Source organism: [Zimmermannella] alba NBRC 15616 (assembly GCF_001570905.1).
Lineage (GTDB): Bacteria > Actinomycetota > Actinomycetes > Actinomycetales > Microbacteriaceae > Pseudoclavibacter > Pseudoclavibacter albus.
Genome location: NZ_BCSO01000015.1, coordinates 1 through 41,376, shown reverse-complemented (window position 1 = coordinate 41,376; position 41,376 = coordinate 1). Strand labels below are relative to the sequence as shown.

Here is a 41,376-nt window from a genome sequence, read left to right as displayed (position 1 = left end):
GCGGTGCTCGAGGCCCACGCGGAGGCCCGCGCCGCAGCAACATCCGCGTGCGCCTCGAGCACGTGCGCGCGCACCGCGGCCACCCCCTCAACGAGGCCGCCCACACCTTCGCCTTCGGCGGCGCCTCTTGAGCGGTGTGCATAAATGGCAGTATTTGGGGCTTCAAGGCGTGGTGCGCCTTGAAGCCCCAAATACTGCCATTACTGCACAACTGACTTATCCACAGATTTGCCTGACCCCGACTCTTGCGGCGAAAACCCTGGTGCAGTTGAAGCATGGGGGAACTTGAAGCAGTTATTCATGCCTCGAACGGAGTCGTGAGCAGCAGACAGCTGTACGGCATAGGACTGTCGCGTGCGGATGTGGCGCGCCTCGTCCGTCGAGGTCGGCTCGTCTCACTCCGACGCAAGTGGTTTGCGGCGCCTTCCGCGGATGAGCGTGTGGTGCAGGCCATCCGCTTTGGTGGAGTCCTGAGCTGCGTGAGTGTCCTCGAGCAGTTTGGGGTCTGGCGTCCGCCCGGGGTCGGTGGACTGCACGTGCGATTCACGCGACGCGAGAAGGTGAGTGGCGGGGTGCAGTCGCACATCCTCCCTCGCGAAATCGGTGAGCCCCTCGTACGGGCGAGTGATTCCGGGCTGAAGTCAGTGCTCTGCGCCCTGAGCTGTCTCCCCGCTGACGACGCCGTTGCGGTGCTCGACTCCGCTCGCCAACGCAGACTCGTGCTCGACGACGATCTCCACGAGCTGCGGCGTTGGACAAGTTCAGCGGGGCGACGTGTCATCGTCCGCAGCGACGGCCTTGCCGAGTCTGGGGTTGAGACAGTCATGCGTCTCTTGTTGACGCGTCTCCGTGTGCAATTCCAGGCCCAGGTCGTGATTGCGGGCGTCGGGAGAGTGGATTTTCTCTTGGGCGATCGCCTGATCATCGAGGTGGACGGCGAGGCCTATCACGCAGACTCAGTGCAGTTTCAGCGGGATCGTGAGCGAGACCGGATGCTGCACGCGCTCGGGTTCACGGTCCTGCGTTTCACCTATCGCGACGTCATGGGCGACCTCGATGCGGTGGAACAACTGCTCATTGGTAAGGTGCGCGCCGATGCGCACAAATGGACGCGCGCGAACTGCCTGTGGAGGCGTGCGGGGCGCGCGGATCCGGTGGTGCGGTGTGCATAAAAGGCAGTATTTGGGGCTTCAAGGCGTGGTGCGCCTCGAAGCCCCAAATACTGCCATTACTGCACAGGGTTAGTTGGCCTGGCGGGCAGGGGCGTCCTTGTTCTCGATGTTGAACATCCAGGTCATGCCGAACTTGTCGACGAGGGCGCCGTAAAGGTCGCCCCACCCCCGCTGCTCAAGCGGCATGACAACCTGGCCACCCTCAGCGAGCGCGTCGAACCACCCGCGGAAGAGATCCTCTTCTGGGCCCGTGAAGGCGAGCGAGATGTTGTTGCCGAAGATCGTGTCCGGACCCATGCCAGGCACCGAATCGGCAGCCATGGTGTGGACTTTCGCTCGGGGGAAGGCAAGAGTGAGCCGTGCTCATCCTGGCTCGGCTCGGCTGCATTGCAGCTGTCAATTTCGCCCGGCGACCCTCGGCCTCGGCGCGCGCCGCCTCTGGCCCACGGGCCGCGCGGCTGTTAGCATTCCGCGGGCGCCGGATCGGCCGACGCAGTTTTGGGAGGCCCCATGCTTCGGACCATGTTTACGTCGAAGATCCACCGCGCCACGGTGACGCAGGCAGATCTCCACTACGTCGGCTCGCTCACGGTCGACGAGGAGCTGCTGGATGCTGCGCGTCTGCTCCCGGGTGAGAAGGTGTCGATCGTCAACGTGAACAACGGCGCACGCTTTGAGACGTACCTCATTCCGGGGGAGCGCGGATCTGGCGTCATCGGCCTGAACGGTGCCGCGGCCCGGCTTGGGGCGGTCGGCGACCTCGTGATCATCATGGCGTACGGGCTCATGGATGACGAGGAAGCTCCCAACTTCTCCCCGGCGGTCGTCCACGTCGACGAGCACAACCGGATCCTGGAGATCGGCGCCGACCCGAGCGAGGGGCTCATCGAGGAGGTCGCCCGCCCGCCGCACGCGACGGTTCCACCGCAGTGGGCGGAGCCGGCCGAACAGGCCTAGACACCGAAGCCGTCAGCAGGGTCACCCAACTGCCCCAGCCACGGCGGCCCATCGCACCCGCTTGGTAGAATCTGTGCATCGGCGCCCGCCCAGCGCCCCCTGCCTCGCATCCACGATTGGACCTCCGATGATTCAGCACGCCCACGCGTCGTTGCCGACGGAGGAGACCGAGGCGACCGCCGCTGTCCCGCGACGCGCCTGGGCATCGATGCTGCTTCGCGCGGTACCCGCCATCATTGGCGCCGCCGTCATCACCTTCACGCCGAACCACTCGCCGAAGTTCGGCCTGCTCGTGTTCGGTGTGTGCGTGCTGCTGTCGGGCGTGCTCGTCGCCTTCGAAGCGGTCGGCATCCGACGTCATCCCACCCGCCTGCAGACCTTCGCGCGCGGCGTACTCTCAGCAATCGCTGGCGGCACGGCGCTCGTCCTCGGCGCCGTATTCGGCGACGAGGCGACGGCCGGCACCTTCATTGTGCTGGTGGCGGTGTGGGCGTTCGTGACGGGCGCGCTCGAGATCATGGCGGGCTGGCTTGCTCGCCGCCGCGGCGTGCTCGGCCGGGATGCGATGCTCACCGGCGCCCTTACGGTGCTGCTCGGCCTTATCGTGGCGATCGTGCCGCCGGATCTGCGTCAGGAGTACGGTGGCATCGAGCAGGTCCAGGGTGCGCTCACTGCGTCCACGCAGGCCGTTGGGTTTGTTGGCGCGTACTTTGCGCTGCTGGGCGTGCTGCTCATTGTTGAAGGTTTTTCGCTTCGTCTCGCGCAGCGTGATGCTGCTCGCATACTTGATGCCCCCAAGGAGGCTCGTTCGTGACCGATCGTCAGAAGGGTAAGGCGCTGCTCAAGCCCTTCCAGCTTCTCGGTATTGCTGGTGCGCTCGCGCTGTTCACCGGTTTCTTCGTGATCCTGTCGCTGCGGAACTTCGATCTCGCGCTCATCTTCAGCGGTGTCGTGTTCATCGTCGCGACGGTGGTGCTTGCGATGCTCGTGCTCTCGTACAAGCCGAATCCTGACGTCCCGGTCTACCTCGACCGTTTCGAGACGGAGGAAGGCGATGAGGAGCACCGACTCCGTGTTGACGCGGATGCTGCCCTCGGCGACAAGAACGCGGTTCGTGAGGAGCCGCACCGCGACGAGGCGTAATCGCGCACCGTCTGCTGCGTCGCCGCGAAGGCTCACGCGTCGAGAATAACCAAAACGGCTGTGGCCCCTCACCTCGAGGGGGCCACAGCCGTGTGTTTGCGGAGCGCCGAGCTAGCTGAGCTTCGAGACGAGCTCTGCCGAGTCGCCGGTGTAGGTGCCGGGAGTGAGCTCGAGCAGGCGGGCCTTCGCCTCGTCGCCGATCTCGAGACCCTGCACGAACTCGCGCAGCTCGTCGCGGCTGACGCGGTGGCCACGCGTGAGCTCCTTGAGCACTGCGTACGGGTCGCTGATCGTGGAGCGGCCCGCGACGATCTCGGCGCGGATGACGGTCTGAATGGCTTCGCCGAGCACTTCCCAGTTGTGGTCGAGGTCGGCGGCGAGCAGCTCGCGGTCGACGGCGATCTCGCCCAGGCCCTTCGTCACGTTGTCGAGGGCGAGGAAGGAGTGGCCGAAGCCGACGCCGATGTTGCGCTGGCTCGACGAGTCCGTGAGGTCGCGCTGCAGACGGCTGGTGACCAGCGTCGACGCGAGGGAGTCGAGGATCGCGCACGACAACTCGAGGTTCGACTCGGCGTTCTCGAAGCGGATCGGGTTGATCTTGTGCGGCATCGTTGACGAACCGGTCGCGCCCGCCTGCGGGATCTGGCGGAAGTAGCCGAGCGAAATGTACGTCCAGATGTCGGTGCAGGCGTTGTGCAGGATGCGGTTGAAGCGCGCGACATCCGCGTAGAGCTCTGCCTGCCAGTCGTGCGACTCGATCTGCGTCGTGAGCGGGTTCCAGGTGAGGCCGAGGCCGGAAATGAACTCGGCGGCGATGTCCTGCCAGTTCGTCTCGGGCGAGGCGACACGGTGGGCGGCGAAGTTGCCGGTGGCGCCCGCGAACTTGCCGAGGTACTCGGTCTGTTCGATGCGGCGCAGCTGGCGGCGGAGGCGGTGCGCGAACACGGCCATTTCCTTGCCGAGGGTGGTCGGCGTGGCCGGCTGACCGTGGGTGCGCGAGAGCATCGCGTCGTTGCGGAACTCTTCGGCGAGCTCTGCGAAGCGGTCGGTGAGGGCGCGTGCCTTCGGCAGCCACACCTTCGCAACAGCGTCCCGCACCGTGATCGCGTACGAGAGGTTGTTGATGTCCTCGCTCGTGCAGGCGAAGTGGGTGAGTTCGGCGATGTGCTCGAGGCCGCGCTCGGCGAGGCGGGCGCGAACGTAGTATTCGACGGCCTTCACGTCGTGGCGAGTGGTCGCCTCGATGCTGGCGAGCTCGTCGATGTCGGCCTGGCCGAAGTTCGTGACGATGTCACGCAGCGACTGCTGCTGCTCGGCGCTCAGCGGGGTCGAGCCGAAGAAGCTGCGGTTGGTGAGGAAGATGAGCCACTCCACCTCGACGTGCACACGGGCGCGGTTGAGGGCGGCTTCGGAGAGGTGCTCGCCGAGGGCCTCCATGGGGGCGCGGTAGCGGGTGTCGAGGGGACTCAGAAGCTGCGGAGGCAGAGGCATGAGGTTCCTTACTGGTGTGCCAGGTACGGGATGGGGGGCTAGTTGGCGTCGCCGGAGGTGTCGAGGGCGGCCTGGCGGACGACGGGTTCGAGCTGTGCGAGGAGGCCTTGGCAGGCGCTTTCGATGAGGTCGCGGACGTCGTCGAAGAGGTCGTCGTCGCCGTAGTAGGGGTCGGGGATTTCCTCGCCCGCGTCGGGGCTCGGGTGGAAGGACAGCAGCGGCGTGATGAGGGCGCGCTGCTCGTCGGTGTCAGCCCAGGCGCGGAGGGCGCGCTGCTGGCCGCGGTCGAAGGTGAGGATGAGGTCGTAGTCCTCGAATCGAGCGGGGTCGAATTGCTTGGCGCGGTGCTGTTCGCCGGAGTAGCCGATGCGCTTGAGTGCGGCGCGCGTGCGCGGGTCGGCCTTTTCGCCGACGTGCCATTCGCCGGTGCCTGCGGAATCGATGGAGATGAGCTCCGCGAGGCCTGCGGTGTTCGTGAGTTCGCGGAAGATCACCTCGGCCATTGGGGAGCGGCAGATATTGCCTGTGCAGACAAAGCACAGGCGGAAGGCCGGGGCTGGTGAGCGCGTCATCCCTGCCATTGTCTCGCATCTGGGTGGCGTGTGGTGTGGAGATCCCGATCTCGGGCGGAATCCCCGCGTTTGGTGGGCGTCGATCCAGATTTGGCCTGTGGATTGCGCATCCGCTCACAGAATTTCGGGGCGTGAGTGGCGGCTTGTTGCCGGATGATCTTCGCTGTGCGCGAGGAACGGAGCTGACCATGACCTTGACCACTGCCCTGGCGGCGGGCGCGACCGCCGATCCGATGGCTGCCGCACTGGCGCACGCGGCGAAGGAGCGAAAACTCGAGCAATTGCGCGTGCTCGCGACCGAGATTGAAGCTTGCATGGTGGACCTTGACGGCGTCCATCGTGAGATCATCGACACGACTGAGCCCGAGCTTGCATCGGCGTCGAGCGTGACCTGGGAGGGGCTCGCGGCGGAGGCGTATCGCCTCCAACTTGGTTTGGCGACGGATGCGATCGCGTTCACGAAGACGGATGTCGTGCAGAGTTACGCCTCACTGTCGGCTGCCCTCGACATCGTGAACGCCGAGATTGCGGAGCTTGCCCAATGAGCGCGCTCACGGTGGATGAGTGCTCGCTGCGTTCGGCGGCGACACAGCTGGGGGAGGCGGTTGACTCGATTGACCGCGCGAGTCGTCGCTGCTCGGGGGCGTGGGTGCCGGATCCGGGCATCTCGGCGTGCGGGGTGGAACTCGAGGATGCGCGCGCCCGCGTGGAGCGGGCCTCTGGTGACCTCGGCAAGGTGCATCTTGCGCTCTCGGGGCTCGAACTGCAGCTCCAGCTCGGGGCCGGAATGTACGAGGCGGCGGACGCTGTTGCGATGCAGGCCGTCAAGACCGTGCTTGGGAGCAGCGCGCTCCTGGTCGGGTGGGCGCCGCCGCTTGTGGGTGCTGGCCTCGTGGCGTTCGGTGCGCTCGTCGTGTGGGGCCCGACCGCCGTCCGAAACATCGTCGATGAGACGCTCGACTCGATAGCCGAAGGGCGCTTGCCGACGCTGGAGGAGCTGGCGCAGACCGCGAATCCGGTGGGGTCCCGCGCCTTCCCGGACTGGCTGCGCATCGGCGTTGAGTACCTCGATGAGGCGACGGTGGGTGTGCCGACACCGTTCAAGCCGCCGCACATCGTCTCGCCGGTGGCGACCGCGCTCGGCTCAGACCCGAAGCGGCCCGTGAGCGTCGAGCCCACGCGAGACCCGGTGACCTCCTACACGGGGGCCCAGCAGGGGAGTGCGGATGCGCGGAAGCCCATCACGACGCCGCCGAGCGGCTACGGGCAGCTCATGGACCGCATCCCGCCCTCCGAGAAGGAAGGCCCGCAGGTGCGGATCACGACGTACCAGGATGCCAACGGCAACACCTTCTATGAGGTGCTCGTGGCTGGCACCGCCGATCCGGGCTTCGGTGAAAGTGACGGGCCGAACGACAACCGGGGCAACGGCGCTGCCTTTGCCGGGCACGACACGGAGCTCATCCAGGCCACGGAGGCAGCGATGCGTGCGGCAGGCATCGAGGAGGGCGATCGGGTTGTCTTTGGCGGCTACTCTCAGGGCGGTCTCGTGGCGTCACACCTTGCGGCAAGCGGCGACTACAACTGCGACACGCTCGTGGTGGCGGGATCGCCGGTGGGCGACATCAACGTGAGCGGGGTCGAGAACGTCGTGGAGTTTGTGCATCCCGAGGACCCCATCCCGGCACTGGAAGGAATCCGTGACCTCGGCCAGGACTACTCGACGATCGTGTCGCGATCCGTGGAGGACGAACCCGGCGTTGCGGGAGATCCGCTCGGAGCCCACCATCAGCACCACTACGTCGAGACGGCGCAGATGGTGGACGACAGCAGCGCGGGCGAGCTCGAGGACATCCAGGAGAGCTTCGCCGCTGCCTATGAGGGAGCGACCGTCGTGGATTCCGAGTCGTATCGCGTGGAGCGGGCCGGTGGCTAGGGCGTGGGGCTCAGCGGCACCGCGCAGGTGTTGTGGGAATCATCAAAGGACTACGCATTCTCTTGGCGTTGTCGCACAACCGAATGGCGCAAATCCTCATTACACTCAGCCAGAGGCCGCGAGGTCGTGGGGCGAGGAGCGTCCTCACGCGCTGCGGCGGCGAGCTGAGGTTGCAGCCTCGGGTCACGACTCGAAAGGGAGCAATGGAGATCCACGCCACCTTCGCGCCTGACGGCGATGCCAAGACGGCCTGTGCTGCGGCATCCCCGGTGCAATTCCTCACTCCGGAGGGGCGCTGGCAGCCGAACGCCGCCGCGGAACCTTTCGCGGACGAGCTCACAGGACTCGACACCGAGTTCTGGCTCGGCGCGCTCCAGCACATGGTCGAGGTCCGCGCTTTCGACCGCGAAGCCACGATGCTGCAGCGACAAGGCGAACTCGGGCTCTTCGCGCAGTGCGAGGGGCAAGAAGCCGCGCAAATCGGCTCGGCGTTGGCCCTTCGCTCGCAGGATGAAGTCTTCCCCTCGTACCGCGAGCACGGGGTGTGCCACGTTCGCAGCGTCGACCTCGTCGACATCCTGCGCCTGTTCCGCGGTTACAGCCACGGCGGATGGGATCCGCGCGAGCACCGCGTCCGCAACTACACTCTCGTCATCGCCGCCCACGCACTCCACGCGGCCGGCTACGCGATGGGTCAGCGCTTCGACGGCTCAGTCGGCAGCGGCGACCGCGAGCGCGACGAAGCCACGATGCTCTACTTCGGTGATGGCTCCACCAGCCAGGGCGAAGCGAACGAAGCACTCGTGTTCGCTGCGAGCTACCAGGCGCCGCTTGTCTTCTTCCTGCAAAACAACGGCTGGGCGATCTCGGTTCCCGTCGAGCGACAGTCGCGCACCCCGCTCGCCGACCGCGCTCGCGGGTTCGGGATGCCCGCCGACCGCATTGACGGCAATGACGTCTTCGCGAGCTACGCCGTCTCGCGCCGACGCCTCGACGAGGCCCGCGCAGGCATGGGCCCCGCCTACATTGAGGCCGTGACGTACCGGATGGGCGCCCACACGACGAGCGACGACCCGACGAAGTACCGGCAAGCCGACGAGGTCGAACGGTGGCGGCAGCGCGATCCAATCTCGCGACTTCGCGCATGGCTCACGAGCGAAGGCGTGGATGCTGCGGAGCTTGCTCGCATCGAGGAACGCGCGAAGGACCTCGCCGCCGACATCCGCCGCCGCTGCCGCGAACTCGAGCCGCCCGTGCTCGACGAGATGTTCACGCACGTGTACGCAGAGCAGCATCCCGTCATCGAGGAGCAGCGGGCCTGGCTTGAGCGCTACGAAGCCTCCTTTGATGCGGATCCAGATGCGGGCGGGCACCTCGCCGAGCCGAGTGCCGACGGCGTGAGCAAGGAGGCGCAGGCATGAGCCGCGAACAGCTCCCCATGGCGAAGGCCCTCAACCGTGCCCTTGCCGACGCCATGCGCGACGACGCGAAGGTCACGCTCATGGGCGAAGACGTGGGCGAACTCGGCGGCGTCTTCCGCGTCACCGAAGGCCTCAAGCGCGAATTCGGCGAGAGCCGCGTGCTCGACACCCCGCTCGCCGAAGCAGGCATCATCGGCACTGCCATCGGCCTGGCCATGCGTGGATTCCGACCTGTCTGCGAAATCCAATTCGACGGCTTCATCTTCCCCGCCTTCAACCAGATCACGACCCAGCTCGCGAAGCTCCACAACCGCACTGCTGGAGCCGTGAAGCTCCCCATCGTCATCCGCGTGCCCTACGGCGGGCACATCGGCGCGGTCGAACACCACCAAGAAAGCCCCGAAGCCTACTTCGCGCACACGCCCGGCCTTCGCCTCGTCTCGCCCTCGACCCCGAACGACGCGTATTGGATGCTGCGTCAGGCGATCACCTCGGACGACCCGATCCTTTTCCTCGAGCCGAAGAGCCGCTACTGGCACAAGGGCGAGGTGCAGGATGCCGCCCCGAGCGAACCGCTTCACGCATCCCGCCGTGCCCGTGAAGGTAGCGACGTCACCCTCGTCGGTCACGGCGCCATGGTGACGACGCTCCTCCAGGCTGCGGAATTGGCGCGGGAAGAAGGCGTGAGCGCCGAAGTCATCGACCTCCGATCGCTCTCGCCCCTCGATCTCGAGCCCGTGCTTGATTCGGTGCGGAAGACCGGCCGCGTCGTCATTGCCCAAGAAGCAAGCGGATCCTTCAGCGTGGGCTCTGAGCTTGTCGCCATGATCACCGAGCGCGCCTTCTACTCGCTCGAAGCGCCGCCGCTGCGCGTCTCCGGATTCGACGTGCCGTTCCCGCCGGCCGCCCTCGAATCCGCCTTCCTGCCCGATGTCGACCGTGTGCTCGAAGCCGTCGACCGCACCCTCGAATACTGATCGGAGAGCCATGAGCGTCCACGAGTTTGCGCTGCCCGACGTCGGTGAGGGCCTCACCGAAGCTGCCATCGTGCAGTGGCACGTCGCCGTCGGCGACACGGTCGAACACAACCAGACCCTCGTCGAAATCGAAACGGCAAAGTCGCTCGTCGAGCTGCCGAGCCCTGTCGCGGGTACCGTGCGAGAGCTTCGCGTGAGTGAGGGCGAGACGGTCGATGTCGGCACCGTCATCCTTGTCATGAGTGTGAATGCCGATGCTCAGGCGGGGGAGGGGGCACCCGTCCCGGTCGCCTGCGACGCGGCGTGCGACGGCAGTGCGTCCGACACCGAGACGTCCGGTGCCACGGACTCGGAACCGGTCACATCCGAAGCGGCCGTGTCGGCCGCAGCCCCGGCCCCCGCGCCGGAGCCTGCGAGTGACGAGGGCTCCGGCTCCGTCCTCGTTGGATACGGCACGCAAGCCGCACCCCGTTCCCGGCGTCGCGCGCGCAGCAGCGGTCGCTCGCCGGGCGGGCTCGGCGGGAATGCGCAGGGGCTCGGCTCGCAGGCGGCCAAGCGGAACGCACTCAATGCGCCGGCCGATCAGCTCAGCGCCTCCCGGCAGCGTCGAAACCTCGCCCCTGGCAACCTCGGCCGCCTGACCCCCGCAGCCAAAGCCTTCCCGATCATTGCGAAGCCACCCATCCGAAAGCTCGCCCGCGACCTCGGCGTCGACCTCTCGGACGTGGAGGCGACCGGCCTCGCCGGTGAAACGACGCGCGACGATGTCCTCCGTCACGCGAAGCAGGCAAGTGTCTTCAAGAACCTCGAAACCCCTGCGCCCGAACCGGAGGCCGCGCGTGAAGAGGTCATCCCGGTGCGGGGCGTCCGCAAGGCCATCGCGAACGCCATGGTGTCGTCCATGTTCACCGCGCCACACGTGACGCTTTTCGTGGACGTGGACGCGACCCGCACGATGGAGTTCGTGAAGCGCCTCAAGGAGTCGCCCGACTTCGCGGGCGTGAAGGTGTCACCGCTCCTCATCGTCGCGAAGGCCGTCATGTGGGCCCTCCGCCGAAACCCCACCGTGAACGCATCCTGGAGCGACGAGGCCTACACGCTCAAGCGCTACGTCAACCTCGGCATTGCCGCAGCCACCCCGCGCGGGCTCCTCGTCCCAAACATCAAGGACGCCCACGAGATGGGGCTCAAGGAGCTTGCGGAAGCGATCGCCGAACTCACCCTCCGCGCCCGCGACGGCAAGACTCAGCCTGCCGAACAGCAGGGCGGCACGTTCACGATCACCAACATCGGCGTTTTCGGGATGGACTCCGGCACACCCATCCTGAACCCCGGCGAAGTCGGCATCCTCGCCCTCGGCACCATCAAGGACAAGCCGTGGGTCGTCGACGGCGAACTCCGCGTGCGGAAGGTCACGACCCTTACCGCGAGCTTCGACCACCGACTCGTCGACGGGGATGTCGCGAGCCGATTCCTCGCCGACGTGGCGCAAATCGTCGAAGAGCCCGCCATGCTGCTCGACTAGTCACGGCATTGAGCTCGGCTCGTGCATCGGCAGCGTGGATGAGAGGCCCCTGGTCCGGGCCCCTTATTCACACGATGTATGAATATCGTTTGCAATAGGGTGCTACCCTTTCCTGCATCCCCTTGACGTCGCCGAGTCCTGTCGGCAGCTCGACGGCGAAACGTACGTGCCGAGCTTTGAAGGACCATTCACGAATGCGCACGAGTTTTCGCATCGCTGCAGCCGCTGGCGCGGCAGCCCTCGCCAGCCTCTCGCTGAGCGCCTGCCAGCAGGCCACCCCGCAGGCGGGCACCGTCAACCTTGAAGACGGTCTCCAGATCGTCACGACGACCACGCAGGTCACCGACTTCGCGAAGGCTGTCACCGCTGGGCTTGACGCGGCAGGCACGCAGGTCGAGATCACGCCGCTCTTGAGCGCCGGCGAAAGCGCGCACTCCTTCGAGCCGACCGCTGCCGACCTCACTGCCCTCGCGAAGGCCGACGTCGTCATCGAATCGGGCATGCAACTCGAAAGCTGGCTCGACGACGCCATCACCTCGTCCGGCTTTGCGGGCCAGCGCATCGACTCCTCGGAGGGTTTTGACCCCGAATCGATGCACGAGGGCCACGACCACGCCGCCGAAGGTGAGGCCACCGCGAGCGAAACGGCCGCAGCCGACGAGCACGCCCACGAGAGCGAAGACGCACACGCCCACGAGGACGAAGCTGGCCACAACCACGCTCACGAGGGCGAGGCGGCCGCATCCGAAGCCCCCGCTGACGCCCACGACCACGCTGCTGAAGGCGACGCGCACGCGCACGAAGGTGAAGCCGCTGCATCCGAGGCTCCCGCTGATGGTCACGACCACGCCGCCGAAGAAGGCCACGACCACGACGGACACCACCACCACGACGGCCCGAACCCGCACCTCTGGGCAGCCCCGAAGGGTGCCGAGACCATGGTGACGAACATCACCGAAGGCCTCGCCGCCGTCGACACCAAGGACGCCGAGGCCATTCGCGCCAACGGTCAGGGCTACCTCGGCAAGCTCGAGCAGCTCACGACGTGGATCCAGGAGAACGTCGACAAGGTCCCCGAGGCTGAGCGCACGCTCGTCACGAGCCACGACGCGATGGACTACTTCAACCAGCAGTTCCACATCACCCACATCGGCTCGATCATCCCGAGCTGGGACGACGCGGCCGAGCCGAGCGCCCAGCAGATCGACGAGCTCGTCAAGAACATCAAGGACAACAACGTCAAGGCGATCTTCACCGAGACGCAGTTGCCTGCCGACACCGCCAACACGATCGCGCAGGAGACCGGCGCCAAGGTCTTCTCCGGCAAAGACGCCCTCTACACCGACGCACTCGGTGACGAAGGCACCCCCGAAGGCACCTACCTCGGCGCGCAGATCCACAACACCACGAAGCTCATGGAGAGCTGGGGTCAGACCGCCAGTGAAGCACCCGCAGAGCTTCGCTCCTAGGCACACCGCCTAAGCTCCCAGAGACACGTGACGTCCCCGGCGCCGAGTGCGTCGGGGACGTGCGTGTTCTTGACCCCATCCCAGAGCCTGCAAAGGACCCCAATGACCACCGCCGACGAAGCCGCACCCACCACGGGGCTCATCGAACTCGGCGCAGCCCCCGTTCACCTCAGCGCCGAGCGCGCAAGTTTCGCCTACGACAGCCGAAACATCGCTCTCGCCGAAGTGAACCTCGAACTGCACGAGGGTGAAGCGCTCGCCCTCATCGGCCCGAACGGCGCTGGCAAGTCCACCTTCCTGAAGGGCGTGCTCGGGCTCATCCCCACCGTCTCCGGCAACCTCAGCGTGCTCGGCCAACCGCCCCGCAAGGCGAGCCGCCGCATCGGCTACATGCCGCAGAGCGACGACATCGACCCTGAGTTCCCCGTGACGCTTCGCCAAGTGGTCATGATGGGCCGCTACCGGAGTCTCGGCCCGCTCCGCTGGCCGGGATCCAGCGACCGCCGCGCCGTGAACGAAGCCCTCGAACGAGTCGGTCTCGCCGAACAAGCTGGCAAACACTTCGGGTCCCTCTCGGGCGGCCAGCAGCAGCGCGGCATGCTCGCCCGCGCGATCGTCTCCGAACCGTCCATGCTGCTGCTCGACGAACCCTTCAACGGCCTCGACCGCAGCAATCGCGAGGCGCTCCTCGAGCTCCTCGGCGAACTTCGCGCATCCGGGACCTCGATCATCGTCTCGACGCACGACTTCGAAATCGCCACGGCCGCCTGCACGCACGTCCTCCTGCTCAACCGATGCCAGATCGAGTTCGGCACCGTTGACAGCGTCCTCACGAGCGAAGCGCTCGCCGAAACCTTCGACCACGCCACCGCCGACGACGAAGCACACGGCCACTACAACACCGGCCACGGCCACTACCACGAGACCGGATTCCGCGGCACCGAGCTCGAGGGCGGTGCACGCGGCGAATGATGTTCACCGCACAACTCGTGCCGCCGTTCATGGTGAACGCGTACCTCGTGCTCGCGATCATCGCCTTCGCGGGCGGTATCGTGGGCGTCCAGCTGAACCTTCGCGGACGCGAATTCCTCGGCGACGGCCTCGTGCACGCCATCTTCCCGGGCGTCGTCATCGGCTTCGTGATAGCCGGGTCCGACGGCACCTACCTCGGCGCGGGCATCGCCGCCATCATCGCGACACTGCTGCTCGGGGCGGCAGCACGACGTGGGCTCGGGGATGACGCGGCGACGGCGGTCGTGCTCTCGGCATCCTTCTCACTCGGTGTCATCATCGTCTCCACCACGAGGCAGTACACGGGCGGGCTCGAGCACCTGCTCTTCGGGCAGCTCCTCATCGTCGACCAGCACGACCTCTGGATCGTGACGGGTCTCGGCGCCGTCGCCGGGCTGCTGGTTGCGCTCACCTGGCGCGGCCAGCTCTACCTCTCGTTCGACCGAGCCGGTGCCCGCGCGACGGGACTCTCCGTGCAGCTCCTCGAACTCGCGCTGAACTTCGCCATCGCGCTCGTCATCGTGGCTGGTGCCCGCGCGATCGGCAACCTCCTCATCCTCGCCGTGCTCATCATCCCGCCAGCCGTAGGTCGCCTCCTCACCAGGCGCATCTGGCTCATGACGCTCATCACGATGCTCGCCGCGCTCGTGCCGAGCATGGTTGGGCTCTGGAGCGCCTACACGCTGTCCGTGCACGAGAACGTCAACGTCTCGCCGACCGGGGTCGTCGCCCTCGCGCTCACCGCGGTCTACCTCGTCGCTGCGGCGTATCGGAGCCTCGCGGATCGCCTGGATGGACGTCGTCGCCGTCAGCGCCGGGCACCGGTGCGCGTCGAGCGCCAACGTGAACAGCGGGCGGAGGTGGACGCATGATCGAAGCGCTCGGGCTCGACTACTTCGGGGCCGCCGTCCTCGCCGGCGTCATCGTCGGCGCCCTCTGCGGACTCGTCGGCGTACTCGTCCTCCTACGCCGCCGCGCGTTCTACACGGTCGCGCTCACGCACGCGACCTTTCCCGGTGGCGTCGCGGCAGCGGTCCTCGGTGTGAACATCTCGATCGGCGCGGGCGTCTTTGGCCTTGTCCTTGTTGGGCTCATGACGTGGCTGACGAGCATCCGCCGACAGGGCGAACAGGTCGCTGCGGGTGTCGTGCTGAGCTTCGGCTACGCGCTCGGGCAGGTGCTCCTCTCCCTCAACACGAACCTGCCGGTCAAGGTCGATACCTTCCTTGCCGGGTCGATCCTCGCCATCCCGCGCGAAAACCTCCTCGCGCTCGCGGTGCTGCTGGCGGCGGTCGGTGTTTGCTACGCCGCGTTCGGTAAGGAGCTGCTCTTCTCGAGCTTCGATCGGCGCGGATTCCGAGCCGCCGGATACTCAGAAGAACTCGTGGACCTCCTCGCGCTCGGACTTATCACCCTCACGGTCGTGCTCGCCATGCCCGCGATCGGCTCCATCCTCGCGATCGCGATGATTGCTGCTCCGGCGGCCGCCGCGCGAAAGCTCGTGAAGCGGGTGGGGTGGATGCTCATCCTCGCCGTCGTGTTCGGCGTGCTCGCTGCCGTTGCCGGGCTTGTCGTCTCACGCGAATGGGGCGTTGCAGCCGGTGGCGCCATGGCGCTCGCGGCGGCCCTCATCTACGTCCTGGCGAGCGGTGTGGATGCGGCGCGACGGCTCGTTCACACGCGGTGAGGTGCGGCTGCGCAGTAAACGTCATCCGCTCCCCGTACCCTATGGGCGGAGGATCCCCCATGACTGACACCCCCGAAACCACGCAGAAGACCCCCGTTCGCCGTAAGACCTGGCAAAAGCAGGCGGTGCGGGAGGCGCTCTCGAGCTCTGGACGCTTCATGAGCGCGCAGTCGCTGCACGCCGCGATCGAACGCTCCGGCACGAAGATCGGCCTCGCGACGGTCTATCGCGCGCTCTCGGCGCTCGCCGAGCAGGGCGAAGCGGACTCGCTGCACTCGGGTGAAGAGGTGCTCTACCGCCTCTGCGAAATGGACGGACACCACCACCACCTCATCTGCCGCATGTGCGGTCGCGCGGAAGAGATCCAGGCCGAGCCGGTTGAAGCATGGGCGAACGAGGTTGCGCGCAAGAACGGCTTCATTGAGCCGCGCCACGTCGTCGACGTGTTCGGCGTGTGTCCCGACTGCGCAGCGGAGCGCGACTAGCCTCGCAAAGAAAATCCGCGATACCGCTTGCGTGGCAGAGAATCCGTCACGTAAGCTCGATCCTTGGCGCGTCCTGGGTTCCCCTCGGGGCGACGTCGCGGGAGTACCGGTCCGATGCCGGCGTCCCTGCAGACAAGAGATCTTGGGTGGTCCCGTCCGGGGCCACGGTATTGACGGAGGAATCCATGGCCGCAGTGTGCCAGGTGACCGGGGCTCAGCCCGGATTCGGTCACAACGTTTCGCACTCGCACCGTCGCACCAAGCGTCGGTTCGACCCGAACATCCAGAAGAAGACGTACTACGTCCCCTCGCTCAAGAAGAACGTGACGCTCACCCTTTCGGCGAAGGGCATCAAGGTCATCGACGCTCGTGGCATCGAGTCGGTCGTGGCTGAGCTCATCGCGAAGGGAGTCAAGCTCTAATGGCGAAGAAGGCGCAGGACGTTCGTCCCATCATCAAGCTCCGCTCGACGGCGGGTACCGGCTACACGTACGTGACGAAGAAGAACCGTCGCAACACTCCTGACCGCCTCGTGCTCAAGAAGTACGACCCGGTGATCCGCAAGCACGTTGAATTCCGTGAGGAGCGCTAAGCATGGCTAAGAAGAGCAAGATCGCCAAGAACGAAGAGCGCAAGGAGATCGTCGCCCGCTACGCCGAGCGTCGCCTCCAGCTGAAGAAGCAGCTCATTGACCCGAACGGCACCGACGAATCGCGTGAAGAGGCTCGCGTCGCCCTTCAGAAGCTCCCCCGCAACGCTTCGCCGGTCCGCGTTCGCAACCGCGACTCGATCGACGGCCGCCCCCGTGGCGTCCTCACCAAGTTCGGTGTCTCGCGTGTTCGCTTCCGCGAGATGGCTCACCGCGGTGAGCTCCCCGGCATCACCAAGTCGAGCTGGTAACCACTTCGGTCGCCTCGAGCGACCGTGAGGTTCATACCTCAACTGATCGAGGTTCTGCCTCGATCCCACTCCCTGAAGAAGGCGGGCATCCACTGGGTGCCCGCCTTCTTCGTTGTTAGTGCCCCCACCTGTCGCCCTCCGACTCAGCAGGATGCGTCAAAAAAGTGCACTGAGTGCGCTATCGCGTGTCCCACACAAGATCGCCATGTCAGTGCACATTTTTGACGGCTCATCCGTTACTGAGGCTTGACTGCCGGCACAAACTCCTCAGCAAGCTGTTCAACATGAGCACGAATCTCGTCCCGGATGCGGCGCACCGTCTCGAGGTCCTGCCCTGCCGGGTCATCAAGCTGCCAGTCTTCGTAGCGCACGTCCGGGAAGAAGGGGCACTCGTCGCCGCAGCCCATCGTGACGACGACGTCGATCGTGCGCATGTCCTCCGGGTCCAGGATGCGCGGCTGGCGGCCCGCGATGTCGATGCCGATCTCGCGCATTGCTTCCACCGCCATCGGGTTGAGCGACTCGGCGGGTGCGCTCCCCGCGGAGCGCACCTCGATACGGTCACCCGCGAGGTGCTCCATGAGGCCGGCAGCCATTTGCGAGCGGCCGGCGTTGTGGATGCAGAGGAAGAGGACGGTGGGGCGCTTCGTCATGTCACCAGTGTGCGACCGGATGCGGGGACGCGGCGTGAGCGACGCAGCAGTTCGCTCGCCGGCCACCGCGAGCGTGGGAGGATGGCCGCATGTTTACGGGGATCGTGCAGGGCACCGGCGTTGTCGAATCGCTCGAGCGGCGAGAGGACGGCTCGGCCCGGCTCGTGCTGGATGCCGGCGACCTCCCGGAGGGCGGCTCCCTCGCCGTCAACGGTGCCTGCCTCACCCTCGCACTTGGCGCTGCCACCGGAACGAGCCGCTTCGAGGCGGACCTCATAGGCGAAACCCTCGCGCGCACAACCTATCGGCGGGCTGCAACCCGGCGACCGAGTCAACCTTGAACGGTGCCTCGCCCCGAACTCGCTCCGCGACGGTCACATCGTGCAGGGTCATGTGGACGGAGTCGGTGAGGTGCTCGCCGTCGCCCCGTCGGACGGCACGACGAGGCTCCGCGTGAGCGTCCCGCTGGAGCTCGCACCGCTCTGCGCAGTGAAGGGTCGATCACGCTCGACGGCATCTCGCTCACCGTCACGGCCGTCTCGCCCGCCGATGCGGGGGTACTGGTCCGAGGTTGGGCTCATCACATCCACCCTCAACGCGACCCGCTTCAGCACGCTCGAGGTGGGCGATCACGTGAACATCGAAGTGGATGTGTTGGCCCGCTACGCCGCCCGCCTCGCCGAGTTTCGGCAGGGTTAGCGTCGCGCCTCAGCGAGGTAGTCGAGGACGCTTGCAATGCATCCCTTCGCAGCACGGCCCGCGCCAATGATCGTGGCGGAGGCGGGGCCACACCAGTCCCCGTATCCCAGGAAAAAGAGGCCGGGGTGCTCTCGCGACTGGCTCGGTTCAATGTCGTCGACGGCCGGAGGATGCGCGAGCCCCAGCGGGGCAAGATGCGCGAGCGCGGGGGCAAATCCGGTGCACATGATGACTGTGTCTACGTCGCTTCGGGAGCCATCAGGCCAGATAACGCCCCGATCGTCGAAGTGCGTGAACATTTCGCGTGCGGTGAGTCCGTGTTTATCGCGCGCCCGGCGCACGCTCTCCACCGCAATGATGTCGCCGACGGGTACGTCGTCCGGTGAGATGGGCTTGCCTGCGACGCGCAGGCTCGTGAGGCGGAAGAGGTCTGCTCCGTCGATGTGGTCCGGCATGAGCCGGGGCGGTCGACGTGTCGTCCAGTCGAGGGATGCGGCGGTCTCAAGCAGGTCTGCGGCGATCTGCGCTCCGGAGTTCCCACCGCCAACAACGACAACACGCTTGCCGGTGAAGTCGCTTGCGCGACGGTAATCAACCGTGTGCAGGAGTTCGCCGGAGAAGGTGTCCGCGCCAGGAATCTGTGGGATGACGGGTGCATCCCACACCCCTGTTGCGTTGATGAGGATGCGGGCTGTCCATTGCTGGCCATCTTCGCCGAGTGCGAGCCAGCGTTTGCCGTCCCGGAACACCGAACGGATGCGGACTCCGTGTGTGACGGGGAGCTCGTAGCGCGCCTCGTAGTCGCGGAAGTATTCGGGCAAGACTGAGGCAAGACGGTATGTCACGCCGGGTTCGGGCGCGAGTTGACGGCCGGGAAGCGAGCTGGTGTCGCTCGGTGAGAAAAGACGGAGCGAGTCCCAGGCATCCTGCCAAGCGCCACCCGGCTCGTCCCGCGCGTCGACGAGCGCGAAGCTCACCTGCCGCGCGGGCGCGAGGTCGCGGTTTGCGCGGTGTAGGTAGTACCCAGCGGCGAGCCCTGCTTGGCCCGCGCCGATGATGAGGACATCCACGTCATGCTGCACGGCACGAGGCTACGAGGCGTTGGTGATACCCAGCTCAGAAAGGAGGGTTCCTACTCGTCGGTCGATGTCATCGCGCACGAGCCGCATCCGCTCGTCGCCCTCAATACCGCGCACGGAGGGCTCGTCGGTAATCCAACGCTCGATCGTGCCGCGCATGCCTTCGATCGGCTCCACCTGTGCTTCGTTGCCGAGGATGATCGTGCGGTCGGCGCGTCGAAGCAGATCTGGATCGATCGCTTTCGGAACGCCGCGCGACATGTCAGCGCCGAGCTCAGCGATCACGTCAGCAGACAGAGCATTGATTGCAGTGCCTGGGTGCGTTCCTGCCGAGTGGATTTCGGCGCGGTCGCCAGCGTGAAGCTCAGCGAGCGCGGCGGCCATTTGAGACTTGCCGCCGTTCTTCTTGCAGACGAAGAGGATGGTGGGGGTCTGGGTGGTCACGGTGTCTCCTGTGAAGAGGCGTGGATGTGGTGGGGGAGTGTTGAGTCGTTCGGGAACAGTCGCGGCCCGATCCACTTCATGATGTACACGAGGGCAATCAGGACGGGGACTTCGATGAGAGGGCCGATCGTGCCAGCGAGGGCTTGCCCTGATAGGGGGCCAAAGGTGCCGATCGCCACCGCGATGGCCAGCTCGAAGTTGTTGCCTGCGGCAGTGAACGCGACTGTGGTTGCGCGGGCGTAGTTGAGCCCCGCAACGCGAGATGCCCCGAGACCAAGCGCAAACATGAGGATGAAGTACAGCGTGAGGGGGACCGCGAGTAGTGCGACGCTTAGCGGTGAACTCAGGATGCGGCCGCCCTGGAGGCTGAAGAGGAGCACGATCGTATAGAGAAGGCCGATGAGGGCGAGCGGCGAGATCCGCGGCAGGAAGTGCGTCTCGTACCATTCGCGACTTTTGGCGTGCTCGCCGAGGATGCGTGACAGCGCGCCACCGAGCAACGGGACGCCGAGGAAGACGAGGACTGAGGTCACGATGGCCCAGAAGGAGAACTCGGCGGATGTCGTGGTGAGGCCGAGCCATCCAGGCAGGATCTGGAGATAGAACCAGCCGAGCGCACCAAACATGAGGACCTGGAAGATTGAGTTTACGGCGACGAGAACGGCTGCGGCTTCGCGATCTCCGCAGGCAAGGTCATTCCAGATGAGCACCATGGCGATGCACCTGGCGAGGCCAACGATGATCAGCCCGGTGCGGTATTCAGGGGCATCCGGCAGGAAGACCCACGCAAGCGTAAACATGAGGGCAGGGCCGACAAGCCAGTTCAGGACGAGCGAGACGGCCATGAGGCGTCGATCGCGTGTGATGTCGCCAGTCTTGTCGTAGCGGACCTTTGCAAGCGGCGGATACATCATCACGAGCAGGCCGATCGCAATGGGGATCGAGACTCCACCCACTTCCATGGCGCGAAGCGTCTCGCCGACTTCGGGGACGAAGTGACCGAGCGCGAGGCCGATGCCCATGGCGAGGAGAATCCAGACCGGGAGGAAGCGGTCAAGGAAGGACAGCTTCGCGTGCTGGACGGGTGTCGTGGTGGAGTGAGTCACGGGCGCTCCATGAATAGATGAGTGTCTAAATGAAAACGTTACTGGACATATAGACGGACGTCAAAGCATTCTTGATGAATGTCCATCGAACAGAATCTTGACGCTCACTGCGAGCCCGCTGGCCCCGGCTGTTGTTCCCTCGCGACAGGACCGCTCGAGACGCAGGAGGCGGAGCACTTCGCGGATCTGTTCAAGGAGCTTTCCGACCCGACGCGCCTTCGCTTGCTTTCACTGCTCGCTGCCGATGGCTGCCAACCCGTCAGCGCGGGCGATCTCGTCGTACCGCTCGGTGTCACCCAACCCACGGTGAGTCACCATCTCACCCGGCTCACGGAGGCGGGCCTGCTTCGTCGTCGACGCGAGGGAAAGCGCATGTTCTACTGCGTGAACCGCTCGGCATTCGCCAAATTGCAGGCGGTACTTGCACTCGGTGATGAGCGCCCAGAACCGGCCCCAAACCCGAGCTGAGGGCGCAAAACGGGCTCAAAAGTTGTGGATAACGGGGTTTCTGCCCAGGAAAACCTTGGAAATCGCGGCGTGTTCCGCGGATTTCCGGGGTTCTTCGGCTTGCGGCAGGTAGCGTGACCAACGTTCGCCTGACATCCAGGCGTTGGGATACGCGCCCCCGTGCGCGCATCCAGTCGCCATCCGGCGGCACACCCTGAACGATCCGCCGCATCGGCGGGTAACCCGTCCGAGGAGGACACATGGCAGACAAGACCGTGAACAAGACCGAGCTCGTTGCTGAGATCGCCGGTTCGACCGACCTCTCGCAGGCCGAGGTCTCGCGCGTCCTTGACGCGTTCTTCAGCGCACTCGCTGGCCACGCAGCCAAGGGCACCAAGGTCACGATCCCCGGCTGGATGTCGGTTGAGCAGACCCAGCGTGCCGCCCGCACCGGCCGCAACCCGCAGACGGGTGAGGCCATCCAGATCGCCGCTTCCAAGGGCGTGAAGATCTCGGCTGGTTCGAAGCTCAAGGCTGCCGTCAAGTAGTCACTGCTTCGCAAAGCTTCACGGGCGGGTCACCTCAGGGTGGCCCGCCCGTTTGCCGTCTCTGCTCGCCGCTCGTCGAGCGGGAACTGAGGTGCTCGAGTGCCCGGATCCTCAGCTGAGGTGCTCGAGTACCCGACGAAGCCGGGTGTATCGAGAGCACCGGCCGGACCACCCCGCCCGCACCTGCGCAGTTCCGCATCCTGCCCCGAGCCAACCGCGCGGATGTCCGTGGTCGGTCGTAGGCTTGAGAAACCATGCCTGCAACGACATCCACCGCCGACAAGCGCGCCCCCAAGCGCACCGCGACGCGCACTCGCGCGAAGAAGCGAGCGGTGGTCCCTGCAGGCGACCCGCAGGCAGGCTGGCCAGCAGCATCCGTCACCTCTCGCCTGCTCACGCTCGGCCCCATCGCCTTCGCGGGGGCCGCGGTGCTTGCGCTCATTGCCGCCCTCGCCGTCGGTGGTGGCGCGGCGCCCCTCGCCGTGGCCGATCCGGGCCCGATCGTGATGGTCGGCGTCCCGGTCATGCGTCTCCTCTGGAACATCGCCGCATCCGCCACGATCGGCGGTCTCGTGTTCGGCACCTGGGTGCTCTCGCGTGACGAATCCGAATTTGAGCTGGCGATGCGCTTCGCGAGCGGCTCGGCAGTCGCCTGGGTCATTGCGACGCTCGGCGCGATCCTCTTCACCTTCCTGCAGATCTCGAACGTGCCGTTCTCTGCGGATGCGGCGTTCGGGCAGCAGCTCTGGTTCTTCCTCTCGACCATCGCGGCTGGCCAAAACTGGCTCATGGCGCTCGTCATGGTCGCGATCCTCTCGACCCTCGTCTTCGCCGTGCGCCGCCCGTGGCCGGTCGGCCTCACCACGGTGTGGGCGCTTTTCTGCCTCTGGCCGCTCGCCTCGCAGGGCCACGCCGCCGGGGCCGCAGGGCATGAGACTGCGGTCGGCTCGCTGACGCTCCACTACACGGGCGCGGCCGTCTGGCTCGGCGGGCTCCTCGTCATCGCCGTCCTCGCTGCCGCCATGCCGGGCGTGCGACGCCTCGCGATGATCGAGCGCTACTCCTCGCTTGCGCTGCTGAGCTTCATCGTCGTCGCCTTCTCGGGCGTCGTCTCCTCGATCCTGAACCTCGGCACCGTGGATGCGCTCTTCGGCACCGGATACGGGATGCTCATCATGGCGAAGGCCGTCGGGCTCATCCTGCTCGGCGTGCTCGGCGCGCTGCAGCGGCGACGCCTCATCGCCCGCATGCGCACGCGGCTCGACGAACAGGCATCCACCACTCGCCCGATGGTTGAACTCATCGTCATCGAGCTCGCCGTCATGGGTGCGGTTGCCGGCATCGCGGCCGCGCTCGGCCGCACCCCCACCCCGGTTCCGCAGCTCACCGCCGACCAGCTGCAAGACCCGACCCCCGCGCAGATCCTCACCGGCGAAGTCCACCCGCCCGAGTTCGAGTTCATGCGCTTGTTCACCGAGTGGCGCTTCGACCCGATCTGGACGCTCCTCGCGCTGCTCGGCATCTTCTTCTACTTCGCGGGCGTACGCCGCCTCGCAAAGCGCGGCGACCGATGGCCGATCTTCCGCTCGGTCTCCTTCGTCATGGCCATGCTCGTGCTCATCTGGCTCGTGAACGGCGCCCTCATCGTCTACGGCAAGTTCATGTTCAGCCACCACATGGTGCAGCACATGATCCTCACGATGCTCATCCCGATCTTCCTTGCGCTCTCGGGGCCGATCACGCTGCTCCTTCGCGCCGTGAAGCCACGCAAGGACGGCTCTGAGGGGTCGCGCGAGTGGGCGCTCAAGGCCGTCCACTCCAAGTGGGGGCGCTTCATCTCGCATCCCGTCGTAGCCGCAGTGCTCTTCGCGCTGTCGCTGCTCACCTTCTACTACACGCCGCTGTTCCGCTGGGCCGTCACCGACCACGTCGGGCACATGTGGATGATCGCCGACTTCCTCACCGTCGGCTACCTCTTCTCGTCCTCCCTCATCGGAGTCGACCCGGTCAAGCGCGCTCCCTACGCGATGCGCCTCATCTCGCTCGTGCTCGTGATGACCTTCCACGCCTTCTTCGGCCTCAGCATCATGACCGGCGAAGGCCTCCTTGTCGCCGACTGGTTCGGCAACATGGGCCGCACCTGGGGTCCGAGTGCCCTGCAGGACCAGCAGCTCGGTGGTGCCGCGGCGTGGGGCATCGGCGAATTCCCGACCGTCATTCTCGCCGTCATCGTGTCGATCGAATGGTTCCGCCGGGATGAGCGCGTCGCCCGCCACCGCGACCAGCGCGTCGAAGCGCACGGCGACGCCGAACTCGAGGCCTACAACGCGCACCTGCGCAAGCTCGCCGAACTCGACGCCCAGCGAGAGGCGCAGCGCGGGGGCCGTTCGTGACGATCACCCTCACCGCCGAACAGCAGGCGGTGTTCGACGCGATCGAAACGACGCGGGAACACCTCTTCGTGACCGGACGCGCCGGAACCGGCAAGTCGACGCTGCTCAACCACCTCGCGTGGAACACCTCGAAAGAGCTCGTCATCTGTGCGCCGACGGGCGTCGCCGCGCTCAATGTCGGTGGGCAGACCATCCACTCGCTGCTGAAACTGCCGATCGGCGTCATCGGTGACCAGCCGATCGAGCAGACAAGCGAAGTCCGCAAGCTCCTGCAGGAGATCGACACCCTGGTGATCGACGAAATCTCGGTGGTGTCGGCTGACCTCATGGATGCGATCGATCGCTCGCTCCGGCAAGCCCGTGGCCGCACCCGCGAAGCATTCGGTGGATGCCAGATCGTCATGTTCGGCGACCCGTTCCAGCTCTCGCCCGTGCCGCCGCGCGACCCGGACGAGCGCGCTTACATCGACGACACGTACCAGTCGCTGTGGTTCTTCGACGCGAAGGTGTGGCGCGATGTTGAGCTCAAGATCTTCGCGCTGCGGGAGATTCACCGGCAGCACGACGACGAGTTCAAACGCATCCTCAACGCCGTCCGCTACGGGCAAGTGACCGCCGACATGGCGGGGCGGCTCAACGAGGTGGGACGACGCACGCCGCCCGCCGAAGGCGTCATTACGCTCGCGACGCGCAACGACCGCGTGAACCAGATCAATGCGCAGCGGCTCGCCTCGCTCGGTGGACGCGCGATGACGGCGCGTGCCGAGGTGTCGGGTGACTTCGGGCGCGGGCCGTTCCCGGCCGAGGAGGAGCTCGAGCTCAAGGTTGGCGCGCAGGTCATGTTCCTGCGGAACGATGCTGACGGGCGCTGGGTCAACGGATCGATCGGTGAAGTGACGCGGATCGATCGCACCGTGTACGTCGAGATCGACGGTGAGGAGCACGAGGTTGAGCCGCTCGTGTGGGAGAAGCTCAAGTACTCGTACTCGCCGTTCACGAAGGAACTCAAGCGCGAGGTGGTGGGGGAGTTCACGCAGTTCCCGCTCCGGCTCGCGTGGGCGGTGACGATCCACAAGTCGCAGGGGAAGACCTACGATCGCGCGATTGTCGATCTCGGTCGGGGCGCGTTCAGCCCGGGGCAGAGCTATGTGGCGCTCTCGCGCATTCGCTCGCTTGAGGGGCTCTACCTTTCGCGGGATCTGCAGCCGAGTGACATCTTTGTGGATGAGCACGTCATGCGCTTCATGGCGGGGATCGCTGCGGCGCGGAAGCGTCAGCAGGAGCAGGCTGCGTCCAACTGAGGTGGTCGAGACCTCGGTACACGAGCCTGTGGCCCGTACTCGATCCGGCGGTGCGCGCGGAGCGCGTGTATCGAGACCACCGGTCTGAGCGCTGCCACACCGCGTGATCTCGATACGGCCTGCGGCCTACTCGAACAGCTCCGTTCCGAGGAGTCGAGTCTGGTTCTGTGGCCTCTTCTGTGAGTTCTGTGGCGCCGGAATGTGACGGCCGCGGCTCGCGTACGTCGCATCCGTCATCCCCTCTCTTCCCGCATGAAATCGGGCCACGCGGGCTTCTCTGGTGAACAGCTCCTCCGCGTCGGCTGAGCCTCTGCAGAAAAAGATGCACCTGCAAGCATTTCGCGCTACAGTTGCATTGGTTGCAGATACAACAAACTGTTTCTGTCTCGCAGAACCCCCGACTTCCAAGGAGAACCCCATGTCGAACACCATCCCCGCCGGCACCTGGACCCTCGACGCGACCCACTCGACGGTCGCCTTCCAGATCCGCCACCTCGCCATCTCGAAGGTCAAGGGCACCTTCGAAGAGGCCACAGCCACCCTCATCACCGGCGCCACCCCGGCAGAGTCGAGCGCCAGCGGCTCGGTGAAGGTCGCGTCGATCAACACGAACCAGGAGCAGCGCGACGAGCACCTCCGCACGGGCGACTTTTTCGCCGCTGACGAGTTCCCGGAGGTCACCTTCCGTTCGACCAAGGTCGAGGGTGACGAGGAGGAGCTCAAGGTTGAGGGCGAGCTCACGATGCGCGGCGTCACGAAGCCCGTCGTGTTCGATGTTGAGGTTGGCGGTGTCGTCGTTGACCCGTACGGCAACACGAAGCTCGGCCTCGAGGCCAAGACCAAGATCAACCGCACCGACTTTGGCGTGAACTTCAACGCCGCGCTTGAGACCGGCGGTGTCATGCTCGGCGAAGAGGTCAAGCTTGAGCTGGACCTCCAGTTCGCGCTCAACGCCTAGTCGTAGCCTCGCCGGCTTCCGGCGCGTCTTCGTGCCAGTGCCCGCTTCGTAACGGGGGCTGGGGCTGTTACCTGCCGGGGCATGTGCAGAAATGGCAGTATTTGGGGCGTCGAGGCGTGTGGAGGCTTGAAGCTCCAAATACTGCCATTTCTGCACAGCTAGTCTGGTGAGATGCATCCAGTCACTCTGCACCTTGGCCCGGTCGCGCTCCGCCCGCTGACTGTTGACGATGCGCCGGCGTTGCGAGCGCTCATCGACGAAGCTATGTGGGCGGGAATGTCCTCGCCGATGCCTCGCGACGACGCCGAGATGCGGGCCCACCTCGAGGCGCTCATGGCGCCGGAGTCGACGCTGGCCTTTGCTGTCGAGTTGGACGGCGAGGTGGTCGGCCGGACTGCCTTCTATGATCACGTGCCGGGGCTTCGGGTTGAAGTCGGCAATACGTTCTATGCCCGCGACGTGTGGGGCGGCATGGTGAATCCGAGCGCGAAGCTGCTCATGTTTGGGTACGCCTTCGGTGAGCTTGGCGTAGAGCGGGTTTCGCTTCGCTGTGACCACCGGAATACGCGCTCGCACGCCGCGATCGCGCGACTGGGTGCGAGGTTCGAGGGGACGCTGCGTCGGTTCCGCCCCGCTGCCGACGGCACGATCGCGGACGTCGACTACTTCAGCATCGTGCGCGAGGAGTGGGCCGCGGTGCGGGCTGGGCTCGAGGCGCGCGTCGCGGCGGAGCTGGAAAAATCGAATGTCGGTGGTGGTTCGTAGCGTGACGGTGTCTGGCCCGGAACACGACGAAAGGAATGGCCATGTCACCCACGAAGCGCCTCAGCAATCTCACCCACGTCCTGGTGGCGTTGACGCTCGCATTGCTCCTGCAGAAGGAGAAGTCATCGAAGACGTTGCTTGCGTACAGCCTGTCCTTGTCGCTCGCGGCGAGCTGGCTGAGTGACGTGATTGTGGAGCGTCGGCTCGAGCGGTAGGCCGGGGCGGCGCGTGATGGCGAACGCTTCGCGTTCGTCATGGAGTTGAGGGATCGGGGCTTGTTGCTTGGCGGTGCCGTCACGGGATGGGGCGCAGCTGAGCGGAGTGTTTTGCTGGGTGGACTTTCACCGGGTGTTTACCGTGCGGCGAATGGGTGGGGTGATGCATTAGCCAGGCGCTCGCTGGGGCGCGTTCATGGAGTGATGAGACGACGAGACCCCCGACCGGAGGGGGTGGTCGGGGGTCTCGCTCGGAGGGGCTGACGGGAATCGAACCCGCGCTGTCTGCTTGGGAAGCAGAAGTTCTACCATTGAACTACAGCCCCATGGGGTGCTCCGCTGGCCTGGAAGGTGGCGGTGCTCGCCGGGTGCGTGAGGCCACAAACTCGAAGCTCGCGGCGATTTGCCCAGCCCCGCAAGTGTAGCAAGCGGTCCGCCGCGGTACGCTCGGAGCATGCTCCTCAGCGACCGCGACATCCGTGCAGGCATCGAATCCGGGCGCATCGCGCTCGACCCGGCAGACCCGAAGGCAGTGCAGCCCGCCTCGGTGGACGTCCGCCTCGACCGCTACTTCCGTCTCTTCGACAACCACCGCTACGCGACGATCGACCCGGCTGAAGAGCAGCCCGACCTCACGCGCCTCGTCGAGGTGAAGCCCGACGAGCCGTTCATCCTGCACCCGGGCGAATTCGTGCTCGCGGCAACATTCGAGCAGGTGACGCTCGCGGATGACGTTGCCGCACGCCTCGAGGGCAAGAGCTCGCTCGGCCGCCTGGGCCTGCTCACGCACTCGACTGCGGGCTTCATCGACCCCGGATTCCAGGGCCACGTCACCCTCGAACTCTCGAACGTCGCGACGCTCCCGATCAAGCTGTGGCCGGGCATGAAGATCGGCCAGCTCTGCTTCTTCAACCTCTCCTCGGCAGCTGAACTCCCGTACGGCTCGAAGGAATACCAGTCGCGCTACTTCGGCCAGCGCGGCCCGACGGCATCCCGCAGCTTCCAGAACTTCACGCGCGTCGACGTATCCGTCACCGACGCCGGCGCTGCGGGGCAGTAGGGCCCCTCGCTCCGGCATGGCCGCTCCGACGGCGGGGGCCGCCGTGCGCTCCGGTGGCAGTGGCTGAATTGCACGCTTCAGGAAATGGATGCTCCTCACGCATCCATTTCCTGAAGCGTGCAATCTGGCCACCGCGCCCGAGCGGCAATCTGGCCACCGCCCGCTAGAAAAGCCGCCCCAAAAGCTGCCCAACTAGGCTGGAAACATGTCTCCCCACACCCGCGCTGAGCCAGGCACCGGCGATCTCGCCCGCACCCCCACCTCGCGCGACCTCGCGCGCTGGCGGAAGTACCTCGCGAACGAGCGCGCGGAAGCCGCCGTCTACCACGACCTCGCTGCGAAACGAGACGGCGAAGAACGCGAAATCCTTCTCCGCCTCGCCGAAGCAGAAGGCCGCCACGAAGCACACTGGCAGCGCCTCCTCGGCGAGCACGGCACCGGCGGCGTCAAGCCCGACTTCTCCACCCGCCTCTTCGGCGCCTTCGCCCGCCGCTTCGGTTCCGTGTTTGTGCTCGCCCTCATGCAGCGCGCCGAATCGCGCACCCCGTACGCGGACGACGCTGACGCGACCCCCCAGATGGCCGCCGACGAGCGCATCCATGAAGAGGTCGTCCGCGGCCTCGCCATGCGCTCACGCTCGCGCATGTCCGGCATGTTCCGCGCCGCCGTCTTCGGTGCGAACGACGGCCTCGTCTCAAACCTTGCCCTCGTGCTCGGCGTCGGCGCGACCGGCGCCCCCACCCCCTTCGTCCTCGCAACGGGCCTCGCGGGCCTGCTCGCCGGCGCCCTCTCGATGGGCGCGGGCGAATACGTCTCGATCCGCTCGCAGCGCGAACTCCTCGAAGCATCCACCCCGAACCCGGAGACCGGCCGCATCATCCCGCGCCTCGACGTTGACGCGAACGAACTCGCCCTCGTCTACCGTGCCCGCGGCATGAGCCGGGAAGACGCTGAAGCCCGCGCCGAGCAGATGTTCCGCCTTCAGGGCGTCGACCCCGAACGGGAAGCTTTTACGGGCCTCCACAACGCGGAGCACGAAGAGATCGGCACCGCGTGGACGGCCGCCGGATCGAGCTTCTGCTTCTTCGCGGTCGGCGCACTCATCCCGGTGTTGCCGTACCTCGTCGGGATGTCGGGCCTGCTCGCGGTGCTCGTGTCGGCCGTCGTGGTGGGGCTCGCGCTCCTGCTCACCGGCGGCATCGTGGGCGTGCTCTCGGGCGTCACCCCGTGGAAGCGTGCGCTGCGACAGCTCCTCATCGGCTACGGCGCCGCGGCTGCCACGTACCTCTTGGGACTCGCTTTCGGAGGAGTCATCGCGGGCTAGCGCTGCCCGCGAGGCACACGCCGCACCGTTACCCTCGGAAAGGACGTCATGCCCATCCCGCCCTTTGTTGTCGAACTCCGCGAGAAGATCGGCCACGCCCCGCTCTGGCTGCCAGGCTCTTCGGCGATCGTCCTCCGGCGGATGGATGCCCCGAATGCTTCGATCGACGGCGCCGCTCCCGAAGCGCTCGAGGTGCTCCTCGTGCTCCGCAGTGACAACGGCAACTGGGCGCCGATCACGGGCATCGTCGACCCGGGTGAGCATCCGGCCGAAGCTGCGCGACGGGAAGCGATGGAAGAGGCGCAGGTCGAGATCAAGGTTGAGCGGCTCACGCTCCTCTCGGTCACTGAGCAGGTCACGCACGTGAACGGCGACCAGGCGCAGTACCTCGACCTCACCTTCCGCTGCCGCTGGCTCTCTGGTGAGGGCGCGGTCGGCGACGATGAATCGACGCGCGTCGAGTGGTATCCGGTGACGGACCTGCCCCCGATGCGCGAAGACCTCGCCTACCGGATTCGCTCCGCCGTTGCGGGTGGGCCCGAGTGTGAGCTCCTCGAGAGGCGTCAGATTCGGACGGCATCCGCATAGCTGCCGCCAACCCCAACGCCAGCGCCAGGCCGGTGCGGCTCGGCACGTGCGCGGCATTGCCCCGAGCGGCGGGTCGCACGGGAATGCGGCATCCGGCCGTGCTGTTGTAGCTGCCATGAGCACGCTGCGCCTACCGAAGCTGTCCGTCCTCGACCTCGTCACCGTCTCGGACGGGTCCACGAGCGCCGACGCGATCGCCGCCTCGAAGCGGCTCGTCGATGCTGCCGACCGGCTCGGATACCACCGCTACTGGGTCGCCGAACACCACAACACCTCCTCGGTCGCCTCCACTTCGCCAGCCGTGCTACTCGCCCACCTCGGGCAGGGCACCTCGCAGATTCGGCTCGGCTCCGGCGGTGTCATGCTCCCGAACCACGCGCCGCTCATCGTCGCCGAACAGTTCGCGCTCCTCGAAGCCATGTTCCCGGGACGGATCGACCTCGGCCTTGGCCGCGCGCCCGGCACAGACCCGATCACGGCCGCAGGGCTGCGTCGTGCGCCTGGGAACGAAGCCGTTGAGCGCTTTCCGGAGGACGTGTTTGAGCTGCTCGGACTCCTTGGCGAGGTGCGGCCGGAGCATTCGAGCGAGTGGCTGCGCCGGCTCCGCGCGACGCCGGTGGCGGGGAACGACGTCCCGGAGGTCTGGATTCTCGGATCGAGCCTCTACGGAGCAGAACTCGCGGCAAAGCTCGGCCTGCCGTACTCCTTCGCGAACCACTTCGGGATGGGCTCGAACCCCGTCTCGCCGGTTGACCACTACCGCCGCCACTACACGCCGTCCGAGCGGTGGCCGAAGCCGCGCGTGCTCATGAGCGCGAGCGTGATCGTCGCGGACTCCTTCGAGGAGGCGAAGCGGCTGGCGATGCCGAGCCGGATCGCTGGTTGGCAGCTCCGGATGGGGAAGCTCGGGCCGGTGCAGTCGCCCGAGCAAGCTGCCGAGACGGCATCCCGCATTGTCGACCAGGAGCTGTTCGCGCGTGTGCGCGGGACGCAGCACCTCGGGACGGCGGAGCAGGTCGCGCGTCAGCTCGCGGAACTTGCCGAGCAGACCGGCGCGGATGAGCTGCTGCTTGCCGCGACGACGTACGACGTGGAGGACCGGATCCGTACGCTCGAGGCGCTCGCGCCGTACCTGCCGTGAGCTGGGACTCCGGAAATCTGGCATTTGGGGACCCCTTGACCCTCATGCGGTCTCGAAGGGCCGCCAGATGCCAGATTTCCGGGGGTGGCATGGGCCTCCGGCGCCGCAACTGGTCAGAAATCGGCCGGATGAGGCCATGTGTGCGACGAACCCCCGATTCTGACCAATTGCGGAAGCAGTCGGGGCCGGTGGTCTCGATACACGAGCCTTCGGCTCGCACTCGACCACCTCGGTGATGTCGACCACCTCGCGGGGACGCGCAAGAATAGCCGGGTGACTGACGCAGCTGCTTCCCACTTCGACGACCCGAACGACGCCCCCGTCACCGGCGATCTCCCGCTCCTCACCGAGCTTCGCGCCCTCTTCGATCGCCTCAACTACACGATCGACGGCATCGAATCGCTCCTCGGTGTCGAGGCCGCAGCCGCCCTCCACCGCGACCTCATCGTCCCCGCCAACGAAGCACTCGCCGCACTCGAGAATCGCGGCGGCGAACTCGGCGCGATCGTCGAACTCTTCCTCCTCGGCCTCCCCGTAGCCGCCCAGCGCATCCCCGAACTCGAACTCCTCGAGCGCGCCCGCCTCGCCGAGCGCAGCGGCCCTGACGGCACCGTCCTCGCCCGCGTCGACATCCGTCCCTACGAATCCGACGAGGCCTGCTGGTGGATCGCCTCCGACCTCGGCGGCGTCCAGCTCGGCGAGCGCGCGGCCCGCGGCATCGGTCACGAAGCATCCCTCCGCCGCGACCACGTCGTCGGCATCGGCCCCGCCACGACACTCCTCGCCCAGCTCACCCCGCGCGAACACGTCGCCCGCGCCTTCGACCTCGGCGTCGGCATGGGCGTGCAGACAATGCACCTGCTCGCCCACGCGGACCTCGTCGTCGCGACCGACATCTCCGAACGCGCAATCGAGTTCGCCCGCTTCAACCTCCTCCTCAACGCACCCGCCCTCGGCCTCAACCCCGAGGCGCTCGAGGAACGCGTGAGCCTGCGCCTCGGCTCGATGCTCGAACCGGTCGCGGGGGAGCAGTTCGATCTTGTCGTCTCGAACCCGCCGTTCGTCATCACCCCGCGGCGCCGCGAGGAATCCGCCGCTGAACGCTTCACCTACCGCGACGGCGGTGCCGAGGGCGACCGCATCGTCGAGACCCTCGTGCGTGGACTCCCCAGCATCCTCACCCCCGGCGGCCGCGCCTGCATGCTCGGCAACTGGGAGATCCGCGAGGGTGACGAAGGTTGGCACGCGAAGCTCGACGAGTGGCTCGAGCCGGGCCTCGATGCGTGGATCGTGCTCCGCGAAGAGGCGACGCCGATCGAATACGCGGACATGTGGCTCAAGGACGCGCAGGAGAACGCTGAGCTTGACTCGTGGCGCGAGGGTTTCGCGAACTACCTGCGCGACTTCGCCGAGCGCGGCATCCGCGCGGTCGGGATGGGCCTGCTCTGCTTCTCGAAGCAGGATGGCGAAGCTGACCCGCTTCGCCGATTCGAGTCGTTGCCGCACCAGCTCGGCCAGCCGCTTGGTCCGGTCGTGCAGAGCGCGTGGGAACGTCTCGAGTGGCTTCGCGGCCTCGACGATGACGCGCTCTTCGACGAGACGTTGGTCGTTGCGGGGGATGTCACTGAAGAACGCCACTCGCGCCCCGGCGATGAGCACCCGAGCGCGATGCTCCTGCGCCAGGGCGGCGGCTTCCGTCGCACGTACCCGCTCTCGACGTCGCTCGCGGGCTTTGTGGGCGTGTGCGATGGCGAACTCGCCGGCTCGCAGATCGTGCCTGCGCTCGCGGCGCTGCTCGATGTGGAGACGGATGCCATGAAGCAGGCGCTTGCACCCGAGGTACGTCGCCTCGTGGAGCTCGGCTTCCTCGAGCCTGCCTGGGTGTAGCCGCCTGGCTGACCAGATTTGGGAATATAGCGGCTATCCCTCGCCATGGAGGGGATGAGTGCTCTACGCCCAAATCTGGTCACGGCTTCGTGACACACCGTGTCGGGAATATACCCCCGAGGGGTATCGTTGCTGCCTGTGGAGGTGCAGCAATGACGGACGAGCACACGACGCCCGACGAGGCGTGCGCGCACGGCGGACCAGGCGACAACGGTCAGCACCAGCACGGCTACGTGAGCGACAAGGCGGCCATCTTGAAACGTCTGCGCCGCGTCGAAGGGCAGGTGCGTGGCATCGAGCGACTCGTGGATGACGAGCGCTACTGCATCGACGTCATCACGCAGATCTCCGCCGCAACAAGCGCCCTCGAAAACATCGCGCTCCTCCTCCTCGAAGACCACCTCACCCACTGCGTCACCGGCGCCGCGCACACCGCCGCCGAGAGCGGCGACTCGAGCGAAATCGACGCCAAGATCGCCGAGGCGACGCGCGCCATCACGCGCCTCGTGAAGAGCTAAACCCCAATCCCTGACGCGGATGCGTCACCCCACAACACGAGAGGTTCCCCGCATGATCTCCACCCAGATCCAGATCGACGGCATGAGCTGCAGCCACTGCGAGCAGGCCGTCACCGACGAACTCATGAAGCTCGACGGCGTCACCGAGGTTGAAGTCTCGGCCGAAGACGGCAGCGCCCGCATCGCCTCCGAAGCACCGCTCAGCCGCGCCGACCTCGCCGAGGCGGTTGAAGAAGCCGGCTACGAACTCCTCGACGACTAGTCCACATCCGCGGCAGCAACGCGGCACGTAGCACCCCAACCCCGAAGGAGCCACAGTGGCACGCTCACACGCGCCGGAAACCCACCTCACCCTCGAACTCGAGGGCATGACGTGTGCTGCCTGCGCGAACCGCATCGAGCGTTCCCTCAACAAGCTCGAGGGGCTCGAAGCGAGCGTCAACTTCGCGCTCGAACGGGCCGAAGTGCGCGCAGCCGAGAGCGCTGCCGGTCTCACTGAACAGGATGCTGAGCGGGCCGTCGCTGCCGTCGAGAAGGCTGGCTATCACGCCCGCATCGCACCCGATCCGCGAGCTGCAGCAGCCCAGCGTGAGGCGGACGAGCAACGCGAGCAGGCCCGCGATGACGCCGCGCGCAGCCTTGCGCGTCGACTCTGGATCTGCCTCGCGCTCGCGGTCCCCGTTGTGGCGCTCTCGATGATCCCCGCCATCCAGTTCCCCGGCTGGCAGTGGCTCGCCCTCGTGCTGACGCTCCCCGTAGCGACATGGGGTGCGTGGCCCTTCCATCGAGCATCCTGGCTTGGTATCCGCCACGGCGGTATCCGCGGCATGTCGATGAACACGCTCATCTCGCTCGGCATTACCGCAGCGCTCGCGTGGTCGCTCTGGTCGCTCATCTTCGGTCACGCGGGGATGCTCGGGATGCGGCACGAGATGGGCCTCGAGCTCGACCGCACCGGCGCGCAAGGCCACCTCTACCTCGAAGTCGCGGCGAGTGTCACCGTGTTCATGCTGGCCGGACGCCTCGCCGAAGCGCGCGCCAAGCGTGCAGCGGGCCAGGCCCTGAAGAGCCTCCTCACCCTCGCCGCCGACCGCGCCGAACTCGTGCAGGCGGACGGGGAAACCCGCGAGATCCCCGCCGCTGAACTCCAGCTCGGCGACCTTTTCCTCGTGCGACCGGGTACCCGCATTGCGACTGACGGTGTCATCGTCGAGGGATCGAGCGCGATCGACACCTCAATGGTGACGGGCGAATCGCTACCCCGCGAGGTTGCTGCCGGCGACGAGGTGACGGGTGCAACCCTCAACACGACGGGCTCCCTCGTCGTTGAGGCGACGCGCGTCGGCGACGACACGGTCCTCGCACGGATGGCGCGGATGGCGGACGACGCGCAGTCCGGCAAGGCCGCGGCGCAGCGCCTCGCCGACCGCATCTCCTCCGTGTTCGTGCCGCTCGTCATCCTGCTCTCGCTCGGGACCCTGGCGGGATGGCTCATGCTCGGGCATCCCCTCGCCGAGTCGATCGGCCCGGCGGTGGCGGTGCTCATCATCGCCTGCCCGTGCGCGCTTGGCCTCGCCACCCCCATGGCCATCCTCGTCGGCAGCGGCCGCGGCGCGCGGATGGGCATCCTCATCCGTGGCCCGGAAGCGCTCGAGCATGCGCGTGAGCTTCACCAGATCGTGCTCGACAAGACCGGCACCCTCACGAGTGGCGAATTCGAGATTCATCAGGCTTCGGTCGTCGGCACCGTCTCGCCGATCGACCACATTGACGCCGTGGAGGCGATCCGTCTCGCCGCAAGCGTCGAAGCCCACTCGGAACACCCGATTGCTCGCGCGCTCGTCGCGCACGCGCAGCAGCGCGGCTACACGCTCTCGGAAGCGAGCAACTTCCGCAGCATCCCGGGCGAGGGCGTCATCGCGACGGCGAACGGTCACACGGTCCGGGTCGGCCGGGTGCGCTCCGAAGCGGGCCTTGCCGAACTTGCCGAGCTCGAGGCGCAGGGCCTCACGAGTATCGCGGTCGAGGTGGATGGCACTGAACGCGCCGTCTTGAGCTTCGGCGACCGCATCCGCCCCGTCACGAAGCGCACCATCAACGCGCTGCGGGAACTCGGCATCGAACCGGTGCTTGTGAGCGGCGACAGCGCCGCCGCGGTGGGGGCCGTCGCAACCGAACTCGGTATCCCACAGGCGCACGCGGAAGTGCGACCCGAAGGAAAGCTCCGGATCATTCAGGATCTCGGGCCCGGAACGGCGATGCTCGGCGACGGCGTGAACGATGCGCCCGCGCTCGCGGCATCCACGCTCGGCATTGCGATGGGCGGCGGCACGGATGCGGCCATGGAAGCCGCCGACATCACACTCGTGCGTGATGACCTCGGCGCGGTCGTGGACGCCATCCGCCTCTCGCGCGCCATGCGCCGCACCATGATCGGCAACCTTGTGTGGGCCTTCGGCTACAACGTGGCCGCCATCCCGCTCGCCGCGCTCGGCTACCTGAGCCCAACAATTGCGGGTGCTGCGATGGCGTGCTCCTCGCTCTTCGTCGTCCTCAACTCGCTGCGATTGAATGTATTTCGGGCGTCGACCATGAAGGACTAGGGAGGGCACACATGGGATGCGGACACGACCACGGCCAGCATGTTGGTGACCGCGGGCGCCTGCTCATGAGCCTCGGGGTTGCCTCGCTCGTGCTTGTCGCCGAAGTGATTGGGGCTGCCATCACCGGCTCGCTCGCACTCCTGGTGGACGCCGCGCACATGCTCACGGATGTTTCCGGGCTCATCATCGCTGCGCTTGCCGCGACGATGATGCTGCGACCCGCAGATGACCGCCGCACGTGGGGTTGGGCTCGCGCGGAGGTGCTCGCCGCCGCGCTTCAGGCGCTCGTTCTGCTCGTCGCAGGGATCTACGCAACGGTCGAGGGCATTCAGCGTCTCATCGATCCGCCCGTTGTGTCACCGGAGGGCATCGCCGTGGTCGGTGTGCTGGGCCTCGCTGCGAACCTGCTTGGGCTTGCGCTGCTCGTATCGCGCCGAAAGCACAACCTCAACATGCGTGCTGCGTTTCTCGAGGTGGCGAACGATGCGCTCGGTTCGGTGGCAGTGCTCGTGAGTGCCGCGGTCGTGTACTTCACCGGCTGGGTGCGTGCGGATGCTGTCGCTGGCCTTTTCATTGCCGCGCTCATCCTCCCACGCGCCTACACCGTGCTGAAGACGGCTGCCAACATTCTGATGGAGGCGGCCCCGGCCGGACTCGACCTCGATGAGGTGCGAGCTCACATGCTCAAGGTCTCGCACGTGGAGTCCGTTCATGACCTCCACGCCTCGCTTGTGGCAACCGGGATGCCGATTCTCACCGCCCACGTTGTGTTGGCTGATGAGTGCTTCAGCGACGGGCACGCGCAGTCGATCCTGCAAGAGATTCAGGACTGTCTCGCGCACCATCATGACGTTGCGATCGAGCACTGCACGATCCAGCTCGAGACCGTGGCGGCAGCATCCACTCACCTCGACCACATGCACGCGTAGCGTGCATTCAAGGTCTGCTTCGGCGAGGCCGCCGCGGCAAGCACATTCGGTGGTGTGCCTGCCGCGGCGACTCCTAACTGCCGGCTGCCACTCCGAGGTAGCCGTTCTTGTCGATCGTGAGGACCGCGTCGTTGCCATGCATGGTGTTGCTGCCGCTCACGAGCGCATCCGGAGTTGTTTGAACGAGTGCGACGATCTCGCCGTCCTTCGTGAACACGAAGAGGTTGGCGGACCCCGTGTAGCGCTCCTCCTTCAACGGCACCTCGGTACCGACAACAGCAGAGATGTCATCCCGCATCGCACCCTCAGCGAAGTACGCGACATGATCCCACTCGAAGTCGGTTGTTTCCTCGATCGGAACCGTTTCACCGTCGCGGGCGCTCATGATGGCGTCGTCCAGGTCGGAATCGTTGACCCAGAGTGAATCCTGTGCGGCGCTGCAGGCGCTGAGCATCGGGACGAGGGCGAGTGCCATGAGTGAGGTGATGAGGACGGCGGTCCGCTTCATGAGGATTCAGCTCCTTGGTTGTTGAACTGCGGGTCCTTGCCCTCCAGAGGGGCCTGGCTGGGCTTGGGGTGGCCGGTCTGCCCAACCTCTACCTGGTTTGAGGGCGCAAGGTTACCGTTCTTGTCGATGACGACCATGTCACCGTTCTCGACAGCCTGTTTCACGAGCGTCCCGAGCTCCGGGGGCTCGCATCCGGATTCTCGCGTGCGATACGGCGGCCGACCTCGTTGTTGTGCAGGTCCATCGCCTCGCGCGCCGGTTCATTGCCCGGAACCTGTTCGTGCGCGGTGGCGAAGTCCGAGGCCCATCCCTCCCCGAAGCGGCTCGTCATGAGCGCGTTCCAGTAGGCGTGGCGGTAGGCGTCGTTGTGGTTGTCGTTCTGCGTTTCGGCCCCCGTGAAGTCAGTCTTGGCGAAGGTTTGGTCGGCTGACGCGTAGGCCGTCTCCTTGACGTCCTTGAAGTCCTTTTGCTCGATGAGATTGAGGTCGTTGAGCATCTCGGCTTCCTTGGTCGTCATCTTGATCGGGTCGGTGGCGAGGTTAAAGGGGAAGCCGGGTTCCCACGTCGTCATTTCGCCGTCCGAGACCTGGTACTCCTCAAGGATTTTCTGCATGTCCTTGTCGAGGGGCTCTGCCTGCGAATCGGTCTTCGCATCACCCTGCTGTGTCTGCTCGCCGGAACCCGAACCGGAGCCGGATTCGCTTCCTGAGTCAGAGCCGGACTCGGAACCTGAACTCGAGCCTGAGCCGCTCCCTGAACGAGAGCCGGATTCGCTTCTGGTGCCAGATCCCGAACCCGATTCCGAACCTGATCCGCTCCCAGAACCCGACCCAGAACCCGATCGGCTCCCTGAGTCTGACGTGCTCGAGCTGCGCGACCCTGAACCAGCAGCAGACGCGTCATCCTGTTGCTGTGCCTGCTCCATGAGAAAGGTGCTCGCCTCCTGTGCGACAGTTGCCGTCGCAGTGAGAGCATCCACAACCTGGACTTGGAAATCAGCACGGAACATGTCGGCGTCCGGTCCGATCCACACGAGCTGATCGACTTCGCTGTTCGTGGTGGCCGAAGCCTCCGTGCACGTGCCAGCGTGCGTGTCGAAATCCCCGCGACACCACGCAATTCGTCAGTGTTTGCGCCCCACATAGTTTCCCCCTAGTGGCGTGAGTATTCAGTTGCTGGGGAGCATTAGCAGAATGCCCGACTCTGGGGTTACCGGACGGTGACGTCTCCTGCAGCTTGCTGCTCGGTTTCAGCGCGCAGGCTCGCGTGCTTCGGTCTCGACTCGATCGGAAGTACCAGCACGAGACCGGCCAGCAGCACGATCGCGATCGCGATGATCGAGAGCTTCGGGTCGCCCCAGGCGGCGAGGAAGATGACGACGAGCGTGGAAGCGAGGAAGTTCGCGGCGCGGCCCGTCGTCGTGTAGAGGCCGAAGAGTTCGCCCTCGTGCTTCGCCGGCGTGATGCGCGACAGGTACGAGCGGCTCGAGGCCTGCACCGGGCCGACAAAGAGGCACAGCGCGAGGCCGAGCACCCAGAACACGATCTTGTCGTTGCTCAGCACGAACACGGCGATCGCGACGCCGACGAGGCCGATGAGCGAGGCGACGATGACGCGCTTTGATCCGAGCTTGTCATCCACCCATCCCGCGGCGACCGTGCCGAGACCGGCAACGAGGTTCGCGGCGACCGCGAAGTACATGACCTCGCTCGAGGAGAAGAAGTACACCTGCGCGGCGAGGATGGCACCGAACTTGAACACGGCGTTGAGGCCATCGCGGTAGACGGCACTCGCGACGAGGAACAGCAGCAGTTTCGGGCTCGTGGATGCGAGGCGCTTGATCGTGCGGAAGAGGTCGAGGTACGTCGCGAAGAAGGGGCGGCGTTCGCGGCTCGGGTCGGCGGGGAGCTCCGGTACCTTGCGCATGATCGGGATGAGGAAGACGAGGAACCACACGGCCGAGAGCACGATCGCGAGGCGGATGTTGAGGCCCTCACCCTCGGCACCCGACGGCACTTTGAGAACGCCCGCGACACCATCGACGCCAAAGTTCTGGATGAAGAGCACGAGCACGAGGATGAGCAGCACGATCGAGGAGAGGTAGCCGAAACCCCATCCGGTGCCCGAGACGCGGCCAAGATTCTTCGGCGTGGCCACCTGCGAGAGCATCGCGTTGTAGTTGACGCCCGCGAACTCCGAGAAGAGCACACCGACCGCGAGGAGGAGCGCACCCCACGCCACCATCGAGGGGGCCGGGGTGATGAAGTACATCCCAAACATGCAGGCGATCGTGATGAGCGAGAAGATGCCAAGCCAGGCGCGGCGGCGGCCGGAGCCGTCGGAGCGTGCGCCGAGGGCCGGTGCGATGAGCGCCACGATGACGGCCGCGATCGTGTCGAAGAGCGCGATCGTGGAGGTGGCGTTCGCCTGCGCAGCGAGGTACGTGGGGTCTTGCGGGTTCGCCTTGCCGATCGCGGCGATGGCCGGGTCGAGGAAGAGGTCGCTCGCGAGGAAGGTTGCGAAGACGAAAGTGACGCAGATCGCTTGGAAAGCAGAGTTCGCGACGTCGTACATCATCCAGGCACGTGCTCGCGAGTTGAGTTCGCGCTGCGTGACCGTGGCTGTGCCGTCGACACTCGTGACGAGTTTGGCCGTCGAGTCACTGCTGTCGGCTGCTGCGTGGGAGATGTCCGTCATGCGGCGCATCGTAGTGACCACCGGCGACATTCCGGTTTCCGTGAGGTGGCGCGCCTAGTCGATCTCTTCGCCCGCGAGCGCCTTCGCGGCGAGCTGCTCCTCTTCGGCGACCTCCCACACTTCGTGGGCGGCCCATGCTGCGAGCAGGATGATGATCGCGCCGAGTACGATGTCCGGCCATCCTGACCCCGTCCAGAGCGTGATGAAGCCCATCACGATGATCGCGACATTCACAATGACGTCGTTGCGTGCTGCCAAGAATGCGGCGGTGCTCATGGATCCGCCGTGGTCGCGGAAGCGGGCGAGGATGATCGAACACGTGAGGTTCACGAGCACGGCACCGCCTGCAGTGAGGCACAGCGAGAGGACGTCCGGTGGCGTGGGCTGACCGAACTTCTCGACGAGCTTCCAAGCTGCGGCTGCGGCGGGCAGCAGGATGATGAGTCCCATCGCCTTGCCTGCAAGGGCGCGCTTTGCGAGCGGAAGTCCGAGCGCGATCGCGATGAGCAGGTTCACCGAGGTGTCCTCGAGGAAGCCGACCGAGTCGGCGAGGAGCGACACTGAGCCGATGGCGAGCGCGATGCCGAACTCCACGAAGAAGTAGCCGAAGTTGAGGCCTGCCACGAGCAGCACGGCGCGGCGAAGTCGCTTGACGACTGCTGCATCCTGCGTCGAGTCCATGCGTCCATTGTGGCCTCTCTGCGCTCCGCCTCGTCCTCCCCGCTCCGCCCCGCGCCCCGTCCCCCGCGCCCCGTCCCCCGCGCCCC

At 66.3% G+C, this 41,376-nt stretch carries 47 protein-coding genes and 1 tRNA gene; 35 read left to right on the top strand and 13 right to left on the bottom strand.

The window, feature by feature from the left end:
• Positions 1 to 317 precede the first annotated feature (317 nt).
• A complete protein-coding gene (locus ZAL01S_RS10525) occupies positions 318 to 1,172 on the top strand; it encodes an endonuclease domain-containing protein (protein WP_206394044.1) in 855 nt (284 codons plus the stop codon).
• Between the two features lie 69 nt (positions 1,173 to 1,241).
• Here ZAL01S_RS10525 and ZAL01S_RS09045 read toward each other — a convergent pair whose 3' ends face one another.
• Positions 1,242 to 1,493, bottom strand: a complete 252-nt coding sequence (locus ZAL01S_RS09045; RefSeq protein ID WP_066082420.1) for a VOC family protein — start codon at positions 1,491 to 1,493, stop codon at positions 1,242 to 1,244.
• Positions 1,494 to 1,682: 189 nt separating this feature from the next.
• Here ZAL01S_RS09045 and panD point away from each other — a divergent pair, with 189 nt between their 5' ends.
• From panD to ZAL01S_RS10145, 3 genes are all read left to right on the top strand, one after another.
• Positions 1,683 to 2,129 carry an aspartate 1-decarboxylase gene (gene panD / locus ZAL01S_RS09040; RefSeq protein WP_066082419.1) on the top strand — a complete coding sequence of 149 codons (447 nt, stop codon included), beginning with the start codon at positions 1,683 to 1,685 and terminating at the stop codon, positions 2,127 to 2,129.
• A 127-nt stretch (positions 2,130 to 2,256) separates the two neighbouring features.
• Positions 2,257 to 2,943, top strand: a complete 687-nt coding sequence (locus ZAL01S_RS09035) for an HdeD family acid-resistance protein (protein ID WP_066082416.1) — start codon at positions 2,257 to 2,259, stop codon at positions 2,941 to 2,943.
• Complete coding sequence (locus ZAL01S_RS10145) at positions 2,940 to 3,272, top strand: hypothetical protein (RefSeq protein ID WP_066082414.1); 333 nt, start codon at positions 2,940 to 2,942, stop codon at positions 3,270 to 3,272. Before ZAL01S_RS09035 ends, ZAL01S_RS10145 begins: the two co-directional genes overlap by 4 nt.
• A 111-nt stretch (positions 3,273 to 3,383) precedes the next feature.
• Here ZAL01S_RS10145 and purB read toward each other — a convergent pair whose 3' ends face one another.
• Positions 3,384 to 4,763, bottom strand: a complete 1,380-nt coding sequence (gene purB / locus ZAL01S_RS09025) for an adenylosuccinate lyase (protein ID WP_066082412.1) — start codon at positions 4,761 to 4,763, stop codon at positions 3,384 to 3,386.
• A 38-nt stretch (positions 4,764 to 4,801) separates the two neighbouring features.
• Positions 4,802 to 5,335 (bottom strand): low molecular weight protein-tyrosine-phosphatase, encoded by a 534-nt coding sequence (locus tag ZAL01S_RS09020; protein WP_066082410.1) that lies wholly within the window; start codon positions 5,333 to 5,335, stop codon positions 4,802 to 4,804.
• Between the two features lie 188 nt (positions 5,336 to 5,523).
• On the opposite strand from ZAL01S_RS09020, the gene ZAL01S_RS09015 reads away from it, so the two are divergent.
• The 13 genes from ZAL01S_RS09015 (at position 5,524) to rpsN (ending at position 16,746) form a co-directional block, all read left to right on the top strand.
• Positions 5,524 to 5,880, top strand: coding sequence for a hypothetical protein (locus ZAL01S_RS09015; RefSeq protein ID WP_066082408.1), 357 nt, complete (start codon positions 5,524 to 5,526; stop codon positions 5,878 to 5,880).
• Positions 5,877 to 7,271: an alpha/beta fold hydrolase gene (locus tag ZAL01S_RS09010; protein WP_066082406.1), complete on the top strand. Its 1,395-nt coding sequence runs from the start codon at positions 5,877 to 5,879 to the stop codon at positions 7,269 to 7,271. Before ZAL01S_RS09015 ends, ZAL01S_RS09010 begins: the two co-directional genes overlap by 4 nt.
• A gap of 203 nt (positions 7,272 to 7,474) precedes the next feature.
• On the top strand, positions 7,475 to 8,692 hold the full coding sequence (locus tag ZAL01S_RS09005; RefSeq protein WP_083523228.1) for a thiamine pyrophosphate-dependent dehydrogenase E1 component subunit alpha: 1,218 nt from the start codon (positions 7,475 to 7,477) through the stop codon (positions 8,690 to 8,692).
• On the top strand, positions 8,689 to 9,669 hold the full coding sequence (locus ZAL01S_RS09000; RefSeq protein WP_066082405.1) for an alpha-ketoacid dehydrogenase subunit beta: 981 nt from the start codon (positions 8,689 to 8,691) through the stop codon (positions 9,667 to 9,669). Before ZAL01S_RS09005 ends, ZAL01S_RS09000 begins: the two co-directional genes overlap by 4 nt.
• Positions 9,670 to 9,679: 10 nt before the next feature.
• Positions 9,680 to 11,194 carry a dihydrolipoamide acetyltransferase family protein gene (locus tag ZAL01S_RS08995; RefSeq protein WP_066082402.1) on the top strand — a complete coding sequence of 505 codons (1,515 nt, stop codon included), beginning with the start codon at positions 9,680 to 9,682 and terminating at the stop codon, positions 11,192 to 11,194.
• Positions 11,195 to 11,388: 194 nt separating this feature from the next.
• Positions 11,389 to 12,663, top strand: a complete 1,275-nt coding sequence (locus ZAL01S_RS08990; protein WP_066082399.1) for a metal ABC transporter substrate-binding protein — start codon at positions 11,389 to 11,391, stop codon at positions 12,661 to 12,663.
• Positions 12,664 to 12,765: 102 nt separating this feature from the next.
• Complete coding sequence (locus tag ZAL01S_RS08985; protein WP_083523227.1) at positions 12,766 to 13,635, top strand: metal ABC transporter ATP-binding protein; 870 nt, start codon at positions 12,766 to 12,768, stop codon at positions 13,633 to 13,635.
• Complete coding sequence (locus ZAL01S_RS08980; RefSeq protein ID WP_066082397.1) at positions 13,632 to 14,546, top strand: metal ABC transporter permease; 915 nt, start codon at positions 13,632 to 13,634, stop codon at positions 14,544 to 14,546. Before ZAL01S_RS08985 ends, ZAL01S_RS08980 begins: the two co-directional genes overlap by 4 nt.
• Positions 14,543 to 15,361: a metal ABC transporter permease gene (locus ZAL01S_RS08975; protein ID WP_066082395.1), complete on the top strand. Its 819-nt coding sequence runs from the start codon at positions 14,543 to 14,545 to the stop codon at positions 15,359 to 15,361. The genes ZAL01S_RS08980 and ZAL01S_RS08975 overlap by 4 nt, the downstream gene beginning before the upstream one ends.
• Positions 15,362 to 15,420: 59 nt before the next feature.
• The gene (locus ZAL01S_RS08970; protein WP_066082392.1) at positions 15,421 to 15,846 is read left to right on the top strand and encodes a Fur family transcriptional regulator; all 426 of its coding nucleotides are present in this window, start codon (positions 15,421 to 15,423) and stop codon (positions 15,844 to 15,846) included.
• Between the two features lie 185 nt (positions 15,847 to 16,031).
• Positions 16,032 to 16,268, top strand: a complete 237-nt coding sequence (gene rpmB, locus ZAL01S_RS08965) for a 50S ribosomal protein L28 (RefSeq protein ID WP_066082390.1) — start codon at positions 16,032 to 16,034, stop codon at positions 16,266 to 16,268.
• Positions 16,268 to 16,438, top strand: coding sequence for a 50S ribosomal protein L33 (rpmG, locus tag ZAL01S_RS08960; protein WP_066082388.1), 171 nt, complete (start codon positions 16,268 to 16,270; stop codon positions 16,436 to 16,438). The genes rpmB and rpmG overlap by 1 nt, the downstream gene beginning before the upstream one ends.
• 2 nt (positions 16,439 to 16,440) lie before the next feature.
• Positions 16,441 to 16,746 (top strand): 30S ribosomal protein S14, encoded by a 306-nt coding sequence (gene rpsN, locus ZAL01S_RS08955; protein WP_066082386.1) that lies wholly within the window; start codon positions 16,441 to 16,443, stop codon positions 16,744 to 16,746.
• A gap of 236 nt (positions 16,747 to 16,982) precedes the next feature.
• Here rpsN and ZAL01S_RS08950 read toward each other — a convergent pair whose 3' ends face one another.
• A complete protein-coding gene (locus tag ZAL01S_RS08950) occupies positions 16,983 to 17,399 on the bottom strand; it encodes an arsenate reductase ArsC (RefSeq protein ID WP_066082429.1) in 417 nt (138 codons plus the stop codon).
• A gap of 89 nt (positions 17,400 to 17,488) precedes the next feature.
• On the opposite strand from ZAL01S_RS08950, the gene ZAL01S_RS10630 reads away from it, so the two are divergent.
• Both ZAL01S_RS10630 and ZAL01S_RS10625 read left to right on the top strand, forming a co-directional pair.
• Entirely contained in the window at positions 17,489 to 17,740 is a 252-nt protein-coding gene (locus ZAL01S_RS10630; protein ID WP_244875380.1) for a hypothetical protein, read from the top strand.
• A 40-nt stretch (positions 17,741 to 17,780) separates the two neighbouring features.
• The gene (locus ZAL01S_RS10625; RefSeq protein ID WP_244875379.1) at positions 17,781 to 18,098 is read left to right on the top strand and encodes a riboflavin synthase family protein; all 318 of its coding nucleotides are present in this window, start codon (positions 17,781 to 17,783) and stop codon (positions 18,096 to 18,098) included.
• On the opposite strand, the gene ZAL01S_RS08940 is transcribed toward ZAL01S_RS10625, so the two are convergent.
• Genes ZAL01S_RS08940 through arsB form a run of 3 tightly spaced genes read right to left on the bottom strand, consistent with a single transcriptional unit; the run spans position 18,095 to position 20,727 of the window.
• The gene (locus ZAL01S_RS08940; RefSeq protein WP_066082384.1) at positions 18,095 to 19,180 is read right to left on the bottom strand and encodes an NAD(P)-binding domain-containing protein; all 1,086 of its coding nucleotides are present in this window, start codon (positions 19,178 to 19,180) and stop codon (positions 18,095 to 18,097) included. The genes ZAL01S_RS10625 and ZAL01S_RS08940 overlap by 4 nt on opposite strands.
• A 9-nt stretch (positions 19,181 to 19,189) precedes the next feature.
• On the bottom strand, positions 19,190 to 19,621 hold the full coding sequence (locus tag ZAL01S_RS08935; protein WP_110467162.1) for an arsenate-mycothiol transferase ArsC: 432 nt from the start codon (positions 19,619 to 19,621) through the stop codon (positions 19,190 to 19,192).
• Positions 19,618 to 20,727 (bottom strand): ACR3 family arsenite efflux transporter, encoded by a 1,110-nt coding sequence (arsB, locus tag ZAL01S_RS08930; RefSeq protein WP_066082382.1) that lies wholly within the window; start codon positions 20,725 to 20,727, stop codon positions 19,618 to 19,620. Before arsB ends, ZAL01S_RS08935 begins: the two co-directional genes overlap by 4 nt.
• Positions 20,728 to 20,805: 78 nt before the next feature.
• Here arsB and ZAL01S_RS08925 point away from each other — a divergent pair, with 78 nt between their 5' ends.
• From ZAL01S_RS08925 to ZAL01S_RS10375, 7 genes are all read left to right on the top strand, one after another.
• On the top strand, positions 20,806 to 21,195 hold the full coding sequence (locus tag ZAL01S_RS08925; RefSeq protein WP_066082381.1) for an ArsR/SmtB family transcription factor: 390 nt from the start codon (positions 20,806 to 20,808) through the stop codon (positions 21,193 to 21,195).
• 239 nt (positions 21,196 to 21,434) lie between these two features.
• Complete coding sequence (locus ZAL01S_RS08920; RefSeq protein ID WP_066082379.1) at positions 21,435 to 21,722, top strand: HU family DNA-binding protein; 288 nt, start codon at positions 21,435 to 21,437, stop codon at positions 21,720 to 21,722.
• Between the two features lie 254 nt (positions 21,723 to 21,976).
• Positions 21,977 to 24,115, top strand: a complete 2,139-nt coding sequence (locus tag ZAL01S_RS08915; protein WP_083523226.1) for a cytochrome c oxidase assembly protein — start codon at positions 21,977 to 21,979, stop codon at positions 24,113 to 24,115.
• Positions 24,112 to 25,416 carry an ATP-dependent DNA helicase gene (locus ZAL01S_RS08910; protein ID WP_066082377.1) on the top strand — a complete coding sequence of 435 codons (1,305 nt, stop codon included), beginning with the start codon at positions 24,112 to 24,114 and terminating at the stop codon, positions 25,414 to 25,416. The genes ZAL01S_RS08915 and ZAL01S_RS08910 overlap by 4 nt, the downstream gene beginning before the upstream one ends.
• A gap of 418 nt (positions 25,417 to 25,834) precedes the next feature.
• On the top strand, positions 25,835 to 26,374 hold the full coding sequence (locus tag ZAL01S_RS08905; RefSeq protein WP_066082374.1) for a YceI family protein: 540 nt from the start codon (positions 25,835 to 25,837) through the stop codon (positions 26,372 to 26,374).
• A gap of 171 nt (positions 26,375 to 26,545) precedes the next feature.
• Positions 26,546 to 27,139, top strand: coding sequence for a GNAT family N-acetyltransferase (locus ZAL01S_RS08900; RefSeq protein WP_066082373.1), 594 nt, complete (start codon positions 26,546 to 26,548; stop codon positions 27,137 to 27,139).
• Between the two features lie 41 nt (positions 27,140 to 27,180).
• Complete coding sequence (locus ZAL01S_RS10375) at positions 27,181 to 27,354, top strand: hypothetical protein (protein WP_159421666.1); 174 nt, start codon at positions 27,181 to 27,183, stop codon at positions 27,352 to 27,354.
• 255 nt (positions 27,355 to 27,609) lie between these two features.
• Here ZAL01S_RS10375 and ZAL01S_RS08895 read toward each other — a convergent pair.
• Positions 27,610 to 27,680, bottom strand: a tRNA-Gly gene (locus ZAL01S_RS08895).
• Positions 27,681 to 27,808: 128 nt separating this feature from the next.
• On the opposite strand from ZAL01S_RS08895, the gene dcd reads away from it, so the two are divergent.
• The 9 genes from dcd to ZAL01S_RS08850 all read left to right on the top strand — a co-directional run bounded on the left by dcd (position 27,809) and on the right by ZAL01S_RS08850 (position 37,404).
• Positions 27,809 to 28,414, top strand: a complete 606-nt coding sequence (dcd, locus tag ZAL01S_RS08890) for a dCTP deaminase (RefSeq protein ID WP_066082371.1) — start codon at positions 27,809 to 27,811, stop codon at positions 28,412 to 28,414.
• A 205-nt stretch (positions 28,415 to 28,619) separates the two neighbouring features.
• On the top strand, positions 28,620 to 29,738 hold the full coding sequence (locus tag ZAL01S_RS08885; protein WP_066082369.1) for a VIT1/CCC1 transporter family protein: 1,119 nt from the start codon (positions 28,620 to 28,622) through the stop codon (positions 29,736 to 29,738).
• Between the two features lie 48 nt (positions 29,739 to 29,786).
• Positions 29,787 to 30,326 (top strand): NUDIX hydrolase, encoded by a 540-nt coding sequence (locus tag ZAL01S_RS08880; RefSeq protein WP_066082367.1) that lies wholly within the window; start codon positions 29,787 to 29,789, stop codon positions 30,324 to 30,326.
• A 115-nt stretch (positions 30,327 to 30,441) separates the two neighbouring features.
• Positions 30,442 to 31,467, top strand: a complete 1,026-nt coding sequence (locus ZAL01S_RS08875) for an LLM class flavin-dependent oxidoreductase (protein WP_066082365.1) — start codon at positions 30,442 to 30,444, stop codon at positions 31,465 to 31,467.
• A gap of 273 nt (positions 31,468 to 31,740) precedes the next feature.
• On the top strand, positions 31,741 to 33,354 hold the full coding sequence (locus ZAL01S_RS08870; RefSeq protein ID WP_066082363.1) for a DUF7059 domain-containing protein: 1,614 nt from the start codon (positions 31,741 to 31,743) through the stop codon (positions 33,352 to 33,354).
• Positions 33,355 to 33,506: 152 nt separating this feature from the next.
• The gene (locus tag ZAL01S_RS08865) at positions 33,507 to 33,872 is read left to right on the top strand and encodes a metal-sensitive transcriptional regulator (protein ID WP_066082361.1); all 366 of its coding nucleotides are present in this window, start codon (positions 33,507 to 33,509) and stop codon (positions 33,870 to 33,872) included.
• A gap of 52 nt (positions 33,873 to 33,924) precedes the next feature.
• Entirely contained in the window at positions 33,925 to 34,134 is a 210-nt protein-coding gene (locus ZAL01S_RS08860; protein WP_066082359.1) for a heavy-metal-associated domain-containing protein, read from the top strand.
• A gap of 55 nt (positions 34,135 to 34,189) precedes the next feature.
• Positions 34,190 to 36,475, top strand: a complete 2,286-nt coding sequence (locus ZAL01S_RS08855; protein ID WP_280465059.1) for a heavy metal translocating P-type ATPase — start codon at positions 34,190 to 34,192, stop codon at positions 36,473 to 36,475.
• Positions 36,476 to 36,486: 11 nt separating this feature from the next.
• A complete protein-coding gene (locus tag ZAL01S_RS08850) occupies positions 36,487 to 37,404 on the top strand; it encodes a cation diffusion facilitator family transporter (protein WP_066082357.1) in 918 nt (305 codons plus the stop codon).
• 73 nt (positions 37,405 to 37,477) lie between these two features.
• On the opposite strand, the gene ZAL01S_RS08845 is transcribed toward ZAL01S_RS08850, so the two are convergent.
• From ZAL01S_RS08845 to ZAL01S_RS08830, 5 genes are all read right to left on the bottom strand, one after another.
• Entirely contained in the window at positions 37,478 to 37,912 is a 435-nt protein-coding gene (locus tag ZAL01S_RS08845; RefSeq protein WP_066082356.1) for a hypothetical protein, read from the bottom strand.
• Positions 37,909 to 38,076: a hypothetical protein gene (locus ZAL01S_RS10370; RefSeq protein WP_159421665.1), complete on the bottom strand. Its 168-nt coding sequence runs from the start codon at positions 38,074 to 38,076 to the stop codon at positions 37,909 to 37,911. Before ZAL01S_RS10370 ends, ZAL01S_RS08845 begins: the two co-directional genes overlap by 4 nt.
• Positions 38,073 to 38,525 carry a DUF6973 domain-containing protein gene (locus ZAL01S_RS10365; RefSeq protein ID WP_159421664.1) on the bottom strand — a complete coding sequence of 151 codons (453 nt, stop codon included), beginning with the start codon at positions 38,523 to 38,525 and terminating at the stop codon, positions 38,073 to 38,075. Before ZAL01S_RS10365 ends, ZAL01S_RS10370 begins: the two co-directional genes overlap by 4 nt.
• Before the next feature lie 596 nt (positions 38,526 to 39,121).
• Complete coding sequence (locus ZAL01S_RS08835; protein ID WP_083523230.1) at positions 39,122 to 40,609, bottom strand: MFS transporter; 1,488 nt, start codon at positions 40,607 to 40,609, stop codon at positions 39,122 to 39,124.
• Positions 40,610 to 40,663: 54 nt separating this feature from the next.
• On the bottom strand, positions 40,664 to 41,290 hold the full coding sequence (locus ZAL01S_RS08830; protein ID WP_066082350.1) for a cation diffusion facilitator family transporter: 627 nt from the start codon (positions 41,288 to 41,290) through the stop codon (positions 40,664 to 40,666).
• Positions 41,291 to 41,376: the final 86 nt, after the last annotated feature.

Excerpts from the sequence above, each read along its gene's own strand:
- ZAL01S_RS08980 (WP_066082397.1), top strand. The coding sequence starts at position 13,632 with ATGATGTTCACCGCACAACTCGTGCCGCCGTTCATGGTGAACGCGTAC.
- rpmB (WP_066082390.1), top strand. The coding sequence starts at position 16,032 with ATGGCCGCAGTGTGCCAGGTGACCGGGGCTCAGCCCGGATTCGGTCAC.
- ZAL01S_RS09010 (WP_066082406.1), top strand. The coding sequence starts at position 5,877 with ATGAGCGCGCTCACGGTGGATGAGTGCTCGCTGCGTTCGGCGGCGACA.
- ZAL01S_RS08975 (WP_066082395.1), top strand. The coding sequence starts at position 14,543 with ATGATCGAAGCGCTCGGGCTCGACTACTTCGGGGCCGCCGTCCTCGCC.
- ZAL01S_RS10630 (WP_244875380.1), top strand. The coding sequence starts at position 17,489 with ATGTTTACGGGGATCGTGCAGGGCACCGGCGTTGTCGAATCGCTCGAG.
- ZAL01S_RS09015 (WP_066082408.1), top strand. The coding sequence starts at position 5,524 with ATGACCTTGACCACTGCCCTGGCGGCGGGCGCGACCGCCGATCCGATG.
- ZAL01S_RS10365 (WP_159421664.1), bottom strand. The coding sequence starts at position 38,525 with ATGCAGAAAATCCTTGAGGAGTACCAGGTCTCGGACGGCGAAATGACG.
- dcd (WP_066082371.1), top strand. The coding sequence starts at position 27,809 with ATGCTCCTCAGCGACCGCGACATCCGTGCAGGCATCGAATCCGGGCGC.
- ZAL01S_RS08985 (WP_083523227.1), top strand. The coding sequence starts at position 12,766 with ATGACCACCGCCGACGAAGCCGCACCCACCACGGGGCTCATCGAACTC.
- ZAL01S_RS08920 (WP_066082379.1), top strand. The coding sequence starts at position 21,435 with ATGGCAGACAAGACCGTGAACAAGACCGAGCTCGTTGCTGAGATCGCC.
- ZAL01S_RS08900 (WP_066082373.1), top strand. The coding sequence starts at position 26,546 with ATGCATCCAGTCACTCTGCACCTTGGCCCGGTCGCGCTCCGCCCGCTG.
- ZAL01S_RS08885 (WP_066082369.1), top strand. The coding sequence starts at position 28,620 with ATGTCTCCCCACACCCGCGCTGAGCCAGGCACCGGCGATCTCGCCCGC.
- ZAL01S_RS09035 (WP_066082416.1), top strand. The coding sequence starts at position 2,257 with ATGATTCAGCACGCCCACGCGTCGTTGCCGACGGAGGAGACCGAGGCG.
- ZAL01S_RS08860 (WP_066082359.1), top strand. The coding sequence starts at position 33,925 with ATGATCTCCACCCAGATCCAGATCGACGGCATGAGCTGCAGCCACTGC.
- purB (WP_066082412.1), bottom strand. The coding sequence starts at position 4,763 with ATGCCTCTGCCTCCGCAGCTTCTGAGTCCCCTCGACACCCGCTACCGC.
- ZAL01S_RS08915 (WP_083523226.1), top strand. The coding sequence starts at position 21,977 with ATGCCTGCAACGACATCCACCGCCGACAAGCGCGCCCCCAAGCGCACC.
- ZAL01S_RS09000 (WP_066082405.1), top strand. The coding sequence starts at position 8,689 with ATGAGCCGCGAACAGCTCCCCATGGCGAAGGCCCTCAACCGTGCCCTT.
- ZAL01S_RS08850 (WP_066082357.1), top strand. The coding sequence starts at position 36,487 with ATGGGATGCGGACACGACCACGGCCAGCATGTTGGTGACCGCGGGCGC.
- ZAL01S_RS10375 (WP_159421666.1), top strand. The coding sequence starts at position 27,181 with ATGTCACCCACGAAGCGCCTCAGCAATCTCACCCACGTCCTGGTGGCG.
- panD (WP_066082419.1), top strand. The coding sequence starts at position 1,683 with ATGCTTCGGACCATGTTTACGTCGAAGATCCACCGCGCCACGGTGACG.
- ZAL01S_RS08835 (WP_083523230.1), bottom strand. The coding sequence starts at position 40,609 with ATGACGGACATCTCCCACGCAGCAGCCGACAGCAGTGACTCGACGGCC.
- ZAL01S_RS08925 (WP_066082381.1), top strand. The coding sequence starts at position 20,806 with ATGTCCATCGAACAGAATCTTGACGCTCACTGCGAGCCCGCTGGCCCC.
- ZAL01S_RS09020 (WP_066082410.1), bottom strand. The coding sequence starts at position 5,335 with ATGACGCGCTCACCAGCCCCGGCCTTCCGCCTGTGCTTTGTCTGCACA.
- rpsN (WP_066082386.1), top strand. The coding sequence starts at position 16,441 with ATGGCTAAGAAGAGCAAGATCGCCAAGAACGAAGAGCGCAAGGAGATC.
- rpmG (WP_066082388.1), top strand. The coding sequence starts at position 16,268 with ATGGCGAAGAAGGCGCAGGACGTTCGTCCCATCATCAAGCTCCGCTCG.
- ZAL01S_RS08880 (WP_066082367.1), top strand. The coding sequence starts at position 29,787 with ATGCCCATCCCGCCCTTTGTTGTCGAACTCCGCGAGAAGATCGGCCAC.
- ZAL01S_RS08875 (WP_066082365.1), top strand. The coding sequence starts at position 30,442 with ATGAGCACGCTGCGCCTACCGAAGCTGTCCGTCCTCGACCTCGTCACC.
- ZAL01S_RS08995 (WP_066082402.1), top strand. The coding sequence starts at position 9,680 with ATGAGCGTCCACGAGTTTGCGCTGCCCGACGTCGGTGAGGGCCTCACC.
- ZAL01S_RS08905 (WP_066082374.1), top strand. The coding sequence starts at position 25,835 with ATGTCGAACACCATCCCCGCCGGCACCTGGACCCTCGACGCGACCCAC.
- ZAL01S_RS08970 (WP_066082392.1), top strand. The coding sequence starts at position 15,421 with ATGACTGACACCCCCGAAACCACGCAGAAGACCCCCGTTCGCCGTAAG.
- ZAL01S_RS08830 (WP_066082350.1), bottom strand. The coding sequence starts at position 41,290 with ATGGACTCGACGCAGGATGCAGCAGTCGTCAAGCGACTTCGCCGCGCC.
- ZAL01S_RS09005 (WP_083523228.1), top strand. The coding sequence starts at position 7,475 with ATGGAGATCCACGCCACCTTCGCGCCTGACGGCGATGCCAAGACGGCC.
- ZAL01S_RS09045 (WP_066082420.1), bottom strand. The coding sequence starts at position 1,493 with ATGGCTGCCGATTCGGTGCCTGGCATGGGTCCGGACACGATCTTCGGC.
- ZAL01S_RS08950 (WP_066082429.1), bottom strand. The coding sequence starts at position 17,399 with ATGACGAAGCGCCCCACCGTCCTCTTCCTCTGCATCCACAACGCCGGC.
- ZAL01S_RS08990 (WP_066082399.1), top strand. The coding sequence starts at position 11,389 with ATGCGCACGAGTTTTCGCATCGCTGCAGCCGCTGGCGCGGCAGCCCTC.
- ZAL01S_RS08865 (WP_066082361.1), top strand. The coding sequence starts at position 33,507 with ATGACGGACGAGCACACGACGCCCGACGAGGCGTGCGCGCACGGCGGA.
- ZAL01S_RS08845 (WP_066082356.1), bottom strand. The coding sequence starts at position 37,912 with ATGAAGCGGACCGCCGTCCTCATCACCTCACTCATGGCACTCGCCCTC.